This is a genomic window from Rhizobacter sp. OV335 (assembly GCF_900142965.1).
Classification (GTDB): Bacteria; Pseudomonadota; Gammaproteobacteria; order Burkholderiales; family Burkholderiaceae_C; genus Rhizobacter.
Map to the genome: position 1 here is coordinate 54541 of NZ_FRCQ01000019.1, position 57671 is coordinate 112211.

40 protein-coding genes (2 of these 40 only partly in view) are annotated in these 57671 nt (G+C 70.5%); 22 read left to right on the top strand and 18 right to left on the bottom strand.

The window, feature by feature from the left end; translation table 11 throughout:
• From BUE42_RS19415 to BUE42_RS34195, 9 genes are all read left to right on the top strand, one after another.
• Nucleotides 1-2451, top strand: the 3' portion of a protein-coding gene (locus BUE42_RS19415; protein WP_073466946.1) for a baseplate J/gp47 family protein. 1359 nt of this gene lie to the left of the window's left edge; the window shows 2451 of its 3810 coding nt (coding positions 1360-3810); its start codon lies off the left edge, out of view; the stop codon is at nt 2449-2451.
• A complete protein-coding gene (locus tag BUE42_RS19420; RefSeq protein ID WP_073466947.1) occupies nt 2448-3242 on the top strand; it encodes a hypothetical protein in 795 nt (264 codons plus the stop codon). The genes BUE42_RS19415 and BUE42_RS19420 overlap by 4 nt, the downstream gene beginning before the upstream one ends.
• Nucleotides 3239-5722 (top strand): hypothetical protein, encoded by a 2484-nt coding sequence (locus BUE42_RS19425; RefSeq protein ID WP_073466948.1) that lies wholly within the window; start codon nt 3239-3241, stop codon nt 5720-5722. The genes BUE42_RS19420 and BUE42_RS19425 overlap by 4 nt, the downstream gene beginning before the upstream one ends.
• A complete protein-coding gene (locus BUE42_RS19430; protein WP_073466949.1) occupies nt 5715-7484 on the top strand; it encodes a contractile injection system tape measure protein in 1770 nt (589 codons plus the stop codon). Before BUE42_RS19425 ends, BUE42_RS19430 begins: the two co-directional genes overlap by 8 nt.
• The gene (locus BUE42_RS19435; RefSeq protein WP_073466950.1) at nt 7468-8835 is read left to right on the top strand and encodes an ATP-binding protein; all 1368 of its coding nucleotides are present in this window, start codon (nt 7468-7470) and stop codon (nt 8833-8835) included. Before BUE42_RS19430 ends, BUE42_RS19435 begins: the two co-directional genes overlap by 17 nt.
• On the top strand, nt 8832-11288 hold the full coding sequence (locus BUE42_RS19440) for a hypothetical protein (RefSeq protein WP_143171608.1): 2457 nt from the start codon (nt 8832-8834) through the stop codon (nt 11286-11288). The genes BUE42_RS19435 and BUE42_RS19440 overlap by 4 nt, the downstream gene beginning before the upstream one ends.
• Nucleotides 11285-11839, top strand: coding sequence for an eCIS core domain-containing protein (locus BUE42_RS31700; RefSeq protein WP_083614284.1), 555 nt, complete (start codon nt 11285-11287; stop codon nt 11837-11839). The genes BUE42_RS19440 and BUE42_RS31700 overlap by 4 nt, the downstream gene beginning before the upstream one ends.
• Before the next feature lie 166 nt (nt 11840-12005).
• Nucleotides 12006-12800 carry a substrate-binding periplasmic protein gene (locus BUE42_RS19450; RefSeq protein WP_073466952.1) on the top strand — a complete coding sequence of 265 codons (795 nt, stop codon included), beginning with the start codon at nt 12006-12008 and terminating at the stop codon, nt 12798-12800.
• Nucleotides 12801-12815: 15 nt separating this feature from the next.
• The gene (locus tag BUE42_RS34195; RefSeq protein WP_073466953.1) at nt 12816-14360 is read left to right on the top strand and encodes a methyl-accepting chemotaxis protein; all 1545 of its coding nucleotides are present in this window, start codon (nt 12816-12818) and stop codon (nt 14358-14360) included.
• Between the two features lie 125 nt (nt 14361-14485).
• Here BUE42_RS34195 and BUE42_RS33825 read toward each other — a convergent pair whose 3' ends face one another.
• On the bottom strand, nt 14486-14605 hold the full coding sequence (locus BUE42_RS33825; RefSeq protein ID WP_235002463.1) for a helicase-associated domain-containing protein: 120 nt from the start codon (nt 14603-14605) through the stop codon (nt 14486-14488).
• A gap of 88 nt (nt 14606-14693) precedes the next feature.
• On the opposite strand from BUE42_RS33825, the gene BUE42_RS19460 reads away from it, so the two are divergent.
• The 5 genes from BUE42_RS19460 to BUE42_RS19480 all read left to right on the top strand — a co-directional run bounded on the left by BUE42_RS19460 (nt 14694) and on the right by BUE42_RS19480 (nt 24048).
• Nucleotides 14694-17207 carry an RHS repeat domain-containing protein gene (locus BUE42_RS19460; protein WP_159445455.1) on the top strand — a complete coding sequence of 838 codons (2514 nt, stop codon included), beginning with the start codon at nt 14694-14696 and terminating at the stop codon, nt 17205-17207.
• Between the two features lie 7 nt (nt 17208-17214).
• Entirely contained in the window at nt 17215-19569 is a 2355-nt protein-coding gene (locus tag BUE42_RS19465) for an RHS repeat domain-containing protein (protein ID WP_143171610.1), read from the top strand.
• Between the two features lie 11 nt (nt 19570-19580).
• Nucleotides 19581-20312 carry a DUF4240 domain-containing protein gene (locus BUE42_RS19470; protein WP_159445456.1) on the top strand — a complete coding sequence of 244 codons (732 nt, stop codon included), beginning with the start codon at nt 19581-19583 and terminating at the stop codon, nt 20310-20312.
• A gap of 200 nt (nt 20313-20512) precedes the next feature.
• Complete coding sequence (locus BUE42_RS19475) at nt 20513-21058, top strand: ECF-type sigma factor (protein ID WP_159445457.1); 546 nt, start codon at nt 20513-20515, stop codon at nt 21056-21058.
• On the top strand, nt 21055-24048 hold the full coding sequence (locus BUE42_RS19480; protein ID WP_073466958.1) for a serine/threonine-protein kinase: 2994 nt from the start codon (nt 21055-21057) through the stop codon (nt 24046-24048). Before BUE42_RS19475 ends, BUE42_RS19480 begins: the two co-directional genes overlap by 4 nt.
• Here BUE42_RS19480 and BUE42_RS19485 read toward each other — a convergent pair.
• On the bottom strand, nt 24032-24673 hold the full coding sequence (locus tag BUE42_RS19485; protein ID WP_159445458.1) for an energy transducer TonB: 642 nt from the start codon (nt 24671-24673) through the stop codon (nt 24032-24034). The two genes, BUE42_RS19480 and BUE42_RS19485, sit on opposite strands and share 17 nt — an antisense overlap.
• Between BUE42_RS19485 and BUE42_RS19490 the strand changes: the two genes are divergently transcribed.
• Both BUE42_RS19490 and BUE42_RS19495 read left to right on the top strand, forming a co-directional pair.
• Nucleotides 24672-25535, top strand: a complete 864-nt coding sequence (locus BUE42_RS19490) for a hypothetical protein (protein WP_159445459.1) — start codon at nt 24672-24674, stop codon at nt 25533-25535. The two genes, BUE42_RS19485 and BUE42_RS19490, sit on opposite strands and share 2 nt — an antisense overlap.
• 14 nt (nt 25536-25549) lie before the next feature.
• A complete protein-coding gene (locus BUE42_RS19495) occupies nt 25550-26338 on the top strand; it encodes a peptidoglycan recognition protein family protein (protein WP_073466961.1) in 789 nt (262 codons plus the stop codon).
• Between the two features lie 64 nt (nt 26339-26402).
• Here BUE42_RS19495 and BUE42_RS19500 read toward each other — a convergent pair whose 3' ends face one another.
• From BUE42_RS19500 to BUE42_RS19535, 8 genes are all read right to left on the bottom strand, one after another.
• On the bottom strand, nt 26403-26957 hold the full coding sequence (locus BUE42_RS19500) for a hypothetical protein (RefSeq protein WP_200798997.1): 555 nt from the start codon (nt 26955-26957) through the stop codon (nt 26403-26405).
• A gap of 136 nt (nt 26958-27093) precedes the next feature.
• The gene (locus tag BUE42_RS19505) at nt 27094-27417 is read right to left on the bottom strand and encodes a HigA family addiction module antitoxin (RefSeq protein ID WP_073466962.1); all 324 of its coding nucleotides are present in this window, start codon (nt 27415-27417) and stop codon (nt 27094-27096) included.
• Between the two features lie 11 nt (nt 27418-27428).
• Nucleotides 27429-27710, bottom strand: a complete 282-nt coding sequence (locus tag BUE42_RS19510) for a type II toxin-antitoxin system RelE/ParE family toxin (RefSeq protein WP_073466963.1) — start codon at nt 27708-27710, stop codon at nt 27429-27431.
• 113 nt (nt 27711-27823) lie between these two features.
• The gene (locus BUE42_RS19515; RefSeq protein ID WP_073466964.1) at nt 27824-31753 is read right to left on the bottom strand and encodes a D-alanyl-D-alanine carboxypeptidase family protein; all 3930 of its coding nucleotides are present in this window, start codon (nt 31751-31753) and stop codon (nt 27824-27826) included.
• A gap of 18 nt (nt 31754-31771) precedes the next feature.
• Entirely contained in the window at nt 31772-32893 is a 1122-nt protein-coding gene (locus BUE42_RS19520) for a hypothetical protein (protein ID WP_073466965.1), read from the bottom strand.
• A gap of 32 nt (nt 32894-32925) precedes the next feature.
• Complete coding sequence (locus tag BUE42_RS19525) at nt 32926-33237, bottom strand: hypothetical protein (RefSeq protein ID WP_073466966.1); 312 nt, start codon at nt 33235-33237, stop codon at nt 32926-32928.
• Between the two features lie 54 nt (nt 33238-33291).
• Entirely contained in the window at nt 33292-34566 is a 1275-nt protein-coding gene (locus BUE42_RS19530; RefSeq protein ID WP_073466967.1) for a hypothetical protein, read from the bottom strand.
• Nucleotides 34559-37000, bottom strand: coding sequence for a hypothetical protein (locus tag BUE42_RS19535; RefSeq protein ID WP_073466968.1), 2442 nt, complete (start codon nt 36998-37000; stop codon nt 34559-34561). The genes BUE42_RS19530 and BUE42_RS19535 overlap by 8 nt, the downstream gene beginning before the upstream one ends.
• 216 nt (nt 37001-37216) lie before the next feature.
• Here BUE42_RS19535 and BUE42_RS19540 point away from each other — a divergent pair, with 216 nt between their 5' ends.
• Nucleotides 37217-39244 carry a CHAT domain-containing protein gene (locus BUE42_RS19540; RefSeq protein WP_073466969.1) on the top strand — a complete coding sequence of 676 codons (2028 nt, stop codon included), beginning with the start codon at nt 37217-37219 and terminating at the stop codon, nt 39242-39244.
• 17 nt (nt 39245-39261) lie between these two features.
• Nucleotides 39262-43905, top strand: coding sequence for an NACHT and WD repeat domain-containing protein (locus tag BUE42_RS19545; RefSeq protein WP_073466970.1), 4644 nt, complete (start codon nt 39262-39264; stop codon nt 43903-43905).
• Here the strand turns inward: BUE42_RS19545 and BUE42_RS19550 are convergent.
• The 3 genes from BUE42_RS19550 to BUE42_RS19560 form a co-directional block, all read right to left on the bottom strand.
• Entirely contained in the window at nt 43871-44218 is a 348-nt protein-coding gene (locus BUE42_RS19550; RefSeq protein WP_073466971.1) for a CU044_2847 family protein, read from the bottom strand. The two genes, BUE42_RS19545 and BUE42_RS19550, sit on opposite strands and share 35 nt — an antisense overlap.
• A 66-nt stretch (nt 44219-44284) precedes the next feature.
• A complete protein-coding gene (locus tag BUE42_RS19555) occupies nt 44285-45286 on the bottom strand; it encodes a S1C family serine protease (RefSeq protein WP_235002465.1) in 1002 nt (333 codons plus the stop codon).
• 152 nt (nt 45287-45438) lie between these two features.
• Nucleotides 45439-46587, bottom strand: coding sequence for a GGDEF domain-containing protein (locus BUE42_RS19560; protein WP_143171615.1), 1149 nt, complete (start codon nt 46585-46587; stop codon nt 45439-45441).
• Between the two features lie 226 nt (nt 46588-46813).
• Between BUE42_RS19560 and BUE42_RS19565 the strand changes: the two genes are divergently transcribed.
• Nucleotides 46814-48814, top strand: a complete 2001-nt coding sequence (locus BUE42_RS19565; RefSeq protein ID WP_073466974.1) for a putative bifunctional diguanylate cyclase/phosphodiesterase — start codon at nt 46814-46816, stop codon at nt 48812-48814.
• Between the two features lie 37 nt (nt 48815-48851).
• Nucleotides 48852-49478 (top strand): LysE/ArgO family amino acid transporter, encoded by a 627-nt coding sequence (locus tag BUE42_RS19570; RefSeq protein WP_073466975.1) that lies wholly within the window; start codon nt 48852-48854, stop codon nt 49476-49478.
• Here BUE42_RS19570 and BUE42_RS19575 read toward each other — a convergent pair.
• Nucleotides 49399-50685: an HAF repeat-containing protein gene (locus BUE42_RS19575; protein WP_073466976.1), complete on the bottom strand. Its 1287-nt coding sequence runs from the start codon at nt 50683-50685 to the stop codon at nt 49399-49401. The genes BUE42_RS19570 and BUE42_RS19575 overlap by 80 nt on opposite strands.
• On the bottom strand, nt 50682-51872 hold the full coding sequence (locus BUE42_RS19580; RefSeq protein ID WP_073466977.1) for a hypothetical protein: 1191 nt from the start codon (nt 51870-51872) through the stop codon (nt 50682-50684). Before BUE42_RS19580 ends, BUE42_RS19575 begins: the two co-directional genes overlap by 4 nt.
• Before the next feature lie 198 nt (nt 51873-52070).
• On the opposite strand from BUE42_RS19580, the gene BUE42_RS19585 reads away from it, so the two are divergent.
• Nucleotides 52071-52541: an MgtC/SapB family protein gene (locus tag BUE42_RS19585; RefSeq protein ID WP_073467002.1), complete on the top strand. Its 471-nt coding sequence runs from the start codon at nt 52071-52073 to the stop codon at nt 52539-52541.
• A 5-nt stretch (nt 52542-52546) separates the two neighbouring features.
• A complete protein-coding gene (locus BUE42_RS19590) occupies nt 52547-53146 on the top strand; it encodes a M15 family metallopeptidase (protein ID WP_073466978.1) in 600 nt (199 codons plus the stop codon).
• 12 nt (nt 53147-53158) lie between these two features.
• On the opposite strand, the gene BUE42_RS19595 is transcribed toward BUE42_RS19590, so the two are convergent.
• From BUE42_RS19595 to BUE42_RS19605, 3 genes are all read right to left on the bottom strand, one after another.
• Nucleotides 53159-55777 (bottom strand): serine/threonine-protein kinase, encoded by a 2619-nt coding sequence (locus tag BUE42_RS19595; RefSeq protein ID WP_073466979.1) that lies wholly within the window; start codon nt 55775-55777, stop codon nt 53159-53161.
• An 85-nt stretch (nt 55778-55862) separates the two neighbouring features.
• Nucleotides 55863-56909, bottom strand: a complete 1047-nt coding sequence (locus tag BUE42_RS19600; protein ID WP_073466980.1) for a hypothetical protein — start codon at nt 56907-56909, stop codon at nt 55863-55865.
• Nucleotides 56910-57008: 99 nt separating this feature from the next.
• On the bottom strand, nt 57009-57671 hold the final stretch of the coding sequence (locus BUE42_RS19605; RefSeq protein WP_073466981.1) for a methyl-accepting chemotaxis protein. 867 nt of this gene lie beyond the right edge of the window; the window shows 663 of its 1530 coding nt (coding positions 868-1530); its start codon lies off the right edge, out of view — the gene reads right to left on this strand; the stop codon is at nt 57009-57011.

A 57671-nucleotide genomic window follows, 5' to 3' on the forward strand; every position in this document is an offset into this window, starting at 1 on the left:
CACCGCGAGCTCGAAGGCCGCGTGCCGCAGGCCCACAGCCTCGGCGACCCGCTGGTGCTGCTGGCCGGAACCGAGGCGCCGCAGCGCGTGCTGGTGTTCGAGCAGCTGTTCCACGGCCTGTTGAAACTGCACCTGAGCGCCGCGCACGGCTGGCTGGAGGCCACCGACGCCGACGTCGACCGCCTGCCGGAAGGCGGCCTGTCGATCACGCTGCGGCTGCGCCCCGACGTGCCGGCCATCGTCGGCTGCGATCCGGTCGTGCACGGCGCCGACTGGACGACGCGGCTGCCGGTGCTGCGCATCGAGCTCGGCACGCAGGGCCGGCTCTACCCGTACTCGCTGCTGGCCGACCAGCCGCTCGCCGAGGCACGGCTGCGCGTCAGCGCGAGCGGCGTGCGCGACATCGTGCTGCACAACAACCTCGGCCGGCTCGACCCGACCAAGGCCTTCCACCCGTTCGGCCCGCTGCCGACGCTGTCGTCGTACCTGGTGGTCGGTGCGCGCGAGGTGGCCTGCAAGAACATCCAGCGCCTGTCGATGGAGTTCGAATGGGGCGGGCTGCCGCTGGACGCCGGCGGCTTCGACACCCACTACCGCGGCTACCCCGAAGAACAGCGCCGCGGCGACTTCAGCGCCGCGCTCGCGATCCTGCGCGACGGGCTGTGGCAGCCGTGCACCGGCACGTCGGCCCACCAGCCGCTGTTCGCGCCGCCGGACGCCGCCGGCTGCCTGCAGCCAATGCGGGAGATCGAGGTCGACCCCGGGTCGGTGCGCAAGCACAGCCGCGCCGGCGACCCGGCCGAATGGGACGCGCCGCTGCCGCGCAACGGCCTGTGCCGGCTGCAGCTCACCGGCCCGCGCGGTGCCTTCGGGCATGCCGCGTACCCGATGGTGCTGGCCGACACCGTCACCGCGAACGCGCGCAAGAACCTGCGCGCGCGCTGGCGCCAGCCGCTGCCGAACCCGCCGTACACGCCGCTGATCGAGCGCCTGACGCTGAGCTACGAGGCGGCCGGCGTGATCCGGCCCGGCGCGCAGAGCGCCGACGAAACGCGCGGCGACGCCGAGCGCCTGCTGCACCTGCACCCGTTCGGCGTCGAGACGCTGCATTCGGCCGCCGCCGGCGCGAGCCACGGATTGCTGCCGCGGCCGGGCGATGACGGCAACCTCTACATCGGGCTCGCGGCCAGCGACCCGGGCGGCACGCTGACGCTGCTGTTCTCGCTGCTCGAATCAGCTGCGGATGCGACACGCTCCGGCGCCGTGCGCGCCCCGGTGCGCTGGGCGACGCTGGCCGGCGACCACTGGCGCCCGCTGCCGCCGGCGCGGGTGCTGGCCGACAGCACCGAGGGCTTCCTGACCTCGGGCATCGTCACGCTCGACCTGCCGGGCGACCTGACGCTCGACAACGAGGTGATGCCGGCCGGCCTGTACTGGCTGCGCGCCGCGGCCGGTGCCGGCTTCGAGGGCTTCGCGGCACTGCAGTCGGTGCAGGCGCATGCGCTGCGCGCGCGGCGCGTGCTGCCGCCGGATGCGGCGATGCTCGCGATCCTGCCGCAGGGCCGCATCACCCGATCGCTGGCGTCGCTGCCGGGGCTGTCGGGCGTGCAGCAGGTCGGCGCGTCGTTCGGGCTGCGGCCGGCCGAGGATGCGGGGCTGCTGTACACCCGCGCCGGCGAGCGGCTGCAGCACAAGCAGCGGGCCAGCACCGCGTGGGACGTCGAGCGGCTGCTGCTGGCGCGCTTCCCCGAGGTCTTCAAGGTGCGCTGCCTGTCCGTCGACGAGATCGCCGCGGCCGGCCAGCCGCGGCCGCCGGCCGGCCAGGTGCTGGCGGTCGTCGTGCCGCAGGTGCCGCGCAACGACCCGGCTTTCGCCTGCGCCGCGCCGCGCTTCAACGCGATCGAGCTGCGCCGCATGGCCGACTACCTGCGCGAGCGCGCGTCGCCGTTCGCGAAGGTGGTGGTGCGCAACCCCGTCTACGACCGGCTGCAGCTGCGCTGCACCGTCGGCCTGCTGCGCGGCGTGCACGAAGGCGAGGCCTTGCAGCGCCTCACCCGCACGGTGATCGCGACGCTGTCGCCGTGGTTCGACGACGGCTGCGGCCCGGCCTTCGACTGGGTCGTGCGCGGCGAGGACCTGGAGGCCCGGCTGCGCGCGCTGGACGGCGTCGAGTACGTGACGCAGCTGTCGCTGCTGCACGTGACCTGCAGCGATGACGGCGTGTACACGCTGGCCGACACCGCGCGCGAAGGCCGCGGCGAGGCTCACAACGAAAGCGCCCGCGGCCACGCCGTCTCGCTCGCGCCGTGGAGCCTCGCGCTGCCGATGCCGCAGCACATCATCACCGCGGCACCGGCCTTCCCGGCGTCCGCGGTGCCGCAGCCGACCGGCATCGACCAGCTGGCGATCGGCAGCACCTTCGTGATCTCTGCGGGCGGAGGCGTCGCATGACGATCCGCAACCGAAAGACGCTGCAGCACTTCTTCGACGAAGGCCGGCTGCCGACGCGCGACCATTTCGCCGACCTGATCGACTCGATGCTCAACATGAGCGACGAGGGTTTCCACAAGTCGGCCGAGAACGGCATCGAGGTCTCGTCGCCGGCCGGCTACGACGCGCTGGTCAGCTTCTACCGCGAGCAGAGTTCACGCACCGCGCTGTGGTCGATGAGCTATGGCGGCGACCGCGACCAGCTGCTGTTCCACCGCGCCGGCGTCGCCGCCTCGCGCGGTCGCAAGCCGGTGCTGGCGCTCGATCCGCAGGACCGCGTCGGCATCGGCACCGCGGAACCCGCGCAGGCGCTGGACGTGGCCGGCGTCGTCGCATCGCAGGGCCGCGTCGGCAGCTGCCGCTGGCCCGGCGTCGCGCCGGCGCTGGCCGATGGCGAATGGCACGACCTGACCGGCCCGCTCGCTGGCTGCCAGGCCTTCGAGGTGATGGCCGGTGCCGGCCACCCGGGCGGCGGCCGTTTCGCGCTGATGCATGCGATCGCGATGAACACCTACAACCCGGCGTCGGGCTGGTGGGATTTCCTGTCGCGTCGCAAGCGCATCCGTTGCGACAACACCTGGTACGGCCGGCGCTGCGACAAGCTCGAGCTGCGCTGGGAAGGCAGCAGCGGGCGCAACGCCAGCTACCGGCTGCAGGTGCGCTCGAAGTGCGACTACGGCAGCGGCGTGCGCATCCAGGCGACGCTGACGCGGCTGTGGTTCGATGAATCGATGGAGGGCTGCGCGCCATGAGCACCGAACGCGATGACGCAAGCTTCGCGCGGCTGCGCGAGCAGGGCATCTCGTGGCTGCAGGCCGTCAGCGGCCAGGCGTGGACCGACCACAACCTGCACGACCCCGGCATCACGATGCTGGAGCAGCTGTGCTTCTCGCTGACCGACCTGGTGTACCGCGCCGATTTCCCGGTCGCCGACCACCTGACCGGGCCCGACGGCGCGATCGACCACGCCGGCCTGTCGCTGCACCCGCCGGCGGCGGTGTTCCCGTGCCGCGCGACCACCGCCGCCGACCTGCGCCGCCTGCTGCTCGATGCCGTGCCGGGGCTCGACGACGCGACGCTGCAGGCGCGCGACGACGGCGTCGTGCACCTGGTGCTGCAGCTGTCGCAGGGCGCGGCCGACAGCGAGGCCCGGCGCATCGCCGACGCGCGCGCCGCCTTCCTCGCGCAGCGCAACCTCGGCGAAGACCTCGACCTGGCGGTGACCTCGGTGCAGCCGGTGGCCTGCGAGCTGCATGCGCGCATCGAGATCGGCGGCCCGCGCGACGCGGCCGACGTGCTGGCCGAGGTCTACGACCGCTGCGACCGCTTCGTCGCGCGCGCCGCGGTGAGCCGCAGCCTCGACGAGCGGCTGCGCGCCGGCGCGTCGCTGGAGGCGATCTACACCGGCCCGGCGCTGCAGCACGGCTTCATCGACGACCTGCCGAGCGGCCAGGACGGCACGCAGCGGCTGTTCTTGTCGGACCTCGCCGCGGTGGTGCAGGCGGTGCCGGGCGTGGAGCTGGCGCAGCTGTCGGAACTGCGGCCGGCCAATGCGGCGGCCAGCAACGGCTCGGTCGCATGGCGCGGTGGCAACTGGGCGCTGCGGCTCGCGCTGCCGAACGACGGCTCGCCCGGAACGATCGTCGTCACGCGGCGCGGCAACGCGGTGGCGGTGCCGCCGACCGAGCTGTGCCGCAAGCTCGAGGACCTGCGCGCCGCCGGCCGCTCGAACCGCGCGCGCCGGCAGGCCGACCAGGCCGGCCGCGCCGCCGCCGCGTTGCCGCGCGGCGAGCACCGCGACCTGCAGCGCTACCACTCGGTGCAGCAACTGCTGCCGGCGATCTATGGGGTTGGCCGGCATGGCGTGCCGCGCTCGGCGCCGCCGCAGGCGCGGGCGCGGGCGCAGCAGCTGCAGACCTACCTGCTGATGATGGAGCAGGTGATCGCGCAGGGCCTGGCACAGGTGCAGCACCTGCGCGAGCTGTTCTCGGTGAACGGCGGCTCGGCGCAGACGCTGTGGTCGCAGATGATCGGGCCCGACAGCGTGCCCGGCGTCGAGCGGCTGCTGCTCGCGCCGGCCGCGCAGATCGAGCAGGCGGTGTACCGGCCGTTCGACCGCTCGGCGCGGCGCAAGAGCCGGGCGCTCGATCACCTGCTGGCGCTGCACGGCGAGACGTACGCGCAGAACTCGCTGCGCCAGTTCTGCGGGCATCACTCGCCGCAAGAGCTCGAATCAATGCTGCTGGAGAACAAGGCGGCCTACCTGAGCGACATCGTGCGGCTGACGCGCGACCGCGCCGGCGGCTTCGATCCCGGTCGCTCGGCGTGGGGAGGGACGGACAACTGCAGCGGACTGCAACGGCGCGCCTCGCTGCTGCTCGGGCTGCGCCTCGGCCACCCGCGCTCGCTGACGCAGGCGCTGCGCCAGCAGAAACTCACGCTGGTGCCGCAGCCGCTGCCGCAGCACGCGTCGCTGCAGGTCTCGCCGCAGCGCGCGCAGGCCGCCACCACCGCCGGCCAGGCGCTGCGGCCGGCCACGCGGCCCGAGCTGCAGGCCGACCTGCAGCGCATGGCGGTGCTGCGCGGGCCCTTGCCGGCAGCCCTGTTCCGGGCGGGCTTGTGGCGCGACCGCTACCGGCTGCTGGCGCCGCCCGGTGCAACGGCGACATCGCCGCACCGGCTGCTGCTCGGCCCCGACGAAGACGGCCGCTGGTGGGACCTCGGCGAGCACACCGATGCGCCGGCCGCGCGCCGTGCTGCCGGCAGCCTGCGGCTCTTCCTGCTGCACCTGCAGCAGGAGAGCGAGGGCATGCACGTCGTCGAGCACGTGCTGCTGCGCCCGCTCGCGCCCGGCGGCCGGGCGCATGCGGCGCTGAACCTGAAGGCCGGCTTCCACGCGCTGCGCATCACCGTGCTGATGCCCGGCTGGACCACGCGCACCCGCCAGCCGGCGTTCCGCCGCTTTGCGCAGGACACGCTGCGCATCAACTGCCCGTCGCACCTGTCGCTGCAGTGCCTGTGGCTGGAAGCCGACGCGATGCAGCGCTTCGAGGCCTGCTGGGTCGTGTGGCTGGCGGCGCGCGAGTCGCTGGCGGCGGCGCCCGACGATGCGCACCTCGCCGCCGAAGCCGATGGAGCGGCCTGCCGCGTGATCCCGTTCCTGCGCCAGCCGGGCGACAACAACGATGCAGGAGGCGAGGGCGACGAGCCCTTCATGCAAGGCCATGCCTGACGCGCACCTGATCGAACACCTGCACGTCGAGGTCGACTTCGACGCCGGCCTGCCCGCGGACGAGGCCGAATCGCGGCTCGCCGCGTTCATGCAAGGCCCGGCGCTGCGCATCGTCGACGAGCTGTTCGACGAGGCCTGCGCGCCCGACGAGGTGTGGCGCATCGACGAACTGGCGATCGACCTGGGCGAGGTGGCTGTCGACGGCCTGGAGGAGACCTGGGCGATCCGGCTGCGCGAGCGATTGCAGGACAGGCTGGCCGACCTGCGCGGGCCGGGCGGCGTGGCCGCGGCGCGCGGCGGGGCCGGCGGCGTGCGGCGCAGCCTGCCGCAGGCGCGACTCGAGGCCTTGCTGCACTTCCTGCGCCATGGCCACCTGCCGTGGCAGGGCCGTGGCGAGGACCCGGCCGCGCTGGCCGCCGAGGTGCTGCGCCACGATGCCGCCGCGCTCGCGCTGGCACTGCGTGCGATGGACGACCGGCCGCGCCTGCTGAAAAGGCTCGCGGCGCAGTTCGATGCGGCCTGCCTGCGCGCGCTGGTGCATGCGCTGATGCCCGGCGAGCCGGCGGCCGCGGACCGGCTGCTGAAGGCCGCCACGCTCGGCACCGCGCCGCTGTGGGAAGCCGTGCTCGGCCAGGCGATGGCCCATGCCGGCGCGCCGCATGCGACGGCGCTGCCGCTGCTGCGCGCGCAACTGCTGGCGGCGCTGCAGGCCGGCTCGTCGTTCTCGGCCAGCAGCGATCCGCTGCAGTCGGTGGCGCCCACCTGGGCCGCGCTGCTGAAGGACGATCGCGACTGGCTGAAGACGACGCTGCAGCGGCTGGGCGACAACACCGCGCTGCGCCAGCGCATCGTGCGTGCGTTGCCGCAGGCCGTGCTGCAGCAGGTGCTCGGGCTGTGGCTCGGTAGCGGGCTGACCGCGGCCGTCGACGACTGGATCGCGCGGGTGGCCGAAGGCGAGCCAGCCTCGGCCGACGAGCGCGCCGGCCGCCGGCAGCTGCTGTGGCAGGCCTCGTTGCAGCATGCGATGCAGCGCGGCGCGGCGCCGTTCGATGCGTGGCGCTATGCCGAGCACATGCGCGTGCAGGTGGCCGCCGCGAGCGTGCCGGCCGCGCCACCGAGCTGGTTCGAACGCGTCGTGCGAGCGGCGACCGCGGTGCTGGCCTCGGCGGCGGCGGCATTGGGATTCGGGCGAGGGAAGGGCGCTGAACCTGCGCCGCCCGAGCCCGTCGAGCCGACGGTCGACGCGCTGCCGCTGCCGGTCGAGCTGCTGCCGGTCGGCAACGCCGGGCTGGTGCTGGTCGCGCCGTACATGCCGCGCCTGTTCATGATGCTCGGCCTGTCGGACGAGCGCGCCTTCACCGATGCGCCCGCGGCCGAGCGCGCGGCGCTGCTGCTGCAGCTGATGGTGACCGGCGAGGCCGCCGCGCCCGAGCCGGCGCTGGTGCTGAACAAGCTGCTGTGCGGCATCGACCTCGCGGCGCCGGTGCCGCGCGGCATCGAGCCGACCGAAGCCGAGCGCAACGCCGTCGACGGGCTGCTGGCCGCGGTGATCCAGCACTGGAAGATCCTCGGCAGCACCTCGGTCGCCGGCCTGCGCGAGACCTTCCTGCAGCGCGACGGCCGCCTGCAGCATGCCGACGAGCACTGGCAGCTGAACGTCGAGCCGCGCGGGTTCGACATGCTGATCGACCAGCTGCCATGGGGCTACGCGACGATCCGCCACCCGTGGATGAAGGAGGTGCTGCATGTCGAGTGGCGCTGACCTGCGGCTGCTGCGTGTCGAGCTGAACGCCCGGGTGGTCGGGCGTGAACTCGCGTGGCTGGAGCGCGTGCTGCAGGCACGCATCAGCCTGCACTTCGGCCAGGGCGAGGCCCCGTCGGCACCGGCGATGGCCGCGCCGGCGTTGGGGCGTGACGACGGCGACTACGCGGAACTGGTGCACGCGGCCGGGCTCGAAGCCGACGAGCGGCTGGTGCTCGCACTGGCGGTGGCGCCGCATTTGAAGCCGCAGCTGCTCGACATGCTGTTCGTGCGCAACCGCAACCTCGACCGCGGCTTCAGCGAGTTCGGCGGGTGGAAGGGGCGCTCGCACGGCGGCTTCCTGCCGACCTGCGAGACGGCGGCCTTCCTGGTCGCCGGCGAAGACATGGCGCACCGCTTCGCATTGCAGCGCCTGCTCGACGAAGACCGTCCGCTGCGTCGCCACGGCCTGCTGCGCCTGCAACACGACGGCCCCGGCGAGCCGTGGCTGAGCGCGGCCCTGCACGTCAGCGGCGACACGCTGGAGCGGCTGGCCACCGGCGAGTCGCGCAAGCCCGATTACGGCATCGGCTTCCCGGCGCGGCTCATCACGACGCGGCTCGGCTGGAGCGACCTGGTGCTCGACGGCGAGGTGATGGACGAGGTGCAGGCCATCGTCACCTGGTACCGGCACGGCCAGCGGCTGCTGCGCGACTGGCGGCTCGACAAGGCGCTGAAGCCCGGCTACCGCAGCCTGTTCTACGGCCCGCCCGGCACCGGCAAGACGCTGACCGCGACGCTGATCGGGCAGGAGGTCGGCAGCGACGTCTACCGCATCGACCTGTCGATGGTGGTCTCGAAGTTCATCGGCGAGACCGAGAAGAACCTGGCGCAGGTGTTCGACCAGGCGCAGAGCCGGCAGTGGATCCTGTTCTTCGACGAGGCCGACGCGCTGTTCGGCAAGCGGACCGCCACCTCCAGCTCGAACGACCGCTATGCCAACCAGGAGGTTTCGTACCTGCTGCAGCGGGTCGAGGACTTCCCGGGCACGGTGATCCTCGCGACCAACCTGAAGGCCAACATCGACGATGCGTTCGCGCGGCGCTTCCAGTCGCTGGTGCACTTTCCGATGCCGGACGCCGAGCAGCGGCGCCTGCTGTGGGAGGGCATGGTGCGGCACACCGGGCGGCTCGGCGACGACGTCGACCTGCAGGGGCTGGCCGAGCGGCACGAGCTGTCGGGCGGCGCGATCGCGAACGTCGTGCGCTTCGGCGCGCTCGGCGCGCTGCAGGCCGGGCGCGAGCGCATCGAGATGGCCGACCTGCGGCGCGGCGTCGCGAAAGAACTGCGCAAAGAGGGGCGCACGGCATGACGCATCGAGATGCACCTTTCCCGCGGCCCGCGCCGTGTGCGCGATGCCGGCGGCTGCGCATCGCGCTGGCTGGCGCGGTGCTGGTGATGGTGGCGAGCCTCGGCTTGCGCGCGGCGACGGTGCCACAGGCGGCCTCGGCACCGGCTTCGTCGGCAGCGTCCGCACCGGATGTCGCGATGGTCCCGATGGCTGCAGGACCCGCGGCATCATCCGCGTCGGCGGTCGACATGCGGCTGGTCTACAAGACCGTCACGCTGCCGTCGGCACGCCGCGGTGCGCCGTACGGCCCGCGCGAGGTCGTCAAGGGCGGCACGCCGCCGTACCGCTACACGATCGACGGCAAGCTGCCGCCCGGGCTGGTGCTGACCGAAGACGGCCGGCTCGGCGGCCTGCCGGCCGAGAACGGCAGCTTCCGCTTCGTGCTCGGCGTGCAGGACGCCGAGTCGCCGCCGCGCATTGCGCAGCAGGCCTATGTGCTGAACGTCTACACGCCGTCGATCCGCCCGCCGGCCGGCGCGGCCTCGGCGGCGTCGGCGCCTGCCGCTCCGCCCGCGCTGACGACGCTGGGTGTGGCCGATGCCGAAGCCACCGCGAACACGCACGTCGGCCTGCCGGCCAGCTACAAGCTGACGCCGGCCGACCAGGCTACGCTGGCGCCGGAGGCGGCGGCACCTGCGGTGCCGGCACCGGTGTCGACGGCCGCGCCCGAACTCGTGCCGGCAGACGGCCTGCCGCTCGCGGCGGTCACCGAGCCGGTGCCGCCGGTCGTGCCCAGCCCGGACCAGCTGGCGGCGGTGCTGCTGCCGTTGACCGATGTGGAGTACCCGACGCGCGCGCTGTTCGTCAACGCGCTCGAACAGAGCCGCTGCGCGTACTACCGCGTGCACGTGACCGAGATGGCGCTGAAGCAGCAGCTCACCGTCGACCCGCAGTGCCCGCCGCCGGCGCAGGCGTCTGCGGCCTCCGCACCTGCTTCACGCAAGCCCGCCGTCACCGCGCCCGGCAGCCTCAGCCTGCGCGAGTTCTACGACAACCTGCTGCCCGCGCCGCTGCGCGGCGCGATCGTCCGCGCCGCCGAGAAGCGCCACCCGTTCGGCGATGCGAAGCCGCTGCGGCTGAGCGGCGCCGGCTGCGGCTGCACGCCGCAGCGCACCGACAACGAGGTGATCGGCTTCGTGCCGTACTGGCTGGCCACCGAGGCGCCGCTGGCCGTCGACTTCAGCCTGTTCACGCGTCTGAGCTACATGGGCGTGGTACTGGCCGACAGCGGCAACTGGGTGCTGCCGCCCGGCTGGGACGGCCAGGCCGGCGGCTTCGCGCGCGAGACGCGGCGGCACGGCACGCGCGTCGACCTGGTGCTGTACCGGCGCGACTGGGCCTCGGTGCTCGCCTTGCCCGAAACGCAGCTCGACACCGTCGCCCGCAATGCGGCGCGCAACGCGGTGGTGCTGGCCGACACCCGCAACGACGACCTGCAGGCGAACCTCGACGGCCTGCTGCTGCCGCAGTGGCGCGAATCGCCTTACGTCTACGACGGCATCACGGTGTTCTTCGAGGATTCGCCCACCGACGGTCTGCAGCAGAAGGCCTTCGCGCGTTTCCTGAAGCTGTTCCTGCAGCGGCTGGTGGCCGAGATGCAGGCGACCGGCCGCAGCTACCAGGCCAACATCGTGGTGCCCGACAAACTGCTCGGCGACACCGGCGCCTACAACTTCTCGGACCTGATGGACGTGCTCGAGACCGCCGAGCCGCGGCGCAGCAGCAAGGGCGTGGAAGAGGGCGCGAAGGTGCGCTACCGCGGCACGACGGACCTGACGATCGACTTCCTGGTGCTGCTGAGCGAGCCGACCGGCGCGAGCACGATGACGCTGCGCGCGCGCATCGACGCGACGCCCAACCTGAGCGGACACCGCCGCATCGCCTTCCTGGAGAGCGTGGTGCCGATCGAGTTCCACCAGCGCGGCGAGAAGCCGGCCGCGCTGCCGCCGCAGGAGCGCGACCAGCTCGACCGCGACCTGGCCTACATCAAGTGGACCTATGGCGGCATCGGATTGTGGCCGCTGCCGACGCCGGGCATCGGCAGCGGCGAGACGGTGCATGCGCTGCTGACGCACAACTACGCGGTGCCGCGCGGCGCGCTGGCCGGGCTGTGCGAGTTCGCGTGCCCGAACCGGCTGCCGCTGCGGCTGCTGTTCGAGGCGCTGCTGCTGGCCGAAGGCATCGGCATCGCGCTGTATACGTGGAACTGCCGCGTGCGCCGCATCGGTCGGCGCTACCTGCTGATGCTGTGGGCCGGCGCGCTCGCGACGCTCGCGCTGGCCTTCGTCGTGTTCAGCTGCGACCCCGCGCTGCTGCATTGGCGCGAGCAGAATTACCTGCTGTACGGACTGATCCTGCTGCTGTTCGCGGCAGGCGTTTATGTGACGTTCAAGCCGAGAGTGGAGGCCCCATGAAAGTGCAACTTCATGCCAACGACCGTGTCGACGACGGTCCCGAGACCCACGTGCATCAACGCGCGGCCGATCCGTTCCACGACAGCCCGCGCATGGTGGCGCAGCGCGCGCAGATCGAGGCGGCGTTCGGCGACGCGGCGCAGCGCGCGCCCGACCTCGGCGAGCTTGAGGAGGAAGAACCGATGCAGGCCAAGGCCGATCCCGCGCTGGGTGGTGTGCAGGGCGGGCTGCCCGGTGCGCTGCAGGCCGGCATCGCGTCGCTGTCGGGCATGGACGTGTCCGACGTGCAGGTGCACCGCAACTCCGACAAGCCGGCGCAGCTGAACGCGCTGGCCTATGCGCAGGGCAACGACATCCACCTCGCGCCCGGGCAAGAGCAGCACCTGCCGCACGAGGCCTGGCACGTGGTGCAGCAGCGCCAGGGGCGCGTCGAGCCGACGATGCAGATGGCCGGCGTCGGCGTCAACGACGATGCGGGGCTCGAGGAAGAGGCCGACAGGATGGGCGCGCAGGCCCTGCAGGGCGCGGGCCTGGAGACCGACGGGCACTGACGCACCGCACCGCGTGCGCATTCGGTCACGCGAAGGGGGCTCGATTCATCTCCAGTTCCGATAGGTCCTGCCGAAAGTCTGGGGGAGTGGACCAGGACAGGCCCAGCATTGCTGCGGCCTGCCGGGATCCACGTCGTTGCCTCCCTTCACTTCGCTCCTGCACACCATGACCACGACCCGCTCCCTCGTCGCCGGCTTTGCCGCGCTCGTCGCCCTCGTTCCCGTCGCCCACGCCCAATCGAACCCCGAGAAGATCACGCTGTGCCATTCGCACGAAGAGGCCTATCCGTGGCTGATCAACGGCAAGCCCGGCTACAGCGCGCTGATGATGCAATCGATCGAGAAGCAGCTCGGCGTCGCGATCAAGCTCGCGCCGATGCCGTGGAAGCAGTGCATGGCCGAGGTCAAGAGCGGCACGATGGACGGCGCGATCAACGCCAGCTTCGCCGCTGACCGCGCCGAGTTCGCGGTGTACCCGGTCAAGCTCGACGGCGAGGCCGATGCCACCAAGCGCATGTACCGCGCCACCTACGCGCTGTACCGCATCAAGGGTTCGGCCGCCGGCTGGGACGGCCAGAAGCTGAACGGCGTGGACGGCACCATCGGTGCGCCGACCGGCTACTCGGTCATCGCCCAGCTGACCAAGATGGGCGCCAAGGTCGATGACAGCGCCAACGCCACCACCGAGATCCTGAAGCGCCTGGCCGCCGGCCGCTACCAGCTGGTCGCGCTGCAGACCACCGAAGCCGACGACACGCTGCAGGCCGAGGCCGACCTGCGCGCCAAGGTCGAGCGCATCAACCCGCCGCTGGCCGAGAAGCCGTACTTCACGATCTTCTCGAAGGTGTTCTACGCGAAGCACGGCCCGACCGCCAAGGAACTGTGGAAGCTCGAAGGCAAGACGCGCGACTCCGCCGAGTTCAAGGGCCAGGTCGCCCACCTCGTGAAGTCGGTCGACTGATCCCCGGAGGCCGCCGTGAAAGTCAAGAGCACCATCTGGCTGCTGCCGGTGTTGTCGGCCCTCGTGTTCGCGCTCGGGGTGTCGGTCGTCTTCACGTTCTCGTCCCGCACCTCGCGGGCGCTGGACGCGGTCGGCAGCACGCACTATCCGTACCTCAGCGCGAGCCAGCAACTCGGCGGGCGCTTCGATGCGCTGGTCGTCAGTCTGCAGAGCGCGGCCTCCGACGGCGACAAGAAGCGCCTCGAGGAGACCGGCCACCAGGCCGAGCAGATCCGCGAGCTGCTGAAAAGCACGCAGGCGATCCCCGCGCGCGCCGCCGCGGCGCAGCGGCTGCAGGGCGAGTTCGATGCCTGGTATGCCTCGGCGATGCAGGCCATCGGCATCGTGATCGGCAGCCAGCAGGGCGATGAAGCGGCGGCGCTGTCGAAGATGCAAGGCGCGCAGAAGCTGTTCGGCGCCTCGGTGAAGCAGGCGCAGGTCGAGGCGCAGGAGAGCTTCGACACCGCGCTCGCCGGCGCCAAGCAGAGCACGGCGTCGACGCTGGTGGCCATTCTCGCGAGCGCGGGACTGGTGCTGGTGGGGCTCGGCTTCGGCTCGCGCTGGGTGGTCCGCCAGGTGTGGCGCCAGCTCGGCGGCGAGCCCGAGTACGCCCGCGATGCGGTGCTGCGCGTGGCGCAGGGCGACCTGTCGCACGACATCGCGGTGCAGCCGGGGGCCGACGGCAGCCTGCTGCATGCGGTGCGCGACATGGTGCAGCAACTGCGCAGCCTGGTCGGTGACGTGCAGAACGGCGCGCAGTCGATCAGCCATGCCACCACCGAGATCGCCAGCGGCAATGCCGACCTGTCGAACCGCACCGAGCAGCAGGCGAGCGCGCTGCAGCAGACGGCGGCATCGATGCAGCAGATGACCGATTCGGTGCAGCTGAATGCGGGCAATGCCCAGCAGGCCAACCAGTTCGCGGTCTCCGCGGCGCAGGTGGCCGATCGCGGCGGCGTGGTGGTGACGCAAGTCGTCACGACGATGACCGAGATCAGCGACAGCAGCCGCCGCATCGCCGACATCATCGGCGTGATCGACGGCATCGCGTTCCAGACCAACATCCTCGCGCTGAACGCAGCCGTCGAAGCGGCGCGTGCCGGCGAGCAGGGCCGCGGCTTCGCGGTGGTGGCGAGCGAGGTGCGTTCGCTGGCGCAGCGCAGCGCGCAGGCGGCACGCGAGATCAAGGTGCTGATCAATGCGTCGGTCGAGAAGGTGGACAGCGGCACGCGGCTGGTCGGCGAGGCCGGCAAGACCATGACCGAGATCGTGCAGCAGGTGCGCCGCGTGACCGACCTGATCGCCGAGATCAATGCGTCGACCACCGAGCAGACCGGCGGCATCGCGCAGGTCAACCAGGCGGTGACCTCGCTCGACCAGGGCACGCAGCAGAACGCCGCGCTGGTGGAGCAGAGTGCGGCGGCCGCCGAGAGCCTGGAGCAGCAGGCGGGTGACCTGATGCGGCTGGTGTCGGTGTTCAAGGTGTCGGCCCAGGGCTCGGCGTTGGCGGCGGCGCACTGAGTGCATCGCTGACCGCATCACGGGGCGCCGCAACGGCGCCCCGATCAACCCGCCGCGGCTGAGTGGCTCGCGGTGAGGTTGACGTGGCCCTCCAATGGGCGAGACGGCATCCCTATTCGCTTCATTCATGTTGAGGATGAAGCGTCGTCGATCCGTTCAGTCACACCCTGCGGCAACGGTGTTGTTGAAACGTCAAACTTTGTCATCTCCTCCGCAGAGGCTCTTGCGGCGGTGATCTTGTTCACGTGTAATCCGCCGGGCCGCGCTGAAGCAGTAACGATGCGCAGAGGACCCGTGTGCCGCACGGGTGCATTGGGACTGAGGGAGAGTGCGTTGATCGCATCGTTGAATCTGCTGCGCCGGTATGGCGCATGCTGTGCCGTGCTGTGTCCGTTGCTGGTGGCACCCGGCGCCTGGGCCGAACCGTGGTTCTTCAACTACTCGGGTGGTGGCGTCAAGTTCAATTCATCCGCCGAGGTCTGCGAGGACTACCGCAAGACCATCCAGAAAAGTAACGATGAGGTAGCCCCAGGCGGCATCACGACAATCGTCGTGTACCCCGATGTCGATATCGCGCCGACCGAGCGGGTGAGCGGCAGCTGCGTCGTGAACTGGCGACGCGGGGACAGCAGCTTCAACTACCAGAGCCCTGTCTACGCAGGCGGTTGCTGGCCCGGGCGCGCCCCCAAGCCCGGCGTGGACCTGAACAGCTTCTTCGCCGAGTCGGGGGACTGCGCCGATACCCTCACCCCGCCCGTGCCACCGGCACCACCGTGCGATTGCCCGCTGCTGCCGGGCGTGGAGCCGGCAGGCCCAGGCGTCGGCAACCCGATCTTCGTGCTGCGTGGCATCAAGCGCGAGTCGGTCGACACCGGACTGCGCCTGGCGGGCCTCGGCTTGCGCTTCACCTACGACAGCGGGCAGCGGGCACCGCAGACCGGCGCGACGACGCTGCAGCCGGTGCCGATGTCCGCCCGGTGGAGCAGCGGCGACGTGCTGGGCAGCGTGCTGTGGTCAAGCAGTCTGCACCGCCGCGCGGTGATCGGCAGCATGGTGCCCGGCAGTGCCTTCGCCGTGCGACTGGAGCGCGGCGATGGCGTCGTCAAGGTGATCGGCGCGGACAGCAGCGGCAACTTCAGCTTCGACCCCGCCGATCGCGGGCGGCTGGTCAGGCTCGCCAGCGGCGAGCTGCGCTACGACGATGCGCAGGAGGGCGTGACGGAGGTCTACACGGCCAGCGGCCAGCTCACCACGATGGCTTGGCCGGAAGGGCGACGCCTGGACTTCACGTACAGCGATGCAAATACGCCTACAGCCATCGCGTCGGCGGGCGGGCTGTTGCTGCAGGTCACCGACACGAACGGGCGCAGCCTGAGTTTCGCGTACGGCGCGCCTGCCGGCTTCGGCATCCGGCTTGCCAGCGTGACCGATGCGGCCGGGCAGACGGTGACGCTGGCCTACGACAGCCGCAACAACCTGAACAGCCTGCAGTGGCCCGACGGCACGACGCGCAGCTTCCACTACGAGAGCAGCGACCTGCCGTGGGCGCTGACCGGTGTGAGCGACGAGAAGGTGCGGCGCCACGCCACGTTCGGCTACGACGCCGAGGGCCGCGCGGTCAGCTCCGAGCATGCGGGCGGGGTGTCCCGATACAGCGTGAGCTACGCGACGCCACCGAGCCTGGCAGTGAACGAGCAGTTCGACGGCAGCACGCTGCGCCGGCAGGTCGGCTGGACGTTGCCGCAGGGGACCGTGGTCACCGGGCCGACCGGCACGGCAAGCCAATGGCAAGCCACCAGCCTGAACGGCCGGAATTTCCTGATCGCGCGCAGTCAAGCTGCCGGTGCGGGCAGCGCGAACGGGATGCGTGCACAAGGCTATGACGCGCATGGCTACGTGGCGAGCCAGGATGATTTCAACGGCACGCGGATGTGCTTCTCGAACGACCCCGAGCGCAATATGCAGCTTGCGCGGGTGGAGGGGCTGGCAGCAGGAGCGGATTGCGCGGTCTTGACCGCAGCGAGCCTGCCGGCGAAGGCGCGCAAGACGAGCACGCAGTGGCATCCGGACTGGCGACGGCCCATCAAGGTGGCCGAACCAGGGCAGATCACGACGAGCGTCTACAACGGGCAGCCGGATCCATTGAACGGCAACGCCATCGCGAGCTGCGAGCCGGGGACAGCGCCGCTGCTGGACGGCAAGCCGATCGCGGTGCTGTGCAAGCAGGCGGTGCAGGCGACGACGGATGCGGATGGGCACCTCGGGTTCAGTGCGACGCTGCAAGCCGGTGCTGCGATCCGCGTCTCCACCTGGACGTACAACGAGTCCGGTCAGGCGCTGACTGCCAGGACCACGCGCGGCGGCGTCACCGTGACGACGAGTTCCACCTACTTCGCCCACACGGACGCCAATCACACGAAGGGCGATCTGGCCACGGCGACCGATGCCGCGGGTAAGGTGACCACGTATGACAAGTACACCAAGGCTGGGCAAGTGCTGCAGAGCACCGACTCCGATGGCGTGGTCACCGTGAACACCTACGACCTGCGCCAGCGCCTGCTGACCACGACGGTGGGCGGCGAGACGACCACGTATGCCTATGACCCGGTCGGCCAGCTGATCCTGGTGACGCAGCACGACGGCAGCTGGACCGCCTACGAGTACGACGACGCGCACCGGCAGAAGGCGGTGTCGGACGACAGCGGCAACCGCATCGAGTACGCGCTCGACAACGCCGGCAACTCGACCGGCCAGACGGTCAAGGACCCGACCGGCAGCCTGAAACGGAACATGGCGCGCGTGATGGACGCGTTGGGCCGTGCGCAAGAGAACAGCGGCAGGGAGTGAGGGGAACATGAAAAGACTGCACACCATCGCACTGGCAGCGGCGCTGCTCGCACAGGCCGCTACCGCCCAGACCCTGCCGCCACCGCCGGTGTCGCCGACGCCGATCACGCGCTACGAGTACGACGCCCAGGGCAACCGCACCAAGATCATTCGCGGTGCCGGTACGCTGAACCTGGAGACCAAGCTCAGCTATGACCCGCTGTATCGGGTGAAAGACCACACCGATCCGAAGAACGGCAAGACGAGCTTCGAGTACGACGGCGGGGATCGAACCACGAAAGTCACCGACCCGAGGAGCCTGGTCACGCAGTACCCGCGCGACGGCTTCGGCAACGCAACCCAGTTGATCAGTCCCGACACCGGCACGGCGAACCAGACCTACAACGAGATCGGCAACATCACGACCCGCACTGACAGTCGCGGCGTGCTGGAGAGCTACACGTACGACGCGATGGACCGGCTGACGCAACTGGTCTACAGCCAGAGCGGCCAGCCCAGCCAGACGGTGAGCTGGGCCTATGACCTGAAGGGGCCGGACTACAGCTACAGCGCGAACCGGCTGAGCCGCACCGACCACCCGAACGGCTGGTCGCGCTTCAAGTACGACCAGCGCGGACGGGTGCTCGAAGCGGTGCAGTCCGTGAGTCCAGCCGCAGGCGCCAACGGCACCGCCATCGTCAGCATCACGCGCTACGGCTACACGCTGGGCCGCCTGACCAGCATCACCTACCCGTCGGGCCGCAAGGTCGTGCAGAGCTACACCAGCCGGAACGTGACCGGCATCGGCCTGGCCCAGGACGTGAACGGCACGCCAGTACCGCTGCTCAGCGACATCAAGTGGGAGCCCTTCGGCCCGGTGACGAGCTGGAACTGGAACATGGCCGGTGGGACAACACCGCACGAGCGCTTCTACGACCTCAGCGGTCGCGTGACCCGATACCGGCTGGGCAACGTCTTCCGCGACGTGACCTACGATGCAGCCGACCGCATCATCAGTTTCACGCACCTGAGCGCCAACGACGGCATCCCGCAGCCGGCGCTGGACCAGAACTTCGGCTATGACGAGAACGACCGGATCACGCAGGTGACGACGGTCGCGAGCAGTTGGTCGATCACGTACGACCCCAACGGCAACCGCACGGGCATGAGCCTGAACGGCAGCCCGAGCATCTACAACGTCGAGGCCACGAGCAACCGGCTCGCGAGCATCACGAACCCGGCCAGAAGTTTTGGTTATGACAACGCAGGGAACACGATCACCGACAGCCCGAACTACACGGCGACCTATGGGCTGAGCGGATCACTTGCGAGCGTCACTCGAGCCGGACTCACCGGCACCTACACCTACGATGCCGACAAGCGGCGCATCCGCAAGGTGACAAGCGCAGGAGCGAGCAGCACGATCATCTTCGTGTACGGACTCAACGGCGAGTTGCTCGGGGAATACGACCAGAACGGAGCTGCCATCCGCGAATACATCTGGCTCGATGACATCCCGGTGGCGATGTTCACGCCGGATCCGGCCAACCCACGTGGCGCGCCGCTGGTCTTCTACATCCATGCCGACCACCTGAATGCGCCGCGGCTTGTCGTCGACATGAACGACGTGACCCGCTGGCGGTGGTTCGCCGAGCCGTTCGGGACGACGGCGCCGGAGGCAAATCCGAGTGGACTCGGAAGCTTCACGCAGAACCTTCGTTTCCCGGGGCAGTATGCAGATGCGGAGAGCGGGCTTTGGTATAACTACTTCCGTAGCTATGACTCGACAATTGGTCGGTATAGTTCGAGCGACCCGATTGGGCTGATGGGCGGTGTCAACACTTATGCTTATGTCGAGGCTAACCCGGTGAGCCTTGTTGATCCAAGTGGATTACTCTTCTTCAACCTATGTACCGGTTGTCATAATGGCGTCAATAAGGGGCCGCTCCCAGTGACGAACGGCCCGACGCCGACCAAGGATCCAATCGTTACACCTAACACTACCCCTCCGAATAAACAAAAGCCAACCCCCATAGCTCCGCCGCTTCCTTTGAGTGATCGTCAATGTGTTGTATACAATCTCGAGGATTGTCAGAATGAGGTGATTTACGTCGGAATAACTTCAAGAGACCCATATTTCCGGGAAAGGGAGCATGAAAATGCTCCCGACGGGAAGATGAATATATACAAGTGTGAAATGTGTGATTTGCATTTCTTGGTGATTGCAACCTATAATAATCGCAGGGATTGCGAGTATGCCGAGACTCAGCAGATCCAAGCACTTCGACCTTTTGCAAATATCAAAAAGAACCCGGATACCGGTGATGTTAGGTGGAAGAAGTACACGGAATGGTGGAGTAAGAGATGTATTCCTTGTCAATGAAGGATTTTTTCATGAGCAACACCATGGATGATTTTTGGGCTTTCATCGATGTGCAAAGAGCCTCGATTCCTGAGCCTGTAGACTCGCATGAGTCGCTCTTGAGATCGGCCCACGATGGCTTGGGTGGCGGTATTGCCCTCCAGTACTCAAAATATTACGCCGACCTCTTTGAATCTCTGAACAAGATTGAAATATGGGAGGCGTGCTCCCTGATTGCCGGGGCTCCTTGCGGCGATGATTCATTCTCCTATTTCAGGAATTGGGTGATTTGGCAGGGCGAGGAGGTGACCTCTGCGATGTTGCTGGATCCGGAAACGTTGCTGGATTTGGCCAGGGCAAAGAAGATTTCCTTGAGTGATCCATTCGTCGAATCACTCTCAATGCTCTCGGTGCATGGCGCAAGAGATGCGAATATTCCCCTGTCGCAAACGGATTTCATGGAGGAATGGAACTGGCAGGAGTCTTCTGCTGAGAAGATATCGCAGCGCCTTCCGAGGCTGTGGGCTGTCTATGGCGGCAGTTTTTCTTGGGAGCCGCAGCAACGGCCTCCCGTCAGTCATGAAGTCGCGGTCGATGGCCTTGGAATTCTCAAGGTAGGTGACAGCGTGAATCACAAAAGCTATGGGGCTGGCACCATTGTCACGTTCCCTATTCCCGGCAGTCCTGTCGCTCTCATTCGATTTGCTGACGCCGAGAGAGGGATGCATATTGATGCGAAACTTTTCTCCAGAATATCGTTGTAGCGATCGCCATACTCAACGGTTTTTCCGTTGCGGGCTGCGACGACTGCACGGCGTATCCGACATGCCTCCCCCCAAAGGGTGAGCCTCCATCCTCAATCTGTACTTTGACGCTGCCCGCGCACCGTCTCGATACTCGACCGCTCCGCCTCGCCATGCCAGCGAGCCGGACGCAACCCGAGAGAGACACGTCAATGACGGAAATGACCGATCTGCTTCGGTCGGCGCAATCCGGTGATCCGCAGGCTTCGAGCCGGTTGTTCGAGCTGGTCTACGCAGACATGAAGCGCATGGCGCACAGCCGGCTCTACAAGAGCGGCGGGCTGGACGACCTGGACACCACCTCGCTGGTGCACGAGAGCTTCCTGAAGCTCTCCGGCGAAGGGCGCCTCAAGGCCTCTGACCGCCCGGCCTTCTTCGGCTACGTGGCGCGCGTGATGCGCAGCGTCGTGATCGACCACGTGCGCGAGCGCCAGGCGCAGAAGCGCGGCAGCGGCGACCTGCTGGTCACGCTGACCACCGGCATCGAGGCCGAGGCGGTCGACGACCGGCGGCTGATGGCGATGGGCGCCGCGCTCGACGTGCTGCAGCGCCTGTCGCCGCAGTTCCACGAGCTGGTCGAGCTGCGCTACTTCGCGGGCCTGTCGATCCGCGAGGTGGCCGAGGCCCGTGGCATCTCCACCCGCACCGTCGAGCGCGAATGGGAGAAGGCACGTGCCTTCCTGCTGCACCTGATGGAAGAGGCATGAATGCCCAGGACCTGACGCCGGCCGAGTTCGACCGCATCTCGCTGCTGCTCGACGAGGTGGGCGAGTTGCCGCGCCACCAGCGTGCCGATTGGCAGGCCGAGCTGGCGCGCCGCGAGCCGGCGATGGCCGAGATGGTTGCGCAACTTCGGGACCGCATGCGCGACCGCCTGCAGGCGACCGACCTGCACCCCACCGGTGCCACCGTGCTGCCACGTGTCGAGACCGACGACCTGATCGCGCGCGGCATCGACCGCGCGGCCCGCTCGGCACGCGCGGCCGATGCGCCGTCGCTGGTCGGCCGCCGCATCGGCGCCTACCGCGTGCTGCAGCCGATCGGGCAGGGCGGCATGGGCTCGGTGTGGCTCGCGCAGCGCGACGACGGGCTGTACGAACGCCAGGTCGCGCTGAAACTGGTCCGAGCCAACCTGTTCGGCCCGCATGTGCACGAGCGCTTCGCGCGCGAGCGCCGCATCCTCGGCGCGCTGGAGCACCCCAACATCGCGCGCCTGCTCGACGCCGGCATCACCGACGACGGCCAGCCCTACCTCGCGCTGGAGTACGTGCAGGGCGAGCCGCTGGCCGCCTTCTGCGACCGGCGCCAGCTCGGCCTGATGCAGCGCCTGGTGCTGATGCTGCAGGTGCTGACCGCGGTGCAGTTCGCGCACCAGAACCTGGTGATCCACCGCGACCTGAAGCCGGCCAACATCCTCGTCACCGAAGACGGCCAGGTGCGGCTGCTCGATTTCGGGATCGCCAAGCTCACCACCGACGGCCAGGCCGACGAGACCGAGCTGACGCGCATCGCCGGCCGCGCGCTGACGCTGGAGTACGCGTCGCCCGAGCAGGTGGCCGGGCGCGCGGTGACGACGGCCAGCGACGTCTACTCGCTCGGCGTCGTGCTGTACGGCCTGCTGAGCGGGTTGCGGCCCTACGAGCCGGTGCGCGCGTCGTGCGCGGCGCTCGAAGAGGCGGTGCTCGGCATCGAGCCGCAGCGGCCCAGCCTGCGCACGCTGGGCGACGAAGCCGCGCAGGCCCGCGGCACCAGCGTGCGCCGGCTGCGCCAGATGCTGGCCGGCGACCTCGACACCATCGTGCTGAAGGCACTGAAGAAGGACCCGGCCCAGCGCTACCCCACCGCCGAATCGCTGCGCGAGGACCTGGTGCGCCACCTCGGCGGCCAGCCGGTGCTGGCCCGCCCCGACAGCGCTGCCTACCGGTTGCGCAAGTTCGTCGGCCGGCACCGGCGACAGGTGGCCGCGGTCACGTTCGCCGGGCTGCTGCTCGCCGGCGCGGCGGGCGTCTCGCTGCAGCAGGCCCAGCGCTCGCGCGAGCAGGCCGCGCTCGCGCAGCGCGAGAGCCAGCGGGCGCAGGCGGTGCAGGGCTTCCTGACCAGCCTCTTCACGGCCAATTCACTGCAGCAGGCCGATCCGCTGCGCGCCCGCCAGACCACCGCGCGCGAGCTGCTCGAGGTCGGTGCGAAGCAGGCGTCGCAGGCCTTGAAGGGGTCGCCGGAGGCGCTCGACGAGGTGCTCGACACGCTGGCCGACATGCACTTCCAGCTCGGCCTGTTCGACGAGGCCGGGCAGCTGCGGCTGCAGCGCGTCGAGGCGGCGCGGCGCTCGTTCGGCCCGCGCGACGCGCGGCTCGCGAACGCGCTGCTCGCGTATGCCCGCGACGTCAACCACACCGACGATCGCGTGCGCGCGCTGGCCGCGATGGACGAGGCCCGGCAGGTGCTCGACGCGATCGGCGACGACGCGTCCGAGACGCGCGGCTGGATGTGGATCAACCGCGCCGAGATCGAGCAGTACGTGTCGCTCGCCGGCATGCGCGACGCGGCGCGCCACGCGGTGGTGCATTTCCGGAACCACCCGGCGCAGTGGTCGAGCGGCTACGAGGCGCTGCGCAACCTGGCGCGCTCGCACCACCTGGCTGGTGACGCGTCGACCGCGCAGGCGATGCTGAAGGAGGCGCTGGCCGAGATCGATCGGCACGAGGCGGCGCCGTCGGCCTGGTCGGTGACGCCGCTGGTGCAACTGGCCGAGGCGCAGGCGGCGGCGGGCGATTTCGCGGCGGCGGAAGGCAACCTGCGGCGCGCGCTGGACCTCTCGACGAAGCTCAGCGGCCCGCTGAATGGCGCGACGCTGCAGACGCAGGCCAAGCTCGGCGGCTTGCTGCACAGCCTCGGGCGGCGCGAGGAGGGCTGGCGCCTGCTCGACGATGCGCAGGCCGCGATCGGCCGGCCGGATGCAAACGCCACGCCGCCGGCGGTCGGTGCGGTGAACCGGTTTCGCGGCGAGGCGCACCATGCCGACGGCCACTTCGCCGAGGCCGAGCGCGATTACGCGCCCGAGCTCGACGACCTGCGCAGGCACTACCCCGGCTCGGTGCCGTTGGCGCGCGAGATGCTGCTGCAGGCGCGCAACTGGACCGCGATGGGCCGCCATGCCGACAGCGGCCGGCAGATCGAGGAGGCGCACCGCATCTGGCGCCAGGTGAGCCGCGACGTGGCGGCGCCGGCCACGCACAACCCGTTCGTCTTCGAGGCGGTGCGGCTGCTGCTGGCGCAAGGGCAGGGCGCGCAAGCCGTCGAGCGCCTGAAGGAGATCGTGCTGGTGGAGGCGAGCGGCCCGCAGCTCGACCGGGTGCAGTGGCTGCTGTTCAGCGCGCAGGCGGCGTTGCAGCTCGGCCGGCCGGCCGACGCGCGCATGCAGGCCCGGCGCGCGCTGGAGCTGCTGGAGCCGGAGCGCGAAGCGGCGCGCTTCGAGGACAAGGAGGCCGACGCGCTGCTGCTGCTCGGCGAAGCCTGGCTCGCCGAGGGCGACCCGAAGGCGGCGCGCGCACCACTGCAGCGTGCGCTGCTGCTGCGCGAGCGGCTGGCACCGGCGGGCGGCGCGTGGCGTGCCGAGGCGCAGGCGATGCTCGCGCGCTGCCTGCGGGCACTCAACGAGCGCGGCACGGCCGCAGGCACGGTCAGTCGGCAGGGATGAGGTTGAAGCGGACCGGGTACTGCATGGCGCACGGCGCGCCGTTGCATCGCGCCGGCTTGTACTTCGCATCCATCAGCACGCCGGCGACGTACTGGGTGAGTTCGGGATCGGGTGACGCCAGGACCGATACCGACGTCGCCTCGCCACGGCTGTCCACATCGGCGACGAGCGACAGGAGGCCCTTCGCCTGCCGCTTGCCTTGGCCGTTCGCGACCTTCCTGTAGATGCCGCGCGGGCCGTTGAGCGGGTAGGGCGGTTCGTCGTCGGGCCCCATCTGTTCGTACTGCGACTTCACGACGCGCTGCTGCTCCGGCGTGAGATCGCCATACGGCTTGTCCAGAGGGAGGGGCGAACTGACCACCTCGCGCACGATGTGCGTGCCGGTGTCAGGCGCGGTCTGCTTGATCGCATAGCGCTGCGGTGCGGGGGCGGCACCGGCATCGGCGGCGGATGCGGTCCACGGCGTGCTCGGGACGAGCAGCGCGAGACACAGGGGAATCGGATTCTTTCGCATGCGCGAAGCATAGCCGCGCACCCGGCGGGCTGCGTCCTCAAGCGGACGGATGCGCGCGGCGGCGCGAGGCGCTATCACTGCGCTACCTGTTCGATGAAGGATCCAAGCCATGGCCACTCCAGATGACGCCCCCGGCGGCAAGCCCGCGTCCGGGCACTTGAGCGGCGCGGTGGGCGCAGGCCTCGTGCTCGTGTTCCTGCCGAGCATGGCGCTGGTGTTGTACCTGAAGCCGTTCAGCGACCACCCGGCCTTCGGCTACCCGATCCTCGCGATCTTCGGAATCATGATCCTGCTGGGGGCGCTGGCGCTGGTGTCCACGCTGTTCAATCGGCTGGAGCTGTCGGCGGCCAACGAGGCGCTGGGGCTGCCGCCGGGCTCGATCCGCGCGACCATCGCGCTGTCGCTGATCGTGCTGTTCGCGCTGCTGGCGGTGATGCTCTACCAGTCGCTCAGCGGCGCCGAGGCGATCACGCTGCGCGGCTTGAACGAGGCCGCGAAACAGCGCCTGGTGGCGGACGCGGCAAACGGTTCGGTGCTGGTGACGCCGGTGGCCTGTCCGGCGGCCACCGCGGCATCGGGCGGGGCCGCCGCTGCCGCATCGTCGGCCGCGGCCGACCCCTGCGCGGGCGGGGCGCTGTTCAAGTACGACGTGCAGCTCGGCCACGTCGTCTCGACCGCGGCGGTCGATTTCGCCAAGCAATTGCTGACGCTGATCGGCACGCTGATGACCTCGGTCGTCAGCTTCTACTTCGCGGCCAAGAGCACCGAGACGGCGACGACCAAGGCGATCGATGCGATGAAGACGCAGGCGGCGGGCGGCGCGGCGGGCCCGGCCAACACGCCGGCGACCGCGCAGACGGGCGACGACGACCATGAGCACGGTGGCGTGACCTCGCCGACCGACGATCAGGACCTGCCGCCGGCGCAAGGTGGCGTCGAGAAGGACGCGCCGCCCGCACCGGCCGTCGGCTGACCGAGGAGCACGACATGAGCTTTTCACTCACCTGGTTGCCCGACGTGCTGCTGCAGGCGGGCCTGAAAGTGGCGCCCGATCCCGGCTGGGAGAACCGCGGGCGCCGCGAGATGGGATCGGTGCAGGGCGTGCTGTGCCACCACACGGCCGGGCCGGCCGCCGGCAACATGCCGACGTTGCGGCTGTTGAGGGAGGGCCGCTCGGACCTCGCCGGTCCGCTCGCGCAGCTCGGGCTGGGACGTGACGGCACGTTCTACGTCGTCGCGGCCGGCCAGGCCAACCACGCGGGCAAGGGCGGTTTCCGTGGCATCGCCGACGGCAACTCGCACCTGATCGGCATCGAGGCCGAGCACACCGGGCTGAAGGGCGATCCGTGGCCGGACATCCAGCTGCGCGCCTACCAGCACGGCGTGGCGGCGCTGCTGGCGCACCTGGGCGCGTCGGCGGATTTCTGCATCGGCCACAAGGAATGGGCGCCCGGCCGCAAGCCCGATCCGACCTTCGACATGGATGACTTCCGCGCGCAGGTCCGGGCCGTGATGTCGGGTGCCACGCCGGCGCTGGCGCCGATCCCGCTGCAGGAGCCGCAGCCGGCAGCGGGCCAGCCGTCGCGGCCCACCTTGCGCCGCGGCATGGTCGATGAGTGGGTCAAGGTGATCCAGGCGAGGTGCGGGCTGAAGGAAGACGGCTGGTTCGGCGCGGCCACCGAGGCGGCCGTGCGCGAGCTGCAACGGGCCGCCCGGCTGGTGCCGGACGGCATCGTCGGACCGAAGACCTGGGTGGCGATCGACGCGAAGGGTTGACGCAAGGCCGAACTGCAACGTCAGTAGCTGGCAGGCCGTCGGCTGGCGCCCAGTGTTTCCGGCTTCAGCGTGTTCTGGGCGCCATGAAGCTGCGTGTAAAGGCAAAAGCCTCGGCCTGCTTACGGACGGCCGCGCCAATGTCATGGCAGTGCTGGACGACGTAGACCTGGGCCGGGATGTTGAACAGCCGATAGAGTTGGTCGCCGGTCTTGCCGAGGTCCGTCGGCTTCATCGGATGAAACCTTGCGGGCCCTTTGAGCAGGAAGGCGCCCGTGTGGCGGCGACCTTCAATCATCAAGTTCGCTGACAGGACATCGCTCTCTTCGCCGCCCCAATCGCTTGGCACCGAGTGCTCGCTCAGTAGGCGACAAAGCAATTCCTTGACCGCTTGCTCTGGCACGTCGCGCATGCGCTTGAACTCGGCGTCGGTCGGAAACCACTTCTCGTCCATACCGGCAAACTGCGCAATCGCTTCCGGACGCAGCTCCAGGGTGTCAAGGAATGGCGAGGCCAGCATGCTGCTTCCGGCCACGAGATCGCCGACCACGAGCACGCGGTCACGGCTCAAGTAAAACGCCGCCAGCCGCGCTTGGGTTGCCGGCGCTGACGAGACGGTCATGTGTCAGCTGCGGGACCTTCGAACAGAGACCTGCACGCGGTCCAACACGCCTTCCTCCTTGAGAAAGGCGTCGAGCGTTGTTCCGTGATGGCGCTTCTTTGTCATGTTGTTTGGTCTCCCCGTTGTGCCGAACCTGCTATACCGGCTGCGCGTGGTCGTCGGCGCGCCGCTTCTGCCGCGCCGTCAGCGTTGGCAAGCTCTTGATGGTTGCTCCGGTTTTCTCTTCGGCGACCCGCAGGTCGTAGGTGGCTTGCAGGTTCAGCCAGAACTGTGGGCTGGTGCCGAAGAAATGGCCAAGACGCAGCGCCGTGTCGCCGGTGATGTTCCGCTGGCCGCTCACGATCTGGCTGATGCGGTTGCCCGGCACCTGCAGTCGGCGGCCCAGCTCGGCCGCGCTGATGTCCAGCGCTTCGAGCTGTTCGGCGAGATGTTCGCCCGGGTGAATTGCTGTGCGTCCCATACTGCACCTCTCTAGTGGTAGTCCACGATCTCAACATTGCTGGGGCCCCGTGCCCCCTTTTTCCACTCAAAACAAATCCGCCACTGGTCGTTGATCCTCACGCTGTACTGCCCCTTGCGGTCACCTTTCAGCGCTTCCAGCCGGTTGCCCGGCAGGTCGAGGTCCAGCACGGAAGTGGCCGCGTCCAGCTGGTCGAGCCGTAGCGCCGCCTTGCGATCGAAGCCGCTGAAGGCCTTGACCCGATTGCCTTCGGCGAAGGTCCGCGTGCGTTTGTCCCGGTAGCTGACGATCATCGTCCATCACCCTACGCAATCATATGCGATACGTCAAGCGTATTGCTACCCAGGACAGACACGGAACAGCCTGCAGAAGCGATGCAGATCCTTGTCCTCTCACCCCGCTCGCATCAGGCCGTCAACCCCAGCGAGTACCCCACCGGCATCCGTGCTTCGATCCCCGGGAACCACACCTGTCCGACCGCCGGCAGCTTCACCTGCCGGCCCAGCGCGGCGCTGCCGGTGAACACGTCGAAGTGCGCGCCGAAGATCGCGCCGCCGGTGTCGTTGACGGTGAACCAGCCGTCGTGCACGAAGCTGCCGCCGTGGCCGTCGGGCAGCTTCAGCCCATCGAATTCCTTGATGTAGACCTGCGTGTGCGCCGGCACCAGGCCGCCGCGGCCTTTCCAGCGCGGGTCCGAGTTGGCCTTCAGCCCCAGGTCGGCGGCCAGCGTGCGGAACGGCGTGTACGCCACCTTGCGCTGCGTGCCGTAGCCCACGCCGCGCTTGGCCGCGGGCACCTCGTGGAAGGTCATCGCGCGCACCACGCGGCCACCCTCGACCGAGATGCCCGAGTAGCGCGTCGGCACCGGCGGCCGGCCCTGCGCTGCAAGCCCGGCATTGCGCCGCGCGTAGGCCCGTTCGTGGTACGCCAGCACGGCCGCATAGCGCTCGTGCGGCACCGGTGCCGACTGGCCGGTCACGTTGACCAGCCGGCCATCGCCGAGCCGCGCCGTGCCTTCGAGCGACAGCTTCGCGAAGAAGGCCGGGCTGCCTTCGGCGATCGCGCTGCCGTCGGCGCCGAGGATCGGAATGCGGATGTCCTGCGTCGGTTCGTCGGCCTGGTCGACGACGTGGTACGTGGTCAGCCTGAAGCTGCGAAAGGCCGATGGATCGGTGGGCGGTTGCGGCCTGGTACCGGATGCCGGCGGTGTGGCGACATTCACGGACCCGTGCTCGCGCAGCGACAGCAGGTAGCGCGTCGGGTTCAGCAGCGAGGCCGGTGCGTTCTTCTCGTCGCGCCACCAGCGGGCCGTGTTCGTGCTGCCCTTCACGTAGGTCTCGAAGTGCAGCATCGCGGTGTCGCTGACGACGCCGATCGGCTGGCCGGCTGTCACGCGGTCGCCGACCGCCAGGCCGTTGCGCTTCAGCGAGTCCTTCGTCAGCTCGCCGTAGTTGACGACGATGCCCGAGCCCTCGTGCTCGACCAGCAGCCGGTAGGTCGACTGGCCCGAGGCGGCCTTGTAGAAGAACGCGAACGACACGATGGTGCCGCTCTCGCAGGCCACCACCGCATCGCCCACCTTCGCGAACAGGTCCACGCCGACGTGGCGGCGCCGCGTGGCCACGCCGTTGCGCTTGCCCTTGCGCTCGGCGAGGAACATGCGGCCGGCGCGGCCTTCGATGCCGTTCGGCTCGCGGAACTTGTACGAGATCACGCGCGCCTGCGGATGCGCAGTGCGCAGCGGCCAGTGGCTGCCCGCCGGCGCCAGCGGCGCGAACGGCACCGGCCGCCCGTCGGGCACCGGCAGCGGGGCCTTGTCGCCGAGGGCCTGGTCGAGCGCGTCGAGCGTTTCCAGCTCGGGCTCGGCTTCGTAGCTGTCTTCGTGGTCGGCCTCGGCGGCTTCTTCCTCGTTGTCCTCGAAGGACTCGCCTTCGTCGTCAGGGCTTTCGTCGTCGGGCCCCTCGTTGTCGGCGTCCTCGTAAGCCGGCTCCTCGTGGTCAGGCTCTTCGCCGTCGGCAGCCTCGTCGTCCCCGGCCGCTTCGAGTACTGCCGCGAGCTCCTCCATCTCGTCGTCGCCGGCCTCGTCCTGGTGGTCGATCTCTTCCAGCGCATCGGGGTCCTCGCCGTCCATCGGCAGCCAGTCGTCCAGCTCCTGCTCGCCGCCGTTCGACAAGCCCTTCAGCAGCGCCGGCAATTGCAGGCCCGGCACCTGGTGGTGCTGGCCCTTCGCCATCTGCGTCACGTGCAGGTTGCCGCCGCGTGCGCGGAAGAAGGCGTCGCCACGGCCGTGCGTCCGCGAGCCCGCGAGGTAGAAGAAGTGCGCCTGCAGCCCGGGCCGGTCGGCGAGCCAGCGTTTCCAGTCCGCCGGATCGCCGTCATAGGTCGAGTCGAAGGCCCACACCTGCGCCAGGTGAGCGAGCGCGCCCTGGTTCATCTGCGCATCGGCGTGCAGCGCGCGCAGCGGCTCCAGGAAGTCATAGGCGCGCGAATGCCCCGAGACCACCAGGCGCTGCAGCGACGGCGCCTGCCCGAGGCCTTGCACGCGCGCCACGTCGGCCAGCACCTCGGCGATCAGCGCGTTCAGCCGTGCCGGCTGCGCGAGGGCGCTCCAGCGCGGATGCTTCTGTCCGGCCGCCGTCACGCCGCCCGGCGCGTTCCAGTTCATCGCCGGCACCACGAGCACCATCGGCAGGGCCGAGTCATCGACCAGTGCACCGAGGCGGAACGGCGCCGCGGTGATGAAGCCGCCCGGCGGCTTCGGCGGCAGCGAGGCGCCGACAAGCAGGCCATGCACATGGAACAGCACGTCGACGCTCGACTGCCCGAGGGCGGCCTTCGGCACGAAGACCGCGACCGGTTCGGGGTACGCGGCGGACTTCAGCAGCCAGACCTGTCCACCGAGGTGCGGTACCGGCGCGGCGCTGACGGCGGGCGCTGCCGGAGTTGCGGATGACGCCTTCGCAGCCGCGGCCGACGGCATCGCATCCGCCAGCGCCGTGCGCGTCGCGGCATCGAGCACCGCGCCGAAGCCCAGGTGCCGCTCGGCGCGGAACGCCGCCAGCGCCTGGTCCAGCTTCGCGTCGCGCGTGCCGTACGCGGCGAACATCGACGCCTGCGCCAGTTGTTCGAGCGCCCGCTGCACCAGCGCGACGTCGGTCGAGCTGCCCGGCTCCGAACTGCCGCCGAGCCGGTGCTTGTCGCGAAAGCGCGCGAGCGCGGCGCGCGTCGCCGGGCCGGCATCGCCGTCGTCGGACAGGCGCTCGCCCTCGGCCGCGTTCAGCACGCGCTGCGCGAAGCGGACCCAGGCCTTGGTCTGGCCGCCGGCCGACAGCGTGGTGGTGGCGGTGGGGATGCGGGAGGGCGCCGCTGGCGCGGCCGACGACGTGCCTTCGAAGCGCGCCTTCAACCCCGGCGGGTTGTATTCCCAGTGCCACGGCTCGCGCCGGTACGGGTACCAGCCGAAGCCCTTGCCGCGCAGCATCATCCACTTGTAGACCGGCGAGCGGTACATGCGAATCAGCTTGGCCATCTTCTCGGCGGTGCGGGTCTGGCTCTTGCCCGAGACGTCGAGGCCGCGCACCGACATCTGCAGGTCGATGGCCAGGCCGTACATGTGCGCGGAATGGCCCTTGGCCACCGCCTTCGCGTTCGGCTGCGACGCGCTCAGCGACGCCTGGTGGCCGGCCGATCGCCATGACGACACGATGTCCAGCGCCACGCCTTCCTGCAGTGCCGCCTCGCGCATGCGCACGAAGGCCTCGCTGGCCTCGGTGTAGAGCTGTGCGCCTTGCTGGCCCGGCACCGCCACCGGCCGGTGCGCGCGGAACGCGATCTTCGTGTCGCCGAGGTTCACGCGCCGCTCCGGCGTCACGCGCGCCATGTCGACGAACAGGCGCTCCGACAAGGCCCAGTGCGCCTTCACGGCGGCCGTGGCCGAGCCGCCGGGCGGCACGTTGTCCGGAAACTCCACGTCCTTCCAGTCGACCTCCTTCAGGTACTTGCGCTGCAGCGCCGCGTCCGGCAGGCGCTCCAGCGCCGAGCGCTGCAGGTCGAGCACCCAGGCGCGGTCGCCGGCCGACAGCGGGGCGTCGACCACCGGCGTGTCGTCGACCTCGGGTTCCGCGGCTTCGTCGTCGAAGCCGTGCTCGAGTTCGTGGCAGCCGCAGGCTTCGCACTCGGACTGCGCGTCGTCCTCATGGTCGACGAGGGCAAGCCGCACGTACGGGCTCTCGAACAGCAGCGCACCGAGCCCGGCGCCGCGGGCCGGCGGCGCGTCGGAAGCAACTTCATGGTCCTGCGCCAGGTAGGCCGACAGGAAGGGGGAATCCGGCTTCATGGCATCAACCTCCGGCGTTCAGTTGGGCGCGACCTTGCGGGCCTTGACGTCACGGCCAGTGATCGCTGTCCAGTGCGTGATGATGGTCCGCATCGCCGACTCGGGGCTGGCCTGCAGCGTCGTGTCCGGCGTGAACAGCGCGCGCACCTTGTCGGAGGTGTCGTAGTCGTTGCTCTCGATCTGCGTCAGGATCCGCGAGATCGCATCGGCGATGTCGAAGAAGTGTTTCGACAGCCCGTGCGCCGGCAGCCCGACGCGCTCGGCCACCTTGAACAGCCGCTGCTCGGTGCCATTGGCCTGCGCCCGCAGCGACGCGATGATCGGCGCGCTGGCGCCGTCGTTCTTGTACTCGAGCGTCAGGTGGAACCACGCCATCGCGGTGACCGCCGAGAACTCCTCGCGCGACAGGTTGCCGTCCTGGCGGCGCGACAGCAGCATGTTCTTCAGCTTGCTGGCCAGCGTGACGATCTTGGCCGGGTCGGTCGGGTTGCTGCTGGCGCTCGCGGTGACGTAGGTCATGCCGACCCAGACCTCGCGCAGGAACTCCTCGAAGGTCGGCACGAACTCGGCGTTCGCCGCCTCGGCGCGCACATAGGGCTGCGGCTTGCCGTCGTCCATGCCGTGGTTCAGCTCCATGCCGAACATGCGCTGGTACGGGTTGCGGCGGTTCGCGCGCAGGTCGCTGCGGATGTGGCTGACCAGCGAGGTGACGAAGAACGGTGCGCCGTCCTTGAAGAACAGCTCCTCGGTGTTGCGCAGCCAGGCCTGCGAGTCGGCATCGGGCACGCCGAGCTTCTCGCCGTGCACGAACTCGTGGACCACGCGCTTGAACACCTCGTAGAGGCGCGTGTTCTCGATCATGTAGGCGTAGATCAGGTGGTCCCAGCGGAACGAGCGGGGGAATGCGGTGCCGTCGGCGCTGAAGAACAGGATGTCGCTCAGGACGGTCGACAGCGGCGCGCCCTCGGTGCTGGGTGGCAGCGAGGCGCTGAGCGCGCTGCGGCGATCGGGGTCGCCGAGCGCCTTGGTCTGGAGGTCGAAGCGCTGGCGCCAGGTTTCTTCCAGCAGCCAGGCGAGCTCGGTCGGGTGCGCCTTGAACAGGGTGTCGGGCGAGACGAGGGTGGCGAAGTGTCTGAACATGACAAGGTCTCCGTGGGTCAAGGGGGAGCGGCTCAGGGCAGGTTGCGCAAGCCGGCCGGGTCGGCGAGCGTGGACAGCTGGGCCGACAGCGTCTGGAAGCGCAGCGCCACGTCGAGTGCCGGACCGATCAACCCGGTGGGGGTCGGGATCTGCTGGTTGGCGCGGGTCAGCACGGTCAACAGCAATTGGGTGAGCTGGTCGGTGGACGGGTTGTGCCCGCCCCACTGCTGCGTCTGTTGTGCCGTCTGCTCGGCGGGCGTGTCAGCCCGCGCCTCGGGGGCGGTTTCGGCGACGGGGGCGGTGCGGCGCGTGCCGCGGGCGGGAGAGGGCAGGGCCTTGGCCATGGGAATGCTCCTGTGGGTGCGTGGTGGTGGTGAGGGGAAGGTGGAAGGGATCGGTCAGGCGGCCTGCAACGCGCCGCCCATTCGCAGCATCGATTGCTGCTGTTGTTCGAGGATGCGTTTCGCCTCCTGCGGCTGGCCGCCGCAGCGTGCGAGTTGCAGGCCGGTCAGCCCGAGCGTGCGCAGCGGCTCGGTCCACAGCCAGTGGGCCGAGCTGAACAGCGCCGGGCCGAGCGTCGACTGCAGCTCGTCGAGCGCCGCCGGGCTGACGCGCTGCGGGTGCAGCAGCTCGCGCAGCGAGCGGCCGCGGAAGCAGCGCATCGGCGTCTCGACCAGCAGCCGCGCCAGCTCGGGCAGCAGCGGCTGCGAATCGGTGATCAGCGCGCGCGTGCCGCTGTCGACCCGCTCCAGCGGGTGCAGCCCGGTCCACGCGAGCTCCAGGTCGTCCCACGGGCCGGCGCCGTAGCAGTGGCGGCACAGCGCCGCACCGAGCTGCACCCGCAGGTAGCTGACCGGATGCGGGTCGCCGGGCGAGAAGCGGAACACCAGGCTCGGCTCGCCGGACAGCACGTCGTGCAGTGCGGCCACGCTCGCGAAGCCGGTGTGGCCGAACGCGAACGCATCGGCCGCGATCTCGCTGGCCCAGCTCGCCCACACGTCGGCCAGCTCACCCCGCGAGCCGGCCTGCACCAACCCGTGCTGCAGCAGCGTGCGCAGCTCGTCGTTCCAGCCGGTGATGTGCGCCGCCTGGTGGCCGGCCTCGTGGATCAGCGCGGTCGGCCGCAGCAGGTTGTGGCGGGTGATCTTGATGGTCGCGACCGGGCACACCGCGCCGCCGTCCCACAGCCGCAGGCCGGCTTTCATGATCGCGGCACCGGCGCCGCTGTCGAGGTAGGTCAGCACCACCGGCGTCGGGTGGCCGAGTTCGTCGAGTACCTGCGACATGCTGCGGTAGGCCAGGCTGTCGCAGGCGCGCAGCATCGCGGCCACCTGCGGGTTGGTGCGGGTGTTGATCGCGTCGGCAAAGAAATCCAGCGTGGTCTCGGTGCGCAGGTACTGGCGCCGAAAGGCCAGCAGCAGGCGGCGCACCTGCGCCTGCGCGGCCAGGCTGCGCGCCGCCTGGGCGTGCGCCAGCAGCACCTGCGCATCGGCGGCCAGCGCGTCGACCTTGGACTGCAGGTGGCGGCGCAGCGCGAGCCCGAGGTACTGCTCGAGCCGGCCCCAGGCCACGTCGCCGGCCAGGTTGTCCAGCGCCAGCCGCGACGCGGCCAGCACCCAGTGAGCGATCTGACGCTGGGTCTGCAGCGCGGCAGCGGCTTGCAGGTCAGCCACAGCGGTGCCCCGGTGCCACCGTGACCGTCACCGCGGGCGGTGGGTCGAGCGCGAGTTCGGCCGGTGCCGCGCCGCGGCCGGCCATCGCGTCGCACACCGCCTTCAGCGACGGCGGGTGGGCGATCGCGAAGCGCAGCGTGACGCCGTCGGCCGCGTTCTCGGTGGCCGCGATGAAGGCCGCCGACTGCGCCTGGATGAAGCTCGCGAAGCCCTGCACCAGCCAGTTCTGCAGCGCCGCGGCGTAGCGCGCGGCCTGGGCCTGTGGCAGGTTCTGCAGGCTGGCGTTGGCGGTCGGCGAGGCACCGGCGTTCACGACGCGCAGGCCGCGCCCCGGCGGGCCGGACAGGATGTGCTTCAGGCGGCCCTGCAGCGCGCGCGCGAAGCCGGCACTCAGCACGCCGGCATTCGTCGACTGGCGCAACCGCATCGCGAGCTTCTGCGCCTTGGCTTCGCTCAGGAAGATGCAGGCGCGGATCTGGTCCTGCGTGCAGTCGAAGCGCAGGCCGAGGTGCATCGCGCGGCGGGCGTGCGCGTGGACGTGGCCATGACCGTGTCGATGGCCATGGCGGTGCATCGCATGCGGACGCCGGCCGCCGGCGTCGATGCGGTAGAAGCGCTGGCCCATCGCCGGCCGCTGTCCGTTGCCGTCGAACGCACGGCCGAGCCCCGGCGCGCCGAGCAGCGTCGCCGCGGCCTGCGGCGTCAGCGGGTGCAGCTCCTGGCTGCCGAGCGCGCCCGAGGGGTCGCCCTGCTCGAACTCGTTGCGCGCGATGTCGGCCAGGCTGGTGCCGGGCAGTGCCTCGTAGAGGTGCAGCTGCGCATCGGTCGACTCGCCCTCCGGCAGGCCGAGCTGCTCGTGCAGGAAATCGGCCAGCGGCGCGCCCTCGAAGCTCGCGACTTCGGCCGCCATGTGCGGCGTGATGCGCACATCGAACACCCGCGTGCAGCGCTTGTAGCGCTTGCGCCCGCGCAGCGGCAGCATCACCCAGCCGGCATCGACGCCGGCCTCGAGCAGCTCCGGCCGCTGGCGGTAGGTGCCGGGCGGCAGCACCGCCGGCAGGTTGGCGGCAGCCGCCTGCTCGAAGGCCTCCATCGCATAGCCTTCGAGCAGCTCGGGCTGGTCGAGCACGTGGTCGGGCAGCGCGGCGATGCGGCCGACCGTCTCCTCGACGGTGGCGGCCACGGCCGAGGCGGCGAGGCCGGCCTCCTGCTCTGGCGTCATCCCCTCGGCCATTTCCAGGTTCAGCAGCTTCAGGCCGGAGTCGACGATCGCGCGCGACAGCACGCCGGCCTGCTGCGGGCCGATCAGGCCGGAGATCAGCTTGGCCAGCAGCGGCGACAGGAAGTTGATCACGCGCGGCCGGCCGATCAGGCGGATGCCGAGCTTCAGCACCGGCAGCACGGCCGGGATGAAGTTCTCCATCATCGGCTGCGGGCTCTCGCCGGGCCGCAGGTCCTGCAGCTCCTGGATGAAGCGCTCGCGGGCGTCGTCGAGCTCGGCGAACACCGGCGGCGCCTCGGCCTGGCCGAGCGCGACGGATTGCGCGACCTCCATGTCGAGCTGCGTCTCGTCCTGCGCGAGCACCGCGTTGGCGACCTGCTGGTCGAACTCCTGCTGCGGCGGCGGCGCGTCGGCGCCGGCCACGGCCTGCACGCCGGCGGCGGCGAGGTCGGTGTCGGCGGCGGTGGCATCGGTGGCCGTCGGAGCAGGTGCCGGCTCCGGCGGCGCGAAGCCGAGCTTGCGTGCGAGCTGCAGCGCGATCGGCTGCACCGGTGCCGGCAGGTGGCCGATGGCCTTCTGCAGCACGCGTTGCAGCAGCGGCTTGATCAGCGCCTTGATGCGCGACAGCAGCGGCCCGAGCGTGAGCTTCGTGACGCCCTGGATCGCCGCGCCGGCGACCTTCTTCACGATGCCGCCGACCTTTTTGAACAGCTTGCCGAAGAACTGCTCGAACTGCGGTTCCTGCTGCATCTCGTAGCTGCCGGCCGGCGCATATCCCTCCAGGAAGGCATCGACCTCGCCCTCGACCAGCCCGGCGCCCTGGCGCGGGGCGAACTGCTGCGCCATCGCGTCGACCATCGCCTCGCATTCGCGCACCAGCGGCGAGAAGTGCTGCATCACCGCGCGGTCGGCCTGGCTGCGTTGCATGCCGGCGAAGAGTTGCCGGTCGTGCAGGGCGCGGGCATGGCATTCGAGTTCGAACAGTGCCTCGTCGAACTCCTCGTCGTGCAGTTCGTCGATCAGTCCGGCACAGGCTTCGCGCATCGGGTCGTCGTAGGCGGTTTCGTCGTCGCCGGCCTCGTACACCGAGACGAAGGGCGAGCGCGTGGCGGCGCGCTCGGAGATGCCGTAGCCGACGGAGGTTTCCGATTCGGCGGGCGGCCTGAAGCTGTCGAAGGCCAGGAACGGCGCGGGGATGGTGGCAACACTCACGGCAGGCACTCCTCGTTGGATTCACGGACAGGACGCCGCGGCACGGCATCTCTTGACTGTGAAAACGCAAAGGCCGGCGTGAGTCCGACAGCGCGAACTAGGGGGGTGGGCGCCGGCCCCCCGGAGTGCGGGGGAATGGGCGCGGCGTCCGTCCGAATGGGGATGCGCCGAGCCGGCCAGCGGCGTCCACTCGACCTGTTTCTCCCGAGGCCACCGATGATCGACGCCTACCGGAATCTCGACATCCGACTGTTCAACCATGTCCGCGCCGCGGACGGGGAGCGCTTCTGCGTGCAGGTGGAGTCGTCGCTGGCAGGCGGGCAGGGCGTTCCGGAAGAGGTGTGCGTCCCCGAGGACTTGGCGCAGCAGCTCGCGGCGCTCGACGCGCGCCGGCTGGGCGGCCAGCGCAGCGAGCTGATCGCGCTCGGCCAGCGCATCGGGGCCTTGCTGCTGCCGCCGGTGGCGCGCAGCTTCTTCACCAGCTCGCTGGCGAAGCTGGCGCCGAACGAGGGCCTGCGCCTGCGCATCAAGTGCAGCGCGATCGCGCTCGACGTGGTGCCCTGGGAGTTCGCCTACGTCGAGCGCGACCTCGATGGCGGCGGCGAAGCGCTCGGCCTGCGCGGCTTCCTGGTGGGCGACAGCCGCGTCTCGGTGGTGCGCTACGAGGTCTGCTCGCAGCTCGCGGCGCCGGTGCAGGGCCGCCGCGCCGGCTGGCGGCTGCTGGCCGTGCCGTGCGAGCCCGAAGACCGCCGCATGCCGGGCCAGCCGCTGCAGGTCGACCAGGAGCTGAAGAACCTGCGCGCGGCCATCGCCGGCGTCGGCGGGCTGGAGATGCTGGTGTGCCAGCCGGCCACGCGCGAGGCGCTGCAGCGCGTGCTGCTCGACGGCACCGAGATCTTCCATTTCAGCGGCCATGGCGAGGTCATGACGCCTGCGCACGGCGGCGCGCCGTCGGCCCACCTGATCCTGCAGCGCGACGACGGCGCGAGCGATCCGTGGGAGGTCGATGCGCTGGCGCGTTCGCTGGCCTCGAAGGGCATCCGGCTCGCGGTGCTCGCGGCCTGCCAGTCGGCGCGCACCGACGGCCGCAACAAGTGGGCCGGCGTCGCGCCGTCGCTGGTGCGGGCCGGCATCCCGGTGGTGATCGGCATGCAGTACTCGGTGTACGACGCGAGCGCGGTCGCGTTCTCGAAGATGCTGTACCTGGCGCTGTCGCGCGTCGACACGATCGACGAGGCGATGGCCGAGGCGCGCGGCGCGATCATGAACCTGGACCTGCAGACCGGCCGCGATTTCGCGACGCCGGTGCTCTACATGCGCATCGCCGAAGGGCATGAGCTGGGGCTGCGCGCTGCGCTCGCGGGGCCTGCCGCCGCGCCGGCCGCCGTGCGCGCCGGCTCCAGCAGCGAGGTGGCGATCGTGCTGTCGGAGATCGCCGAGCTGCATGACCACAAGGTGGTGCACGACGCGCTGCATTCCACGCGCGGCGACCTCACGATGATCCAGCTGCGGCGCGACGAATTCCCGGCCGGCAGCTCGCTCGCGCAGTTCTCGGCGCACTGCCGCGACATGAAGAAGCGCCTGCTCGACGTGCGACGCGTCGCGCAGCAGGAGCGCTGCGATGCGCAGCTGATGCTGCCGCTGATCGAGGAGTTCGCGGCCGCGGTGGGCACGCTGGAGGAGGCGCTGGCCCAGCGCTCGGTCGACCGGCTGGACGATGCACTCGCCGCGTTCGACACGCTGCTGACCGTGCAACCGGCGCTGATCGACACGACGATGGCCTCGCTGGCGAAGCACCTCGACCTGGAGCTGCTGCTGGCCTTCCTGGGCGGCGTGGGCGCCGATTTCGACGCCGGCGCGATCGAGGAGATCCGCGCGCTCGGGCTGCGGCTGCGCAAGGGCGCGACGGTGCACACGCTGTGCCAGGGCCTCGACAACCGGCTCGCGGTGATCCGCAAGGCCGCCGAGGCGCAGCGCTTCCACGAGATCCGCCGGCAGTGGCGGGTGCTGTCGGATTCGATCGCGCGCATGCTGCCCGACTGGACCTCGGCCGGCTGCGCCGACCTGGGCCGCCATGCCGAGCTGCTGGGCAGCGGCGTCGCGGCCAACGATGCGCTGTCGACCTGCACCGCGTTCGGCGAATTCTGCGACGACTTCGACTATGGCTTCTACACCATCGATTCCGACCTGAAGCAGCTGTGCGGTGACATGAAGGACAAGGTGTCCGGCGGGCGCCGCGCCTGAGCCGCCGAGGAATCGCGATGAACCTGCCGGACCGACTGCCGTTCCAGACGATCGCCGACTTCCAGGAGGTGCACGAGGCCTTGATGCTGCGGCTCGACCAGGTGGAGCTGCAGGTGCAAGCCGAAGCGACGGCCGAGGCGGGCAGCATGGCTGCGGGCGACGCCCCCGACGGCCCTGACGACCACAGTGCCGAGCACGAGCGGCAGCACCTGCTCGGCATGTTCCCCGACGTCGCCGCCTTCCTGCAGCGCGGCTCGGCCGGTGGCGCCTACCTCGACGAGACGAAGGAGCGCCGGGCCTGCCAGGCGATGCTCGACTACTGGGCCGGCCGCTGCTACAGCCACGGCCTGGACGTCACGCGCCCGCTGCTGGTGCCGCACGATCCGGCGCTGCTGCCGCAACTGTCGGACGAGGCCTGCCCGTACCTCGGGCTGGCGGCGTTCGGCGAATCCGATGCGAAGCACTTCTTCGGCCGCGACGACCAGATCGCGGCGCTGGTGGAGCGGCTGCGGCGGCAGCGGCTGTTGATCGTCACCGGCGCGTCGGGCAGCGGCAAGTCGTCGCTGGTGCTGGCCGGGCTGGTGCCGGCGCTGCGCCGCGGCGTGGTGGGCGGCGAGGTGGAGGGCAGCGCCGCCTGGGTCTACCCGCCGCCGCTCACGCCGGGCGTGACGCCGCTGCGCCAGCTGGCCCACGCGCTGGCGCTCGCGGCCGCCGGTGGCGAGCCCGAGCCCGACGATGCCACGATCGCCGACCACGCGGCGCAGTTGCTGCGCGACCCGAACCATGCCGTCGCGATGCTGTCGCCGGTGGAGCAGCCGGTGCTGCTGGTCGTCGACCAGTTCGAGGAGGCGCTGACGCTGCGCACCGAGCAGACCTCGGCGGCGCACCTCGCGTTCGTCGCGGCGCTGTGCGCGGTGGTCGATGCGCCCGGCCCGGCGCACCGTGTCGTCGCGACGATGCGCAAGGATGTCGAGCCGCAGCTGGCCCGCGAGTACCCCGACCTGAACCGCCGCTACGGCGAGGCCGAGTTCTCGGTGTACTCGATGGAGGCGACGCGGCTGCGCGAGGCGATCGAGCGACCGGCCCAGCAGGTCGGGCTGAAGTTCCAGGACGGGCTGGTCGACGAGCTGATCAAGAGCGTGGTCGGCGAGGACGCCAGCCTGCCGCTGCTGCAGTTCAGCCTGACCTCGCTGTGGGCGCGGCGCAAGGGCAACCTGATCACGCGCGACGCGTATCGCGAGGTCGGCAGCCCGCGCCAGGCGATGGCCGAAGCCGCCAAGCGGGTGTACGAGGCGCTGCCGCGCGAGCAGCAGCTGGCGGCGCAGAAGGTGTTCCTCGCGCTGTCGCGCCCCGGCGAGGCGGCCAGCGTGTTCCGCAGCCGCGCGACGCGGCGCGTGCTGCGCGGCGTGGCCCACCCGCCCAACGTCGAGGCGGTGCTCGACAAGTTCGTGCGGGCGCGGCTGGTGCGGCTCACGCCGGCGCCGTCGGGCGACCCGATGGACGACGTGGCCGAGGTCGCGCACGAATCGCTGCTGCGCAACTGGGACCTGCTCGACCACCTGTTCGCCGAGCAGCGCGTCGAGCGCGAGCGCCGCGCCTTCCTGCGCAAGCAGGCCGAGAAATGGCGCGAGGGCGAGTTCGACAAGGCCTTCCTGCTCAGCGGGCTGGCGCTCGAGCAGGCCAATGCGGAGTTCGACCGCGCCGCGATCACGCCGCTCGAGCGCGAGTTCCTCGGTGCGAGCGATGCGGCGGAGCTGGCGCTGCGGTATGCCCGTGAAGACGAGGAGGCGCGGCGCATCGCGGTCGAGCGTGAACGCGCCGACCTGGCAGAAACACGCGTGCTCATCGCAAGAAAGGCCGCAGACGATCAGCAGTACGCCAATCGGCGCATTGCCAGGCGGTTGCGCTGGGCCAAGGGGTTCGGCATCGCGGCACTCGGCTTGTTCGGGCTGGCGATCGGCGGCTGGATCTATGCGCAATCGACGAGTTCGGCCAGGGTCGCGGAGGCCGAGCAGCGCGCGGCGGACCGCGTGGCCCGGGCGGAGGACGACGCGATGCGGATCGGGCGCGACGCGAGCGTGCGGTCGCAGCAAGCGAGCGCGAAGGCGCAGGCCGCGCAGCGCTTCGTCGAGGACGCGATGCGCGAGGCCGACGAGGTGCGGCAAGTGGCCGATCGGACGCGCGTCGCGGCGCAGGCCGAAGCCGCGACGGCCAAGCGACAGGCGGGCGAGGCGCGCACGGCGCTCGCGACGGCGGAGCGGCAGCGCGACGGAACCTGGCTGTCGATGCTGGCCTCGCGCGCCGGCAGCGTCGCCGCGGTCAATGCCGAGCAGAGCCTGGCGCTGGCCAATGACGTCGTCGAGCGCGACCCGCAGCGGCTGAACGCGGTGGTGCCGGCCGTCATCGAGGCGACCCAGTACCGCTGGGCGTCGCAACGGCTGACCAAGGACCTGCTGGGGCCGGTGGATGCGCTGATGCTGGCCCCCGACGGGCAGCACATGCTGGTGGCCGGTGCCGAGGGCATCTCCGAATGGGAACTCGGCATGCCGGCCTTCAGCCCGCAGCGCCGCCTGGCCTGGCCGATCCCGCCGGGCACGGTGCACAGCGTGGCCTACGGCGCCGACGGCCGGCAGGTGGTGGCGGCCACCGACGCGGGCGTGGTGCTGTGGCCCGCGTCGCCGACGACGCAGACCCCGGTGCCGCCCCGCGTGCTGGAAGGCAGCAGCGATGTCGACCACCTCGGCTTCAGTCCCGATGGCCGGCGGCTGGCCGGCATCACGACCGACGCGAACGAGCTGCGGGTGTGGTCGGTCGACGACGGCAAGCTGCTGTTCAGCCGGCGTCCGCGCAATGCCGATACCAACCAGGTCGGCGGCCTGATGGGCACGGTGTTCCTCACCGGCAGCGGCGAACTCGTCGCGGCACAGCGCCCGGGCGCGTCGGGCCTCGGCGTGCGGCTGTTCACCTTCGATGACAAGGGCACGCAGACCGCCAGCGCCGACGTGCAGCCGTGCAAGGACCTCGGCTTCGCCTTCGCGCAGGGCGGTGGCACCCTGGGCGTCTCGGTGTTCCCGCAACTGTGCCTGCTCGGCCTGCCGCAGCTGGAGGGCCAGGACCGGTTGCCGTTCCAGCGCGTCGACCGCGGTGAATCGGGCGGCATCGACGACATCATCATCAACCGCGACGGCCGGCGCGTCGTCAAGCTGCTGCGCGGCGCGGGCGAGGTACAGGTGTCGGACCTCGTGTCCGGCGGCCTGTGGCGGCTGCAAGGCGCGTTCGACATGCCCCGGCTCCAATCCTACGAATCGCTGGTGAGCCTGAGCGAGCAGGGCAACCGGCTGGCCGTCAAGGCGGCCGACGGCGGGGTGCGCGTGTACGACCTGCGCCCGCGGCTGCGGCCGCTCGGCGACCGCGTGGAGCCCCGGTGGGTGAGTCGCGACGAAACCCGGATGCTGACCGCGACCGGCGGCTCCGCGGGCGACGGGCTCGAACTGCGCCGGCTGCGCGACGGCCAGCTGTTGCAGCGCCTGGACACGCCCGGTCCGCATGATCCGGCGGCCCGGGTCGGTGTGTCGCCGGACGAGTCGCAGCTGGTGCTCTCGAGCAAGTGCGCCACGTCCGGCCCGCCATGCCTGACCGGCTTCGACCTCGCGAGCGGGCGGCAGCTTTCGCAGCACCGCTACGACCGGGTCGTCTCGCGCATCGACGACCTGCACCTGGTGCAGGACGACCGGGCGTGGATCCTCTACACCGCGGCCGAGCAGCCGGTGTTCCAGCTGGATCTGCCCGCCGGCGCCAGGGCGAGGTTCCCCCCCGGCGCAGAGCCGCTGGTGCTCGGCCATGCCCGGCTGTTCGCGACGAAGACCGTGCTGCCGGGCCGGGTGCGCATCGAGGTGCAGGCGATCGAGCGGGGCGTGGCCCGCGTCGTGCGCCGCATCGAACGGGATGCGCCGAAAGGCATGAACATGGCGTTCCTCGGGGCAGGGCGGATGCTGCAGCTGTGGGATGCGGAGCACACCGAGTTGTGGGACCTGCGCACCGACGCATCGACCCCGGCGCTGGTGCTGGGGCCGCCGTGGGGCGGCGGCCTGGTCGTCAACGAGGCGACCGGGCTGGTGGCACGGCGCACGCCGTCCGGATGGGAACTGCTCGACCCGAGCGGGCACGCGGTGCGCGATCGGCAGAACAATGCGGTGGTGCTGCGCCCCGAGATGGAGATCGACCCGAGCGGGCGCCACGCGTACGGCAAGAGCGAAAGCGGCGACGGCCTCGAGCTGCGGCTGCTCGACGACCCGGCGGCGCCGCCGATCGTGCTGAAGGGCTGGCCGGCGGAGGTCGCCTTCAGCCGTGCGGGCGGCGTGATGGCGGTGGGGCTGACGGACCAGCAGCGCCTGCGGGTCTACCGCCTGCCGTCGACCGAACCGATCCTGGAGACCGACCTGCCGCTCTTCACCGCGACCCGCTTGACCCCGCAGGGCGGCTACATGATCGACCGCAACGGCCGCCTCGTTCCAACCGACGGCCGGCGCGTGATGGACGAGGCGCAGGCCCAGGCGAGCCGCGACCTCGACCCCGGCGAGCGCTGCCAGCTGCTCGGTGCCCCGCCGGGCTGCCTGAGCCGGAAGCTCAGCCCGCAGCGGCCTTCTTCCAGCTCGCGCTGACCTTGATCGAGCCGTTGGCCTCGCCCTTCGTGATGCAGGGGATGCCGGCCTCGCCCTTGAAGCCGAGGTTCAGCTCGACGCTCCAGCTGTCGGGCTGCGTGGCCTCCAGCGCCTCGCGCACCGGCCGCGTCACGGCGGACAGCAGGCTGCGCATCTCCTGGCCGACGTCGCGCACCTTGTCGGCCACCGCACCGCGTTCGGCCAGGCCGCCGCGCTCGACCAGTCCGGCGGAGGCCGGCACCAGGAGGGCATCGGCGGCATCGACCTCGACGCTGAGCAGCACGCCGTCGATCAGGATCTCTCGTGTGGCCATGGGGGTTCTCCAGACGCGTTCGATCGCGTCCGTCGAGCATAGGCGCCCCGGCCGGCGCGGTCCTCGTCAGGGTTGGGGATGCGCGACCGTCGGCCGCACCGTCAGGTACATCGGCTGGCCGGTCGCGTTGCCGCGCAGCAGCTTCAGCACGCAGTCGCGGTTGACGCGGCTCGCGTCGAGCGCCTGGTGCAGCCGGTCGACCGACTCGATCGCCAGCCCGTCGATGCCGATCAGCAGGTCACCCTCGCGCAGCCCGGCGCGCGCGCCCGGGCTGCCCGGCTCGACCGCCGAGACGCGCACGCCGTGCGACTGCGCGAGCCCGAGGCCGACCACGATGCGCCGGTCGAGCGCCGTCGTGCTGCCGCCCACGCCGAGGTAGCCGCGCTGCACGCGGCCGTGCTGCAGCAACTGCGGAATCACCCATTCGGCGATGTCGATCGCCACCGCGAAGCTGATCGACTGCGCGCCGCGGATGATCGCGGTGTTGACGCCGATCACCTCGCCGCGCGAGTTCAGCAGCGGGCCGCCGGAGTTGCCGGGGTTCAGCGCCGCATCGGTCTGGATCACGTCCGGGATCAGGCGCCCGGTGCCGGCCCGCATGCTGCGGCCGAGCGCGCTGACGATGCCGGCCGTCACGGTGTGCTCGAAGCCGAGCGGGTTGCCGATCGCGATCGCGATCTCGCCGCGCCGCAGCAGCGCCGAGCGGCCGATCGGCAAGGGCGTGAGGCCGCCGCGCGACATGCCGTCGATGTGCAGCAGTGCGAGGTCGGTGTCGGGGTCGTCGCCGACCCAGCGCGCATCGAACTCGCGGCCGTCGCTCAGCGACACGCGCTGGCGCGTGACCTGCGGCGACGGCAGCGTGGCCGCGCCGGCGCGCGTCACGTGCGAGTTGGTCAGCAGGTAGCCGTCGGGCGTGAACAGGAAACCGGAGCCGCCGCCGAGCGTGGCATCGCGGTCGCTGCTGCTGCCCACGAGCTTGACCGACGCGACGCTCGGCCCGGCGCGCTCGACCACGTCGGACACGGTCTGTGAATAGGCATCGAGCAGAAAGGCGTCGTTCGCACCCACGGGGAGATCCTCCAGACAGCCCATCTGGGAGCGGGTCGGCGCGCTTTCAAGTACCCCGTTCGCCCTGAGCCCATACCCGTTCGGGCTGAGCTTGTCGAAGCCCTGTCTCGCTGGCCACCGGCCCTTCGACAGGCTCAGGGCGAACGGGTGCGCTAGCCCGCCACCACGCGATCGCGGCCTTCAGCCTTCGCGCGGTAGAGCGCGTCGTCCGCGCGTTGCAGCACCTGTTCGGCGTTCTCTCCCTCGCGGGTGGTCGCCAGCCCGATGCTGACCGTGATGCTCAGCCCCGCGGACACATCGCCCCAGGCCTCGCCGGCCACCGCGCGCCTGACCCGTTCGGCGATCGCCAGCGCCGTCGGCGGCTCGCTGGTCGCGAGCAGCAGCAGGAACTCCTCGCCGCCGTAGCGGCCGATGCGGTCGTCTGCCCGCAGCGAGCGCACCGCGCCCAGCACGAAACGCCGCAGCGCGGTGTCGCCGACCAGGTGCCCGTGGCCGTCGTTGACCAGCTTGAAGTGGTCGAGGTCCATCAGCGCGACCGACGGCCGCGCGCCGGCCTGCAGCGCGTCGTCCAGCGCGCCGAGGATCGCGCGGCGGTTCAGCGCGCCGGTCAGCTCGTCGCGCGTGGCCAGCGCATGCAGCTGGTTCTGCGCCTGCGCGAGCTCGCGGTTGCGCGTGCCCAGCAGTTGCCGCACCGAGGCGCCATACAAGCCCACCACCGCGCAGCGCCCGATCGCCAGCGACAGCCACATCGCCGACAGCGCCGCCTGCCACGGCGTGGCGCACGGCAGTGCCGGCGCGCGGCCCGCCAGCCCGATGGCCGCTGCCAGCCCGAGCGAGATCGTCACCCACAAGGGCAGCAGCTGGCGCGGCGTGAGCCGCAGCGCGCTGAACGCGAACACGATGAAGACGATGGTGATCGACAGCACGCCGACCTCGGGCGCCAGCACCACCATCACCAGCTGCAGCCCCGAGGCCGCCAGCATCTGCGGGCCGGTCAGGTACGGGTCGGCGAAGCGCTCGCTCCAGCCGCGGTGCAGCATCAGGAAGAAGGCCCCGCCGGCGAACGCGCCGCCGACCAGGTAGACGAACGGGGCCAGCAACCCGACCGCGCCGGCGACATGCAGCAGGAACAGCAACACCGCATCGATCGCGTAGCTTGCGACCACCATGCGCAGCATGCGCATGCGCTCGCCCCGGCGCCGCAGCGCGCGGGCGGGGAGGTCTTCCGGCATGGCCGGCGGCAGGTGGCTGCCGGCGGCGGGAAACGGAACGGGTGGCAGGCTGGAGGGCAGGGTGGGCACGCCCTCAATCTCGGCCCGCGCCGTTGCTTCTTGAGCACACCGGCCGTGCCATCGTCCACGCCCGCACCGCCGGAGTGCCTCCGGGCGTGCATACCTCACGCAACAGGGGGAAGGCGTTGACCTGCGGCGCCTCAGGTCGGCTCCGGCGCTGCCGATATCCCGCGATGGAAAGCCGTCGCCTGGCAGTTGGACCAGGCTCGAACGGCTGCCGGAGTTCCGAATTCGAATGACCTCGCTCAATCCCACGTGGCGCGCGCTGCTCGGCTGGCTGCTGGCCGGCGCGCTCGCGTGCGCCATGGTGGCCTGGGCGATGAAGACGGCGTCGCGCGCGCAACTGCGTGCCGATGCCGAGCACAGCGCGCTGCAGTGGGCGAACTACGTGCGCGACACGGTGCCCGAACTCGACACCATCTTTGCCGGCGAGCCATTGACGCCGGCCGCCATCGAGCAGCTCAGCCGCCTGCGCCACCTGGGCGAGGTGTTTCGCTTCAAGCTCTACGACCCGCACGGGCGCGAGCTGCTGGTGTCCGAGCAGCTCGGGCTCGGTGCCGACGAGCTGGCGCGCGCCCGCGCCGTCGCACCGCTGGACACACTGGCCCGCAGCCCCGAGGTGCGCGACCTGGTGCTCGGCGGGCGCAGCATCGTCTACCTGCGGCATTCGCAGCGCGTCGACCGGCCGAGCGTGTACAGCGAGGCCTACATCCCGGTGCAGGGCGCCAACGGCAACGTCGGCGGCGTGGTCGAGGTGTATGTCGACCAGGCCGATCGCGCGGCGCGCATCGCGTCGGCCTTCTTGCGGGTGGCGATCGCGGTGGTGGCGGCGCTGGGTCTGTTGCTCGGGCTGAGCCTGTGGCAGTGGATGGTGCGCACGCGCCGCGAGCGCCAGGTCGAAGACAAGGTGCGCTTTCTGGCCGAACACGACCCGCTGACCGGGTTGATGAACCGCGCGAGCTTCAATGCCGCGCTCAGCGAGGCCGAGGCGCGCTCGCGCGCCGGCGGCCCGAAGTTCGCGGTGCTGTGCCTCGACCTCGATCACTTCAAGCTGATCAACGACACGCACGGCCAGGCGGCCGGCGACGCCACGCTGTGCGCGGTCGCGGCGCGGCTGCGCGACGTGGTGCGGCAGTTCGACCTGGTCGCGCGGCTGGGCGGCGACGAGTTCGCGATCCTGCAGAGCGGCGTGCGCGGCTCGGACGACGTGTCGTCGTTCGCGCAGCGCGTGGTCGACGTGCTGGCCGCGCCGCACGAGCTGGGGGACCGGCGCATCGAGGGCGGTGCGAGCGTCGGCGCGGCGATCTACGGCACCGACGGGCTCACGCGCGACGAGCTGCTGCACAAGGCCGACCTGGCGCTGTACCGCGCGAAGGCCGACGGCCGCGGGCAGTTCAGCTTCTACGACGCCGCGATGGATGCCGACCTGCAGCTGCGCCGCGCGCTGGTGCACGACCTGCGCCACGCGATCGCGGACGAGCAGCTGACGCTGCACTTCCAGCCGCTGTTCGAGGCCGAGGCGCTGCGGCTGAGCGGCTACGAGGCGCTCGCGCGCTGGTCGCACCCCGAGCGCGGCGCGATCTCGCCGGCCGAGTTCATTCCGCTGGCCGAGCAGGCCGGGCTGATCGAGCCGTTGGGCCGCTGGGTGCTGCTGCGGGCCTGCGAGGAGGCGGCCCGCTGGCCGTCGCAACTCGAGGTGTCGGTGAACCTGTCGGCCGCGCAGTTCCAGGGCGACCTGATCGGCGTGGTGTCGGAGTGCCTGACGCGCTCGGGGCTGGCGCCGCAGCGGCTGCAGCTGGAGATCACCGAATCGCTGCTGATGCGCAACACCGAGCAGGTGCTGCAGACCTTGCAGACGCTGCAGGCGCTGGGCGCACGCATCGTGATGGACGATTTCGGGACCGGGTACTCGAGCCTGGCCTACCTGTGGCGCTTCCCGTTCAACAAGGTCAAGATCGACCGGGCGTTCACGCAGAACATGGAGCGCGACCCGAAGGTCGACCTGATTGTCGGCTCGATCGTCTCGCTCTCGCATGCGCTCGGCATGAAGGTCAACGCCGAGGGCGCCGAGACGGCGTCGCAGCTGGCGCGGCTGCGGGCGCACGGCTGCGACGAGATCCAGGGTTTCCTGCTGGGCCGGCCGGTGCCGGCGCACCAGCTGCGGCACGACGATCCGCTGGCGTGGCGTTCGACGCGCAGGGAGCCGCGGTCGAGCACGCTCGATCCGGTGATCTGAAAAGACCGCTGAGGTCCAGGGCGTGACAATGCCCGCCATGAATTCCGCCCTGTTCTTCCAGTCGCTGCTGATCGGCTTGTCGATCGCCGCACCCGTCGGCCCGATTGGCCTGCTGACGATCCAGCGCACGCTCGACGCCGGCTGGCGCGCGGGCCTGGCGACCGGCCTGGGCGCGGCGGCCGCCGACACCGTCTACGGCGCCGTCGGGGCGTTCGGCGCCACCGCGCTGATCGCGTGGCTGGTCGGCGCGAAGCTCTGGCTCGCGGTGTTCGGCGGGCTGGTGCTGCTGCGGCTCGCGTGGTCGGGCTGGCACCAATCGGCCGGTGGCGAAGCGAGCGCCGCGAAGGCACCGGTGCCTTCGCTGTGGACCTGCTTCGCGACCACCTTCGCGCTGACGCTGTCGAACCCGATGACCATCGTGTCCTTCATCGCGATCTTCGGTGCGATGAGCGCGCAGGTGGCCGGCGGCTCGCCCTGGGTGATGGTGGCCGGCGTGCTGGTGGGCTCGGCGCTGTGGTGGTTGGTGCTGTCGGTCGGCGTGGGCCGGCTGCGTCACAGCTTCCGGCCCGCGTGGCGGCGCGCGATCAACAGGGCATCGGCATTGCTGCTCGCAGGTTTCGCGCTGTGGCAGTGGGGCGGCCTGCTGACCCCGATGCTCCATTGAGCCGCCGACGCGCCGCGCCGCCGATCAACAGCAGGCCCACGCCCCACAGCGCGAGCGTGGCCGGCTCGGGGATCGGCGAGATCAGGTAGGCGTGCCCGTAGCCGCTGTTGACGACGAACTGGCCCTGGTCGTTGATGCCGGTGACGTTGCGGAACCAGTCGCCGTCGGCCAGCGTGAACAGGCTGTTGACGTCGATGACGCCTTGGCCGTTGGCGCCGGTGATGAACGCGAAGTCGCGCCCGAAGCGGTTGTTGTGGATCGTGCCCGCGATCTGCCCGAACTCGTTGATGGCGGAGGTGTCGCTGAACGAGGCCGGCCCGTACTGGCCCGACCCACCCAGGTTGCCCGGCGTGTAGTTGTCGATGCCCGAGAAATCGAGCGGCTTCACGGTGCCGGAATCGTTGCCGATGTAGGCGTTGCGGCCGACGTACTCCTGCGGCCCGATGTAGGTGCCGGCGATCTGGCCGTTGTTGTTGATCGAGCTCTCCTGGTAGTGCACCGCCGCGGGCAGCGCGACGGGGTTGCCGCCATTCGCGCCGGTCACGAAGGTGCCGGCCTGGTTCAACTCGCTGTAGCCGATGTGGCCGACCACGCGGCCGGCGTCGTTGAGGCCGTTGCCGAACAGCGGTTGCCCGTTCAGGCTGCCGAGCGCGCGCATCGACTGGCCATTGGCATCGGTGATGAAGCCTTGCTGGGGATCCAGCACGTCCGGGTAGGTCGGCAGGTCGTTCCTCGCGCCACCCGTCATGCCGATCACCTGGCCGCTGGCATTGATCGCGGTGGCCATGCTGTTGACGGCGCCGAGGGTGCCCAGGTCCTGCAGCGTCGTGCTGTTGCTGCCGCGCAGAAATGCGTGGAAGCTGCCGGTGGCCGTTTGTGCCGCGCCGACCACCTGGCCGGCATCGTTGATGCCATACGCCTTGCTCCAGCTGCCGCCGAAGCTGCCGACGCCCGTCAGGCCGGTGCCGTTGGCGCCGCTGACGAAGCCGCGGTAGTCGCCGACCGACGACCAGCCGTTGAAGCCGTTCGTGTACGCATAGCCACTGACCTGGCCGCTGTTGTTGAGGCCGGTCGCATACATCAGGTCGCCGGTGCCCAGCTGGCCGAGGTCGAACAGCTGGTACTGCGTGGTCTGCGCCTGGGCCGGTGCGGTGCAGGCGAGGCCGGCGGCCAGTGCCAGCGAAGCGACGAGTGTGGATGTCTTCATGAGGTCTCCCTGAGGTTCGAGGTGTTTCGGCCACGCCAGCCGATGAGCAGCAGCCCGCCGGTCCACAGCGCGAGCGTGACCGGTTCGGGGATGGGCGAGATGAGATAGGCATGGCCCCTCGCGGTGTTCGCGATGAACTGGCCGAGGTTGTTGACGCCGGTCGCGTAGACGAAGTGGTCGCCGTCGCCGAGCGTGAACAGGCTGTCGAGGGAGACGGCGCCCTCGCCGTTGGCACCGGTGATGAAGGCGAAGTAATCCGCGGCGTGGCCGTTGCTGAACATGCCGGCCACCTGGCCGCTGTCGTTCAGTGCCATCGCCTTGCTGCCGGAGATCGGGCCGTACTGGCCGAAGCCGCCGAGGTTGCCGTACTCATAGCCTTGCACGTTGCCGAAATCGATGTGGGTCTCCACGCCGCCGGGCGTGCCGATGAAGGCGTCGGCGTACAGGTACGCAACCCCATACAGGCCGGCCACCTGGCCGTGGTTGTTGATCGCGTTGACGCCGATGGTGTCGTCGAAAACGGCGCGGGGCGAGGTGGCATTCGGTCCGGTCACGAAGCTGCTGCCGTAATTGGCAGGGCTCATTCCACCGGCCACCTGTCCGCGGTCGTTGATGGCGTGGCCGAACAGCGGTTGGCCGTCCAGGCTGCCGAGGGCTTGCAGGTTGCTGCCGTTCGAGCCGGACACGAAGCCGCGCGGGTCGCTGCCGTTCGGGTTGGAGCCGCTCGCGACACCGACCACCTGGCCGCTGGCGTTGATGCCGGTCGCGGTGCTGTTGGTGCTGCCGGCGAGCGTGCCGATGTCGGTGAGCGGACCGCCGGCGCTGCCGATGAAGGCGCGGAAGCCGCCCGACACCGTCTGCGAATCGCCGACCACCTGGCCAGCGTTGTTGATCGCGAAGGCACGGCTCCAGCTGCCGCCGAGCGTGCCGAGGCCGGTGAGGCCGGCGCCGTTCGGGCCGGTCACGAAGGCGTTGTAGAGATCCGAAGCCGAGTCGCCGCTGCGGCCATCGCCATACGAATAACCGACGACCTGGCCGAGGTCGTTGATGCCGGTGGCCCACATCTGCTGGCCGGGCGTGAGCGAGCCGAGGTCGAACAGCGAGTACTCGGTGGCCTGCGCGAGCGGGGGCGCGACCAGCGCAGCCAGCACCGCGATCGCAGCCAGAAGGCGCGGCGTCTTCGTCATGGAGATCTCCCTCGGCGGCGGGCACCCGGGCGGATGCGCACGTGAATCGAAATTTAGGAGGGCGGGCGAGGGCGGCGCAAGGCGCAATGTCGCGAGCCGGCGTAGGTTTGCTCCTACGCCGATTGCGGTTCGTTACGTGCATGCGCGCCGAGGCTGGCGCGATAGCATCCGGCGTCACCGTTGATGGACGCCGCCGCGATGAACCGAGTCGTGCAGACCCTGCTGGAAGAGTTCTCCGACCTCGCCGACGTTGAGCAGATCACGCGCGTGTTGTTGCGCCTGACGCTGGCGGCCTTGCTGGGTGGCGTGCTCGGCTACGAGCGGCAGAGCCAGGGCAAGGCCGCCGGCATCCGCACGCACATGCTGGTGGCGATGGGGGCGGCACTGTTCGTGCTGGTGCCGCAGCAGGGTGGCATGCAGGTGGCCGATCTCAGCCGCGTGATCCAGGGCGTGGTGGCCGGCGTCGGCTTCCTCGGGGCGGGCGCGATCCTGAAGCTGCGCGACGAAGAACAGGTGCTGGGCCTGACAACGGCCGCAGGCGTGTTCATGACGGCGGCGATCGGCGTGGCCTGCGGTCTGGGCCGCGAGTCGACGGCCTTGCTGAGCACCTTGCTCGCGCTGGTGGTGCTGGCGCTGGTGCCGAAGCTCGTGGCCCGTGGATCGAAGTAGCCGTCATGCGTTGCGAAGCCATCGACACCCATCCCGATTTCCGCCGGCTGTCGGCGATCGACGGCGTGGCGGTGGACCTGCGCTACGCGAGCGTGCGCAACTTCGTCGGGCGGGACCTGTACGGTGCGCTCGACTGCGCCTGGCTGCATCGCCTGGCCGCCGACGGGTTGGCGCAGGCCGTCGCCGGCCTGGCTGAAGCGGCACCGGGGCATCGGTTGCTGGTGCTCGATGCGCTGCGCCCGCACCGGGTGCAGATCCAGCTGTGGGATCACCTGGACGGCACCGACCTGCGGCAGTACGTGGCCGACCCGGCGCGCGGCTCGATCCACTCGTTCGGCATGGCGCTGGACGCCACGCTGGTCGACGAAGCCGGCCACGAACTCGACATGGGCAGCGGCTTCGACGAGATGACGGCGCTGTCGCATCCGGTGCTGGAAGCACAGCACCTCGCGAGCGGCGCGCTGACGCCGGCCCAGCACGCGAACCGCCGGCTGCTGCGCGACGTGCTGGGCGCGGTGGGGTTCCGCGGCATCGACAACGAGTGGTGGCACTTCGAGATGCTGGACCGTCAGCTGGTGCGCGGGCAGTTCACGCGGGTGGATTGACGGCCGCGCCTGTCATCCGCATCCCTTCAGGGCCTCGCGCACAGGCCCCGGGCCGGTGACGCCGGGCGGCGTGCCCTGCTTGTCCATCTCTTCGAGGATCGGCAGCGCGAGCCGCTGCTGGCTGCAGGCCGCGGCCGCATCGCCGGCCTGCTGCCGGGCCTGCAGCGCGAGGCCCAGCAGGTGGTGCGCGAGGCCCTCGTGGTGGTGCACGTAGTTGTCCTCGCGCATGCCGGCCGGCAACGCGGCGTACGAGGCCACCGCGGCGCTCAGCAGGTCGACGCCGGCACGCGCATCGCCGTTGGCCAGCAGCGCTTCGCCGAGCGAGGTCTGCATGCTCGCGAGATCGGACTGGAACTGCATGCTGCCCGGGTCCCCGCTGCTGAGCCCCCGCATGATGTCGAGCGCGCGCCGTGCTTGCGCCACCGCCTCGCGCGGCTGGCCGATGCGGCGCAGGCACCAGGCGATGTTCTCCAGGTTGGTCGCGATGTGCCGGGTGATCGAGGTGTTCTGCGGGCTCGTCGCCGCCAGCCGCTCCAGCACGGCCTGGCTCTTGCGGAAGGCGTCGAGCGCGAGCTGCGCGCTGGCGGCGGTGGCGTCGCGCTGGATCAGCTGTTCGCCGCGCGTCGAGTAGTTCGATGCCAGGTTGAAGCCGGCATCGAGGTCGTCCGGGTCCTGCGCGACCAGGGCCGTCAGCTGCGCGGCGGCGTCGTCCGCGGTTTTCAGGTAGGCGTCGATGTCGCCCGAGAACATCTGCACCTGGCTCAGCTGCCCGTACAGCGTGGCGCGCAGCAGCCGCCGCGTGCGGTTCGACGGGTCGGCGGCCGCCAGGTCGTCGGCCACCGCGATGCCGGCGCGCAGCGTGCGTTCGGCCTCGGGGAACTTGCTGGTGAAGCCGAGCACCGCGCCTTCGCGCTGGTGCAGCACCGCCGCTTCCTGCTGCGCGTCGCGGTACACCGCGTCGTGCGGTGAAGGCCGGGCCAGCACCGGCGCCAGCAACGCGAGGGCGCGGCTGTAGCTCTGGAGCGCGCCTTGCGGATCGCCGAGGCTCGCGAGCCCCGGCCGGCCCTGGATGTCGCCGATGTTGCGGTAGCCGTTCGCCAGCTCGACCTGCAGCGCCGGTTCGTGCTGCGCCTCGGGCGCGATGCCCTCGAGGTAGGCCAGCCCGTTCTCGACCAGCAGCTTGCGCGCCGGCGTGGAGCCCGGCAGCACGCGGATCGCGTCGTGCATCGGGATCATCATCGTGCTGGCCAGCTTGCGCACGCTCGCGAAATGCCGCTCCGCGCGCTCGCGCTGGCGGTGCGCTTCGTAGGCCTGGTAGCCGGCGAACGCGATGCCGGCGACCAGCGCCAGGTTGGCCAGCGCCACCGCGCCCACCGCGGCGCGATGGCGCAGCACGAAGCGGCCGGCGCGGTAGCTCCACGCGCCGCGGCGCGCCTGCACCGGCAGGCCTTCGAGGTGGCGGAACAGATCGTCGGCCAAGGCTTCGGCCGACGCGTAGCGGTGCAGCGGGTCCTTGCGCAGCGCCATCAGCACCACCGCATCGAGGTCGCCTTCGAGCTCGCGCCGCCGGGCGCGCGGTGCATCGCCCGGCGCACGGCTCGGGCGCACCGGTTCGGTGTCGCAGATGGCACGCGTCAGCGCATAGGGGTCGTCGGTCGCCCGGCCGTAGGGGCTGGCCTGCGTCAGCAGGCGGTACAGCACCACGCCGAGCGAATAGATGTCGCTGGCCGCGGTGACCGGCTCGCCGCGCACCTGCTCGGGGCTGGCGTACTCCGGCGTCAGCGCGCGCATCGCGGTGGCGGTGCGGTCGACGGCGGGTGCGTCGAGGCGCTTCGCGATGCCGAAATCGACCAGCTTCACGACGCCGTCGCGCCCGACCAGGATGTTGCCGGGCTTCAGGTCGCGGTGCACCACGCCCTTGCGGTGCGCGTAGTCGACCACCTGGCACAGGCTGCGGAACAGGCGCAGCCGCTCGGCCAGCGGCAGCGCGTGCTCGGCGCAGTACGCGTCGATCGGCAGGCCGCCGTCGACCAGGTCCATCACGACGTAGTGCGCGCCTTCGGGCGACACGCCGGCGTCGAGCAGCTTGGCGAGGTTCGGATGGTCGAGCGTGGCGAGGATGCGCCGCTCGGCATGGAAGCGGTCGAGCAGGAAGCGCGGGTCGGCGCCTTCGCGCACGATCTTGACCGCGACCTGCTGCTCGTAGTGGCCGTCGGCGCGCTCGGCGCGGTAGACCTCGCCCATGCCGCCGCGGGCGATCAGCGACAGCAGCCGGTAGTCGCCCAGCCGCTGGCCGCTGGCATCCTGCGGCGCCGCGGCGGCCTCAGTCGACAGCGCCTCGAGCAGGCCGGCCGCGGGCGACTGGTCGAGCGGGCCGGTGCCTTCGGCGGCCGCGACCAGCGACCCGAGCTCGGCGCGCAGCGCGGGATCGTCGGCGCAGGCGTCGGCGATGTAGTGCTTGCGGTCGCGCGGTGGGCGCTCGAGCGTGTCGGCCAGCAGCTCCTTCAGGCGCTGCCAGCGCTCGCGGTCGAGTGTCATGGGGGTGTCGGGCGCGGGGTCGCACGCGGTGTTGCTCGCGGCGTTGTCGACCCCGGCCGCGCGGTCGTCGCCGCTGCGTGCAGTTGGTTCCATCGAAGCTCCCTGTCCGCCCGGGTGAGCGGGGAGGGGGAGCTTACCTTGGCGAGAGCGGCGGCCACGTGAACCGGCCGTGAGAGGCTCATTTCGAGGTGAACAAGCCCTTGGAGAAGTCGACGCCCTTCAATATCTCGACACGCTTGCTTCGCTTCGCCTTCTTCTTGTTTTTTTCCAGGTCCTCGGTGTCGACCTCGTCGCCCTTCTTCTTTTCATCGGTGTCCGAGGGCTTCTTGCCTGCCCTTGCCATCACCATGGCCCCGAGGGACCCGATCCCCATGGCCATGCCCCCGCCGAACCTGACGCCGGGCCTGGCGGATGTCGTCGAAGGCGCGTCGGACGGCGAGTAGTTCCTGATGATGGCTTCCGGCACCAGCACATTGCTTGATCCAAAGCGTTGGACGTTGGCAGGCTCCCCGTCGGATCGTCCGATGAACTGCACGGAATAGCCATTGACGCGCATGGTGTGGTCGAGCCACAGGGCTTTCGGGAAGTGTTCCCTGACCTTCTCGTCCAGGTCCATCCCGCCGATGACGATGTCCAGGTCGTCGGTGGGCACCTCTTCGAGTCCTTGGTCACGCATCCACATCAGCGCGGCGTAGCCACCGACGTACCACCAGCGGGTGCCGCAAAGGGTGTCCAAGGCCTGCTCGAGGTCGTACAGGTCTCCTCCCTCCCACGGCGGCAAGCCATCGAGCCTGGCCCGCCGCTGTTGTCTCTCCACGAACCAGCCCAGGGCAAAGAACGAGCGGAATGTCAGTTCGGATTCCGTGAGCCTGCTCAAGACGTCAACGATGTCCTCCTCGCCCAGGCTTCCATGTTCATTGGCCTCGATGAGCTTTCTCGCCGCCTGCCGGGGAGTGCAGGGGCCGTCAACTCCAACGGTCACTCGCTCGACGCGCTGGACCGTTCCGCCCGGCAGGAGCGGACCAAACGACGCCTGCATGGCGCGGCGCTGCGCGAGGATGCGCGGCGACTGGTTGATGTGCGCCTGCAGTGCGACGCGTTGACGAGCTGCGTTGCGAGGACTCGCGTCGAGCGGGGTGCTGATCGGCGTCACGTCGGTCTGGTGCGTCCTGGCCGCGGCAGGCTGATGCTGAACCGGGTCGGCGAGGACATCGTGGCGTTTCATGGCGCGTCCCTGGTGAGAGCTGATGGGCAGCCCGCACGCTAGCAACCATCGGACGCCCGACGCAATCAGCCGGATGCTGAACTGAGGGGGGGCAATCTCCTAGGCCAGGCGGAAGATGCCGACCGCTGCCACCAGTTGATGCGCCTGCACATGCAGGCTGTCGGCGGCGGCGGCCGATTGCTCGACCAGCGCGGCGTTGCGCTGGGTGGCTTCGTCCAGCCCGGCCACCGTCGCGTTCAGCTGGTCGACGCCCGCCGTCTGCTGCTGGCTGGCCTGGCCCATCTCGGCGATCAGCCCGGCCACGCGCTGCACCTGTTCGACCATGCCGCCCATGTGGCGGCCGGCGCTGTTCACCAGCTCGGCGCCGGCTTGCACGCGCTCGACGCTCGAGCCGATCAGCGCCTTGATCTCCTTGGCGGCCGCGGCACTGCGCTGCGCCAGCGCACGCACCTCGCTGGCCACCACCGCGAAGCCGCGGCCCTGCTCGCCGGCACGCGCCGCTTCCACCGCCGCGTTCAGCGCCAGGATGTTGGTCTGGAAGGCGATGCCATCGATCACCGAGACGATCTGCCCGATCTTCTGCGAGCCTTCGGCGATGCTGTCCATCGTGTGCACCACCTGCTGCACGGCCGCACCGCCCTGGCTCGCGGCCGCGCCCGCCTCAGCGGCGAGTTGGGCCGCGTTGCGGGCCGCATCGGCGCTGGCTTTCAGCGCACCGGTCAGCTGTTCCATCGACGCCGCGGTCTGCTGCAGGTTGCCGGC

Coding starts and splice junctions, on each gene's coding strand:
- BUE42_RS19420 (WP_073466947.1), top strand. CDS start 2,448: ATGACGATCCGCAACCGAAAGACGCTGCAGCACTTCTTCGACGAAGGC.
- BUE42_RS19425 (WP_073466948.1), top strand. CDS start 3,239: ATGAGCACCGAACGCGATGACGCAAGCTTCGCGCGGCTGCGCGAGCAG.
- BUE42_RS19430 (WP_073466949.1), top strand. CDS start 5,715: ATGCCTGACGCGCACCTGATCGAACACCTGCACGTCGAGGTCGACTTC.
- BUE42_RS19435 (WP_073466950.1), top strand. CDS start 7,468: ATGTCGAGTGGCGCTGACCTGCGGCTGCTGCGTGTCGAGCTGAACGCC.
- BUE42_RS19440 (WP_143171608.1), top strand. CDS start 8,832: ATGACGCATCGAGATGCACCTTTCCCGCGGCCCGCGCCGTGTGCGCGA.
- BUE42_RS31700 (WP_083614284.1), top strand. CDS start 11,285: ATGAAAGTGCAACTTCATGCCAACGACCGTGTCGACGACGGTCCCGAG.
- BUE42_RS19450 (WP_073466952.1), top strand. CDS start 12,006: ATGACCACGACCCGCTCCCTCGTCGCCGGCTTTGCCGCGCTCGTCGCC.
- BUE42_RS19465 (WP_143171610.1), top strand. CDS start 17,215: ATGAAAAGACTGCACACCATCGCACTGGCAGCGGCGCTGCTCGCACAG.
- BUE42_RS19470 (WP_159445456.1), top strand. CDS start 19,581: ATGAGCAACACCATGGATGATTTTTGGGCTTTCATCGATGTGCAAAGA.
- BUE42_RS19475 (WP_159445457.1), top strand. CDS start 20,513: ATGACCGATCTGCTTCGGTCGGCGCAATCCGGTGATCCGCAGGCTTCG.
- BUE42_RS19480 (WP_073466958.1), top strand. CDS start 21,055: ATGAATGCCCAGGACCTGACGCCGGCCGAGTTCGACCGCATCTCGCTG.
- BUE42_RS19490 (WP_159445459.1), top strand. CDS start 24,672: ATGGCCACTCCAGATGACGCCCCCGGCGGCAAGCCCGCGTCCGGGCAC.
- BUE42_RS19485 (WP_159445458.1), bottom strand. CDS start 24,673: ATGGCTTGGATCCTTCATCGAACAGGTAGCGCAGTGATAGCGCCTCGC.
- BUE42_RS19495 (WP_073466961.1), top strand. CDS start 25,550: ATGAGCTTTTCACTCACCTGGTTGCCCGACGTGCTGCTGCAGGCGGGC.
- BUE42_RS19500 (WP_200798997.1), bottom strand. CDS start 26,957: ATGACCGTCTCGTCAGCGCCGGCAACCCAAGCGCGGCTGGCGGCGTTT.
- BUE42_RS19505 (WP_073466962.1), bottom strand. CDS start 27,417: ATGGGACGCACAGCAATTCACCCGGGCGAACATCTCGCCGAACAGCTC.
- BUE42_RS19510 (WP_073466963.1), bottom strand. CDS start 27,710: ATGATCGTCAGCTACCGGGACAAACGCACGCGGACCTTCGCCGAAGGC.
- BUE42_RS19515 (WP_073466964.1), bottom strand. CDS start 31,753: ATGAAGCCGGATTCCCCCTTCCTGTCGGCCTACCTGGCGCAGGACCAT.
- BUE42_RS19520 (WP_073466965.1), bottom strand. CDS start 32,893: ATGTTCAGACACTTCGCCACCCTCGTCTCGCCCGACACCCTGTTCAAG.
- BUE42_RS19525 (WP_073466966.1), bottom strand. CDS start 33,237: ATGGCCAAGGCCCTGCCCTCTCCCGCCCGCGGCACGCGCCGCACCGCC.
- BUE42_RS19540 (WP_073466969.1), top strand. CDS start 37,217: ATGATCGACGCCTACCGGAATCTCGACATCCGACTGTTCAACCATGTC.
- BUE42_RS19545 (WP_073466970.1), top strand. CDS start 39,262: ATGAACCTGCCGGACCGACTGCCGTTCCAGACGATCGCCGACTTCCAG.
- BUE42_RS19550 (WP_073466971.1), bottom strand. CDS start 44,218: ATGGCCACACGAGAGATCCTGATCGACGGCGTGCTGCTCAGCGTCGAG.
- BUE42_RS19565 (WP_073466974.1), top strand. CDS start 46,814: ATGACCTCGCTCAATCCCACGTGGCGCGCGCTGCTCGGCTGGCTGCTG.
- BUE42_RS19570 (WP_073466975.1), top strand. CDS start 48,852: ATGAATTCCGCCCTGTTCTTCCAGTCGCTGCTGATCGGCTTGTCGATC.
- BUE42_RS19575 (WP_073466976.1), bottom strand. CDS start 50,685: ATGAAGACATCCACACTCGTCGCTTCGCTGGCACTGGCCGCCGGCCTC.
- BUE42_RS19580 (WP_073466977.1), bottom strand. CDS start 51,872: ATGACGAAGACGCCGCGCCTTCTGGCTGCGATCGCGGTGCTGGCTGCG.
- BUE42_RS19585 (WP_073467002.1), top strand. CDS start 52,071: ATGAACCGAGTCGTGCAGACCCTGCTGGAAGAGTTCTCCGACCTCGCC.
- BUE42_RS19590 (WP_073466978.1), top strand. CDS start 52,547: ATGCGTTGCGAAGCCATCGACACCCATCCCGATTTCCGCCGGCTGTCG.
- BUE42_RS19595 (WP_073466979.1), bottom strand. CDS start 55,777: ATGGAACCAACTGCACGCAGCGGCGACGACCGCGCGGCCGGGGTCGAC.
- BUE42_RS19600 (WP_073466980.1), bottom strand. CDS start 56,909: ATGAAACGCCACGATGTCCTCGCCGACCCGGTTCAGCATCAGCCTGCC.